Source organism: Arthrobacter sp. B0316-1-20 (genome assembly GCF_059091865.1).
In genome coordinates this window covers 1-56,272 of sequence record NZ_JBNHHC010000026.1, presented here as the reverse complement: position 1 = coordinate 56,272, position 56,272 = coordinate 1, and the positions used below count along the sequence as shown (strand labels likewise).

Genomic DNA, 56,272 nt, shown 5'->3' with positions numbered 1-56,272 from the left:
CCGGGCATTTCAGTGCCCGGCGGCCTGGCCGACGGACTGCCGGTGGGCATTCAGTTCCTGGCTCCGGCCCGTGAAGATGCCCGCCTGTACCGTGCCGGCGCCGGCCTCGAAAACCTGTTGGAAGCCACGTGGGGTGGCCCGCTGCTGGCCCAGGCTCCCGCTCTCGGAGGTGTGAAGTAAATGGCTGAAACTCAAGAACTGGTCGCCTTCGACGAGGCGATGGAGAAGTACGATCCGGTCCTCGGCTTCGAGGTCCACGTTGAGCTGAACACGAAAACGAAAATGTTCTCGGCCGCTCCGAACGCGTTCGGCGATGTGCCGAACACGAACGTGTCCCCGGTGGACCTTGGCCTGCCCGGCGTGCTGCCGGTGATCAACAAGTCGGCCGTGGAATACTCGATCATGATCGGGCTGGCCCTGAACTGCAAGATCGCCGAGTCGTGCTTCTTCGCCCGGAAGAACTACTTCTACCCGGATACCCCGAAGAACTTCCAGACGTCCCAGTATGAGGACCCGATCTGCTACGACGGTTACTTGGATATCGAGCTCGAAGACGGCGAAGTGTTCCGCGTGGAGATCGAACGGGCCCACATGGAAGAGGACGCCGGAAAGCTCACCCACATGGGCGGTGCCACCGGACGCATCCAGGGCGCCGAGTACTCGCTGGTGGACTACAACCGCGCCGGAGTGCCGCTGGTGGAGATCGTGACCAAGCCGATTGTCGGCGCCGGCTCCCGTGCTCCGGAACTGGCCCGCGCTTACGTGGCCGCCGTCCGCGAGATCGTCAAGAACCTGGGCGTCTCGGATGCCCGGATGGAACGCGGCAACGTCCGCTGCGATGCCAACGTGTCCCTGATGCCGAAGGGCGCCCAGCAGTTCGGCACCCGCTCCGAGACCAAGAACGTGAACTCGCTTCGTGCGGTCGAACGTGCGGTCTATTTCGAAATCCAGCGCCATGCCGCTGTGTTGGAATCCGGGCAGAAGGTTGTCCAGGAGACCCGTCACTGGCACGAGGACACCCGGTCCACCACATCCGGCCGGCCGAAGTCGGACGCCGACGACTACCGTTATTTCCCGGAGCCGGATCTGGTGCCCGTCGTCACCACCGAAGAGTGGATCGAGGAACTGCGTGCCCGGCTGCCGGAGCCGCCGGCCGAACGGCGCAAGCGGCTGAAGGCCGACTGGGGCTACTCAGATGCCGAGTTCCGCGACGTCGTCAACGCCGGCGTGATGGATTCGATCGAGGAGACCATCGCCGCCGGTGCCTCCGCGGCAGTGGCCCGCAAGTGGTGGATGGGCGAGATTTCCCGCCGTGCCAAGGAAGCCGAGGTTGAACCGTCGGAGTTGGGCGTGAGCCCGCAGACGGTGGTCGAACTGGACCGTTTGGTGCAGGCCGGCAAGATCAACGACAAACTGGCCCGCCAGGTGCTTGACGGTGTGCTCGCCGGCGAAGGCAGCCCGGAAGAGGTTGTGGAGAAGCGCGGCCTGGCCGTGGTTTCCGACGATTCGGCGCTGCTTGAAGCGATCGACGCGGCGCTGGTTGCCCAGCCGGAGGTGGCGGAGAAGATCCGTGGCGGCAAGGTCCAGGCTGCCGGAGCCATCGTCGGGGGAGTCATGAAGGCGACCCGCGGACAGGCCGACGCCGGCCGCGTGCGCGAGCTCATCTTCGAACGCCTCGGCGTTCAGGGTTAGTCGGGGGAGAACAAGTGCTCGCCTTTGCTCGGAGCTCTACCGGCACCGATATCGGCCCGGTTCCCCAGCGCGTCGTCCGAACACGCCGGGGCACGTCCGCCGGCACCGATATTGGACTGACGCCGCTGACCTAGCGGTTCCACAGGCCACAACCTGATGTCGACAACGCCCCTGCCGTTACCGGCGGGGGCGTTGTCTGTGCAGCAGGCGAGTGAGCAGGCGTGTCCGGCTGGCCCCGGATGCTTCCGGATGATCTGATGGAAGTCCCCGCATCAGATCGGCAGGCACGCGATCGGCGGCGCCGCTGGCGGGGCTCTGCCTCACGATTAAAGGAAATGGAACAGATGGCCTTGATGCCCGCTGCGGAGATCGACATCACCAACGACCTGGTGCAGCGGTTGCTATCCGACCAGTTTCCGGATCTGGCCCGGCAACCGCTGGTTCGGGTGGCCAACGGGTGGGACAACGTCACGTTCAAACTCGGCGGCGAGCTGGCCATCCGGCTGCCGCGCCGCGAGGCAGCCGCGGAGCTGCTGGTGAACGAGCAGCAGTGGCTGCCGTTGCTGGCCCCGGGGCTGCCGGTCGCCGTGCCCGCCCCGGTGCGCTGCGGCAAGCCGTCGTCGTACTATCCCTGGTCCTGGTCGGTGGTGGCGTGGCTTGAGGGCAGGGCCGCCTGGCGCCTCCGTGCGGAGGAACGGCGCTCGCTGGCCCCCGGGTTGGCCGCGTTCGTAGCTACACTGCACGTGCCTGCGCCGTCCGGCGCGCCGGTGAATCCGGTCCGCGGCGTGCCGCTGGCCTCGCGCAGCGCAGCCGTCCTGCAGCGGTTGGATTCGGGTGCGGTCCCGCAGGCCGAGCGCGTCGCAGCGCTGTGGCGTCAGCTGTCGGCCATGCCGGCCTGGGACGGGCCTGCGCTATGGCTGCACGGCGACCTCCACCCGGGCAACCTGGTGGTGGAGGGTACCCGGCTGGCGGGCGTGATCGACTTCGGCGACATTACAGCGGGTGATCCCGCCACTGACCTGGCCGCCGCCTGGCTGGTGTTCGATGCCGTGGGACGCAGGGAATTCATCGCCGCGGTGGAATCGCGCACCGATGTGACGCCGGAGAGCTGGCAGCGCGGCCGCGGTTGGGCGTTAGCCATGGCGACGGCGCTGCTGACCTCCTCCGACGACAACCGGTTGTTGCGCTCCGTGGGGGAGCGGGCACTGGCCGAGGTGCTGTCCGGCAACTAGTCGCCGCGCCAATGCCGCAGTAGCATGACCGGACTGCCCAACAGCTTGGCGGAACAGAGGAGACGCGATGCTCGGAACCGGAGGGCTGCGGCTGCACGCCACGGTTTTGGGCGGCCCCGATCCATTGGCCCTGGCGGACTTCTACGGCCGGCTTCTGGGCTGGGACGTTCGCACCAGGGAGCCGGACTGGGTCACGTTGGCCAATCCAAGTGGAGGTCCCGGCCTGTCCTTCCAGCTGGAAGAGGACTACCGTCGGCCGGTCTGGCCCGAAGAACCTGGCCGGCAACAGATGCTGATGCACCTGGACTTTCTGGTCGATGACTTGGCCAGTGCCTGCGACCACGCGGAAGCAGCCGGCGCCGAGCTGGCGGCCTTTCAGCCGCAGGACGACGTCCGCGTTTTCTTCGACCCGGCAGGCCATCCGTTCTGCCTCTTCGAAAACTAGGAACGCTCGGCCACCCACGCCAAAGTGGGCGACCGAGCGCCGAGGACGCCCGACTAACTCATCCGTCGAACAGTCGGGAGCGGATCAGGAAGCGCTTGCCCTCCGGCGCCTCCACCGAGAACCCGCTGCCGCGCCCGTCCACCACGTCCACGGTCAGGTGCGTGTGCTTCCAGTACGCGAACTGTTCCCGCGACATCCAGAAGTCAAGGCTTCCGCGGTCCGGAAGCTCGAACGTTCCCAGCAGCACGTCCGCGTCTGCCGTGAGGAATTCGCCCGCCGGATAGCACATCGGCGACGACCCATCGCAGCAGCCTCCGGATTGGTGGAACATCAAAGGCCCGTGGGTCTCCCAAAGTTTCTGCAGCAACCCGACGGCCGGACCGGTCAGCGCTACCCGGGAAAAGTCCTCCCCGGGCAGCGCTGCCGCGGCCTCGAGCGCCGTCTCGTGTTCGGCAGCGGGAGGGGCAGATGCACCCGGCCGCTGCGGTGAAGCAGACGCCATGACCGAACCTGTCTCTAGAAGAAGCCGAGCTTGTTCTCGTTGTAGCTGACCAGCAGGTTCTTGGTCTGCTGGTAGTGGTCCAGCATCATCGCGTGGTTTTCGCGGCCAATCCCGGAGGACTTGTAGCCGCCGAACGCCGCCCCCGCCGGGTAGGCGTGGTAATTGTTCACCCACACCCGGCCGGCCTGGATTTCGCGGCCGGCCCGGTAGGCCACGTTGCCGTTGCGGCTCCACACCCCGGCGCCCAGCCCGTAGAGGGTGTCGTTCGCGATCTCCAGGGCCTCCTCGTAGTCACCAAACCGGGTCACGGAGACGACCGGTCCGAAGATCTCCTCCTGGAAGATGCGCATGCTGTTGTCGCCCTCGAAGATGGTCGGCTTCACGTAGTAGCCCTCGGCCAGGTCCCCGTCCAGAATGTTGCGTCCGCCGCCGGTCAGGACCTTCGCCCCCTCCTGCTTGCCGATGTCCATGTAGGACAAGATCTTCTCCAGCTGGTCGTTGGAGGCCTGCGCACCGATCTGGGTGTCCGTGTCCAGCGGATTGCCCTGGATGATCGCCTCGGTCCGGGCCAGCGCGTCGGCCATGAACGAGTCGTAGATGGAATCCTGCACCAGCGCCCTGGACGGACAGGTGCAGACTTCACCCTGGTTGAACGCGAACAGCGTAAAGCCCTCCAGCGCCTTGTCGTAGAACGCGTCGTTCTCGGAAGCCACGTCGGAGAAGAAGATGTTCGGGCTCTTCCCGCCCAGCTCCAGTGTCACCGGGATCAGGTTTTGGGATGCGTACTGGCTGATCAGCCGGCCGGTGGTGGTCTCGCCGGTGAAGGCGATCTTGCGGATCCGCGGGCTGGAAGCGAGCGGCTTGCCGGCCTCCACACCGAAACCGTTGACCACGTTGACCACGCCGGCCGGCAGGATGTCCGCGATCAGCTCCATCAGCACCAGGATGGACGCAGGGGTCTGCTCCGCAGGCTTAAGCACGACGGCGTTGCCCGCCGCGAGCGCGGGCGCCAGCTTCCAGGTGGCCATCAGGATGGGGAAATTCCACGGAATGATCTGGCCGACCACGCCCAGCGGCTCGTGGTAGTGGTAGGCGGTGGTGTCGTCGTCGAGCTGGGAGAGCCGGCCCTCCTGGGCGCGGATGGCGGAGGCGAAATAGCGGAAGTGGTCGGCGGCCAGCGGGATATCGGCCGCCAGCGTCTCGCGCACGGCCTTGCCGTTGTCCCAGGTTTCCGCCACGGCCAGCAGTTCGAGGTTCTCCTCGATCCGGTCGGCGATCCGGTTCAGCACCGCTGCCCGGTCCGCCACCGAGGTCTTGCCCCAGGACGGCGCCGCCTTGTGCGCGGCATCCAGGGCCAGGTCGATGTCTTCGGCGGTCCCGCGTGCCACCTCGCAGAACGGCTTGCCGGTCACGGGGGAGATGTTCTCAAAGTACTGGTTCTTCACCGGGGCGACCCATTCGCCGCCGATCCAGTTCTCGTAGCGTTGCTTGAAGCTGACCGGTGATCCCTCGGTTCCGGGCTGGGCGTAAACAGTCATGTTGACTCCTTCGGCTTCGGTTCCGGACCGCACTGATCCGGCAGACTGCACTGTCTGTGGTGATGAGCCTAGGGGAGACAAGGTTGCATCGAGGTTGCACCGGGCGTCATGGCCGGTCAGCCGCCCCGGACTCCAACTGCTCCAAGCGGGCGACGACGCCGGCCCGCCGCGGTGAGCGCGGCGGCAGGAGGCGGAGCGCCGCGTGCCAGGCATCGCCGTCGTCCTTCGCTTCGGGAAGCTCAAGGTAGCGCAGCACCGTTTCCGGCGAGGCACTGCTGAGCACCGACTCGCGCAGCGTAGCGCTGACGTGGTGGCGGAAATCGATGATGCCCGGCGCCTCGGACGCCGGAATGATCTGGCCCTGGTAAAGATCGAGGGCCTGGCGGTAGGAGCCGCGGGCCAAGCACTGCAGGGCCCGCTGCGCGTCGACGGCCAGCGGCTGCCGCAGGCGGTAGGGCCGTGATTCGGGGACCGCGGCCGGGCTGATGCCGGCCAGCAGTTTGCGCAGCCGGACCATCTCGGCCCGGAGAGTTGCGCCGCGGGCATGCGGGTTGAGCTGGTCGGCCAGCTGCTCGGCCGTCAGGCCGGCCGGGTGCAGGGCCATCAGAGTGAGGATCTCGGTGTGCCGCTGAGACAATTCGATCCGCCGCCCGGCCAGCTCCAACATGCCATGGTCCCGGCCGGTGATGGTGAGGCCGGCGGGCTGTTGTCTGGCCCGGCGGCTGGGCGCCGCCTGCAGGCGGATGATCCGCAGCTCGGCCTCGGCCGCAGCCACCGCCGCCCGGACCAACGAGAGCGTATGTGGAGCGGCGGCTTCCTCCCGGCCGGTCAGATCGACCACGCCGAGAACCGCGCCGGAATCGGGATCATGGATGGGGACGGCGGTACAGCTCCAGGAATGGACCGCCCTGCTGAAGTGTTCGGCGCCGGCGATCTGCACCCCGTGTCCCAGGGCGAGGGCAGTGCCGGGGGCGCTGGTGCCCACGGATGCCTCGGACCAGTCGGTGCCCGGCATGAACATCATGCCCTCCGCGCGTTCCCTGAGCTGGGTGTCTCCGTCCACCCAGAGCAGGCGCCCGTGCTGGTCCCCAACGGCCACCAGCATGCCCGCATCCTGGCTGGGTTCCACCAGCAGCCGGCTGAAGACAGGCATGATGGCGGCCAACGGATGGTCCCGGCGGAAGGCGTCCAGCTCATCGTCGGCCAGGACCAGCCGCGCCAACGCGCGGTCCGGGTCAGTGGCATGCCGCAAGGACCGTTGCCACGAGTCGCGGACCACTGGGCGCAGGCCGCCGAGGCTCAGGTTTTCGCCACCGCCGATCAGCCCATCCGGATAGAGCCCTTCGTGGGCCTCGTAGGCCCGGTCCTGCACGGGTCGGGACGCTGGCTGGGCAGAGTGCGGCACTGGAGATCCCCCTTGTACCGGATCACTGCCACGGATCTGTGGCAGGAGTCACAGTGTAGCCTGCGCTGGTCGGGGCGATCCACCGTGCCGGGCGCCCGCTCCGGGACAGCGTCTGGCCCGGCGGGAGGCCGCAGCGACGACGAGGTGGGCGTCGGCGCGGCGGGCGCGAAGGCTCAGGCCGGCAGCAGTCGCAAGGGCAACGAGGCGTAGCCCTTGAGCGTGTTGTGCAGGTATGGGACCGGTTCGCCGGTGAGTTCGATCCGCTCCACGTTGTGGGCCAGCCAGGTCAGCACAACGTGCATCTCCAGCCGGGTGATCGGCTGGCCAACGCAGCGGTGGATCCCGTTGCCGAAGGCGATCATGCCGGCGGCGTCGCGCTCAATCCGAAAGACGTCCGCATCCGGCCCGAACTGGTCCTCGTCCCGGTTGGCCGAGCCCAAGAACAGGGCCAGCTTGCTGCCGGCCGCCAGGCTGACCCCGGCGATTTCGGTGTCAGCGGACGTGGTCCGGTAGAAGGACTGGAACGGCGACTCGAAGCGCAGCACCTCGTTGATGGCCAGCGACACCATCTGCGGGTTTTTGCGCAGGATGCGCCACTGTTCCGGATGCTCGGCAAAGAGCTTGAGGGCGTTTCCGATGCCGATCACGGTGGTATCGAGACCCGCGGACAGCAGGGCCCTTACCACCAGCGGTGCCATCTCTGCCGGCAGTTCGCCGCGGTCCACGTACTGCCACAATTGTTCGCCCATGCCGCCGGGGCTGAGGTTTTCCCGCCGCGTCCGGTCCATCACCCACTCGGGTGTCCCGGCACCTTGTTCGAAGTAGTAGCGGTGGCGTGCGTTTTCCGGGCCGAAGTGGCTGAAGTTCATCGCGCCATGGGTCAGCAGGTTCGCCTCGCGGCCCTCCCGCGGGATGCCCACGGCGTCGCCGAACGCCCGGAGCGGGAACACTTCGGCCAGGTCTTTGATCCCGTCGATCGAACCGCGCTCCAGCAGCCCCGGCAGCAACTGGCCGGCATAGGCTTCGAATCCGGACCGCAGCGCGCGCGTTCCCTTGGGCGAGATCACTCCGGCCATGGCGTCCCGCATCAGCGTGTGCCGCGGCGGGTCGGACTCGAGGATGCCCTGTGGCCGCCAGTTCGGTTCCTTGAGCAGGTCCTTGGGTCCCACACCGGCGGCGGAGATGAAGGTCCGGTGGTCGGCGAGGATGTCGCGGCACTCGGCGTAGCGCGCGAAGGCCGGCACCTGGTACTTCTCCAGCCAGACCGCCGGGCCGGCTGCGCGCATCCGGCTGAACAGGCTGTACGGTTCGGCCAGCACATCGTCCGAGTACGGGTCGTCGGCGATCGCCGGAAGGATCTGGTGCGTAGTGGTTGCCACAGGCAGGTCTCGCTCACGTCGAAGGGAAGAAGTGCTTGCCAGCAAAGCTACCGCCCCGTGCGCCGGGCGGACAGTGTGACGCGCTCCACATCTCCGAAACTCTTCCGTAGAGTTTCCCTAGTGACCCGGGCCACCGCCCGGGCGGCCGCGTGCTCCCGGCCGGACCGAGCGAAAGGACAACGCGTGAAGGCGCTCTTCAAGTCCGGCCCGCAGGCCGGCTTTGAGCTGGTGGACCGGCCCGAACCGGAACCCGGTTTCGGCGAGGTCAAGATCAAAGTCATGACCACCGGCATCTGCGGCACCGATTTGCACATCCAGGCGTGGGACGACTGGGCAGCGGGCGCGGTGAACACTCCGCTGATTCCCGGTCACGAGTTCTATGGCGAAGTCGTGGCCGCGGGCCCGGGCGTGCGGGATGTGCAGATCGGGGACCGGGTCTCGGGCGAGGGGCACATCGTCTGCGGCACCTGCCGCAACTGCAGGGCCGGCCGGCGGCAGATGTGCATCCGCACGGTCAGCGTGGGGGTGCAGCGGGACGGCGCCTTTGCCGAGTATGTGGTGATACCGGAAACCAACGTCTGGGTGCACTCCGATCCGGCCGTCACGCCGGAACTGGGCGCCATCTTCGACCCGTTCGGCAATGCCGTCCACACCGCCCTGAGCTTCCCGCTGGTCGGTGAAGACGTCCTGATCACCGGGGCCGGACCCATCGGGCTGATGGCGATTGCCGTGGTCCGCCACGCGGGAGCGCGCAAGATCGCCGTCACCGATGTGTCCGCGCCGCGGCTGCAGTTGGCCAAACAGATGGGCGCCGACATGGTGGTTGATGTCAGCCAGACCCGGCTGGCGGAGGCACAGCGCCAGCTGGATCTGGCCGAGGGCTTCGACATCGGACTGGAGATGTCCGGCCGCGCCTCTGCGCTGCGGGCGATGATCGACAACATGACCCACGGCGGCCGGATCGCCCTGCTGGGGCTGCCGGCCGAGGACATCAGCATCGACTGGGCCAAGGTGATCACCCACATGCTCACGCTCAAGGGCATCTATGGCCGCGAAATGTTCGAAACCTGGTACGCGATGAGCGCCATGCTTTCGTCCAGTCCCACACTGCACGCGGCGATTTCCTCGGTGATCACGGACGTGCTCCCCGCCGCCGAGTGGGAGCGCGGGTTCGAGACCGCGCGGCACGGCGAAGGCGGCAAAGTGGTCCTCGACTGGACCCGGTTCTAGGGAGGCAAGCATGTACGGAGCACTCAAGGAGCAGCTGACAGCCGAGCTGGACGAGATCCGCGATGCCGGACTGTTCAAGGCAGAGCGCCGCATCACCACACCGCAGTCCAGCCACATTGCAGCGGGCCCGGCGGGCGGATCCACCCGCGACGTGCTGAATTTCTGTGCGAACAACTATCTGGGCCTGGCCGACCATCCGGAGATCATCGCCGCCGCGAAGGCCGCGATGGACGAACGCGGGTTCGGCATGGCCAGCGTTCGGTTCATCTGCGGCACGCAGGACCTGCACCTGCAGCTGGAACAGGCGGTGTCCCGCTTCCTCGGAACCGAGGACACCATTCTGTTTTCGTCCTGTTTCGACGCCAACGGCGGGGTCTTCGAGTCCCTGTTTGGTCCCGACGATGCCATTATTTCCGACGCGCTGAACCACGCCTCGATCATCGACGGCATCCGGCTGTCCAAGGCGGCGCGCTTGCGCTACGCGAACCGGGACATGGCCGAACTCGAAGCCCGGTTGCAGGAAGCCGCGCAACTGAATGACGGCGCGGGCGCCAGACGGACGGTCGTGGTCACCGACGGCGTCTTCTCCATGGACGGCTACCTGGCCCCGCTGGAACAAATCTGCGAACTGGCCGGGACGTACGGAGCACTGGTGATGGTGGACGACTCGCACGCCGTCGGCTTCATGGGGGCCAGCGGTGCGGGCACGCCGGAACATGCAGGCGTGTCGGACAAGGTGGACATCTACACCGGCACCTTCGGCAAAGCCCTGGGCGGCGCGTCCGGCGGCTACGTCTCCGGACGCCGCGAGATCGTCGCCATGCTCCGGCAGAAGGCCCGGCCGTACCTGTTCTCCAACTCGGTGGCCCCGGCCATCGTGGCGGCCACGCTGAAGGCGCTGGAGCTGGTGGGCGGTTCGGCCGAGCTACGGTCCCGGCTGCAGGACAACACCGCGCTGTTCCGGCGCCGGATGGCGGAGGAAGGCTTCGACCTGCTGGAAGGCGTTCACCCGATTGTCCCGGTGATGTTCCACGACGCAGTCCTCGCCGGCCGGACGGCCGAGGCCATGCTGGACCACGGCGTGTACGTCACCGCCTTCAGCTACCCGGTGGTTCCCAAGGGTGCGGCGCGGATCCGTGTGCAACTGTCGGCGGCCCACACGGCGGAGGATATCGAAGCCTGCGTCGCCGCGTTCGTCGCCTCCCGGCGTGCGGTTCAGCCGGCATGAGCCCGATCAGCTGCCGGCGGTGGGCTTCGATCCCGAGGCCCGAGGCTTTTTCTGGCTGGCCGGGCAGGGCTGTTACGGCTTCCAGACCTCCGCCGGAATCGCCGAGCTCGCGGCGGGGCTGATTCTGGGAGAGCACGACGGCGCCGGTGACGTTCCCGCTGCGCTCAGCCCCCGCCGTCGTACTTTGCCGCTGTAGAAGGACGCGCCGGGGCGCTGCTAGACAGGCTGTCCGGCGGCCTCGGCCTCTAAAGCGCCGTAGAAGCGCAGTCCCAGTTCCCGGGCCCCGGCGGCGTTGTAGTGGATCTGTCCTTCGTCCTGGCCGGCGCCGGAGGGGCCCTCGACGAACGCCGTCTTCGGCCGGAGCGAGGGGATGGCACGGTGGGCGGCATCGATGCCGCGGCGTCCCGGATCGCTGGGGAGCCACTCCGGCACCATGCCGCCGATCAGGAACGGCGCCGGCCCCAGGGCCTCGCGGACCAGGTCGATGATCTGCAGCAGCTTGGCCTGGTACCAGGCCTGGGAGGAACCCAACACGGCGTCCGCCTCGCCTTGGTGCCAGAGGACCGCGGCCAGGCGGTTGTGTGGGTTCAGTGCCAGCGCGCGTTGGCCGGCCTCCAGTGCGCGATGGAACAGATTGGTCCGCGCTCTGGTGTTGTCCGGGTCCCAGGAGTAGTCCGGGTTGCCGGTGATGGACGTGCCGCCCAGGGCCGCGGGCACCAGCAGCACTTTGCGGCCGGCCGGCTGGGCCAGCCACAGCTGGCGGGCGAATTCGAGCCCGGGGCCGATGGCGGGCCGGCCCTCCACCCGCACGCTGGCGACGTGGCAGAGCGGTTCGCTGGCGGTGATGACCTGCCCGGTCCGGGGACCGGAAGCAGCCAGCTGGTCGATGCCGTCCAACTCCACATCGATTGCGGGGTCAAAAGGCAGGCCGCAGCCCTGCATGTTGGACTGGCCCAGCAGCAGGACCACGTCGTAACCTGCCTGCCGGGGGTCGATCCGCCCGTTCGGGCTGGCTTTCGCCGCCGGAGTGGCCGTCGGGGCCAGGAGCTGGACCAGCGCTCGGTGGGTGGCCGACGTCGGGTCGAGGACTAGCCGGGCGAGCTGCTCGTCGCCGGGCACGGCATCCGGCCGGCCCGCCGCTGCCGCACCAGCCGTACCGAGGACCCCGGCGCCGATTCCGGCGGCGAGGACAGGGACGGTTCGTTGCAGCAGCTTTCGGCGGCTGGGCCGGGCCTCGGGTATCTCGGCGCCCATGCGGCAGGTCCTTCTCCGGCGCCGGCCCCCAATGTTCCCGACGTTGGTTCCGGCCCGGCGATCCGGAACCAACGTATTTCCGGCACCAGTGTAGTGCCGTTCGGGTCAGTTCAGTGCGCTGCCCGCGGCCTGCTCAACGGCGGCCAGCAGCACGCCGCTGTCCACCAGCACGCGGACGGCCTCGATCTCCGGGGAGAGATAGCGGTCCGTGCCCGGTCCTGCCACTACGGTGCGGATTTCACGGCGCACGGCGGTGACCGCCGGTGCGGACTTGGATGAATCCACGCCGCCGTCGCGCATGTCCAGGGCGCGGGCGCTGGTGAGCAGTTCGATGGCCAGCACCCGGGTCAGGCCGTCCAAGGCGCGCCGCAGCTTCAGGCCGGCGGACCAGCCCATCGAGACGTGGTCTTCCTGCATGGCGGAGGACGGGATGGAGTCCACCGACGCGGGATTGGCCAGCCGCTTGAGCTCGCTGACAATCCCGGCCTGGGTGTACTGGGCGATCATGTGCCCGGAGTCCACGCCCGGATCGTCGGCCAGGAAGGCGTTGAGCCCGTGGCTGCGGGCGCTGTCCAGGAAGCGGTCGGTGCGCCGTTCGCTCATCGAGGCGAGGTCGGCGACGGCAATGGCCAGGAAATCCAGCGCGTAGCCGACCGGAGCGCCATGGAAGTTGCCGTTGGACTCCACCCTGCCGTCCGCCGTAACCACCGGATTATCGACGGCGGAGGACAGTTCGTAGCCGGCCACCGATTCCACGTGGGCCAGAGTGGCGCGGGCTGCGCCGTGCACCTGCGGGGCGCAGCGCAGCGAGTACGCATCCTGGACCCGGGTGAACCGGTGCTGCCCGTGCTTCTGTTCCTCAATCAGGGTGGATCCGGCGAGCACCGCGCGCATATTGGCGGCGGCGGCAATCTGGCCGGGATGTGGCCGGAGCGCGTGCAGGTCCTCGGCCAGCACCGCGTCGGTGCCCAGCAAACCTTCAATGCTCATGGCGGCGGCGAGGTCGGCCGTCTTGAGCAGCCGGTGCAGGTCCGCCGAGGCCATGATGAGCATGCCCAGCATCCCGTCGGTGCCGTTGATCAGCGCCAGGCCTTCCTTCTCGCGCAGTTCCACCGGCTCCAGCCCGGCGGCCGCCAGCGCGTCGGCCGCAGGCACCAGTTCGCCGTCGTTGTTGCGGACCTGTCCTTCGCCCATCAGGGCGAGCGCGCAATGGGCCAGCGGAGCCAGGTCCCCGGAGCAGCCCAGGGACCCGTATTCGCCGACCACGGGAGTGATGCCGGCATTGAGGATCCCGGCATATGCCTGGGCCACCAGGGGGCGGACGCCGGTGCGGCCGGTGGCCATGGTGGACAGCCGGTTAAGCATCAGGCCGCGGATCACTTCCCGGTCCACTTCGGCGCCGGAGGATGCCGCGTGGCTGCGGATCAGGCTGCGCTGCAGCTGCGTGCGCAGCTCCACCGGGATCTGTTTGGTGGCCAGGGCGCCGAACCCGGTGCTGACGCCGTAGTGCGGCACGTCGTCGTCCACCAATGCCTCAATGACCTTTCGTGAGGAGGCCATCGCCGCGAGCGACTCCTCGCTGAGTTCCACGGCGGCGCCGTGACGGGCGACGGCGACGACGTCGGCGGGGGAGAGGGGTCCGACGGAGACGGGGACGGTATCGGTCTGGAGCTGGGACTGGGACATGGTGCCTTTCGGGCTGTAACGGTCTGGGAGGGTGCGGGCGCGGGGACTAGTCGGCGATCAGCGCGTCGTAATCGGGGGTGTTTTCCAGGACGCCGTACTTGACGGCCGCCGATCCCAGCTTCTGCAGGCCGTCCCGGTTGATCTCCGGGTACCAGCGGGACATCACCACGGTCTCGGCGAGTTTGGGCGTGATCTTGGCGTAGTCCTGGATGACGGTGCGCACCTCGTCGTCGTTCTCCGCAGCAAACTGGAAGGACTTCTCCAGCGCCCGGCGGAACCGCTCCACGAGTTCGGGATTCTCCTGCATGGTCTGTTCCGAAGTGAAGTAGAAGGCCGAATCGAAGTCCTCGGTGAGGTCCGTCATCGGGCTGGCCACGATCTCGCCACCGGCTTCAAGGATCTGGGTGCGGAAGGGCTCGGTGGTCCAGGCCGCGTCGACGTCGCCGCGCTCCAGTGCCGCCGGCATGTTGGGGTAGGGCATCTCCACGAAGTCGACGCCGTCCGGGTCGCCGCCGGCTTGCTCAACGGCATTCCGGATCGTGACATCGGCAAAGTTGTTCAGCGCGTTGACGGCAACCGTTTTGCCCACCAAATCGGCCGCGTCCTCGATTCCGGCTTCCGGCAGGGCGGCGACCTCGGTCACGTCTTTGCCGGGGACGTTGGTGGAGCTGGATCCATTGGAGACCACGGTGATCGGCAGCCCCTTGTCCCGTGCGATCAGCAGCGAGACGACGTTTGAGTAGCCGAACTGGTATTCGCCGGTCATCACCGCCGGAACGATCGCGGCACCGCCCTGGGCCAGCTGGACAGAGAGCTGGATGCCTTCGTCCTCGAAGTAGCCCTCCTGAATGCCTAGATACACCGGGGCCACGTCCGTGATCGGGATCAGCCCGAGATTTACCTGGTCCAGCTGGGCGTCGGCGGACGGGGCCGCAGGTTGCGTCCCGCCACCGGTCGACGAGGGGCTGCCGGAGCCGCAGCCGGTCAGCAGCAGGGCACCGGCCAGAACCGCTGCCGAAGCGGTGGCCAAAAGGGGGCGGCGGGCGGCGGGGGCCGCGGACAACGGGTGGCGCATCAAGGTCTCCTTTGCCTGCCGTTGCGTGGCAGGACTATTTCGAACAGTAAAACGAATGGGCAGTTACCTGAAACTACCTAGCCAATGTGACGCCGGTCAATACTCTGGGCGAATTTCTTGCCGCTGGATGAAATTGATGTTTTACTGGCTGCAATATACCGATCTCAGCGAGGAGCAGCATGATGCCGAAAACGGGTGCGGATCCCACCACCAGGGCGGCGGACCGCGCGCTGGCTCTGCTGCGCATCGTCTGCGAGAACGACGGCGTCAAACTCGCCGACGCCGCCAAGGCCGTCGACTTGTCCGCCTCAACGGCGCTGCGCCTGTTGCGCACACTGGAAGCCAACGGATTCGCCGCCAAACGCGGGAACGCCCTGTATCGTCCGGGTTTCAGGATGGTGCAGCTGGGCGTGCAGGCGCTCAGCCATGAGTCGCTGGTCGACGCCGGCCGGGATGTGCTGCGTACGCTGGTGGACCGCACCGGGGAATCCGCCTATCTGAGCGTGACCGCCGGCAACGAGCACGGACTGTACGTGGCCATCGAAGAAGGTACGCACACCGTGCGGCACGTCAACTGGGTGGGCCGGACCTTCCCGATCGCGGGCAGCGCGGCGGGCGCCGCGCTCAGCGGACAGGTGGACCGCGGCACCTTCACCGTGATGGCGGACAGTGTGGAGGCCGACGTGACCGCCGTCGCGGCGCCGGTTTTCGCCGGAGACAAAGTCGTAGCGGCGCTGAGCATAGTCGCTCCGAGCTACCGCACCACAGCCGAAGCAGCAGAAAAATTCGGGCTGCTGTTGGCCGAACAGGCCGGCGCGCTCTTCACCGAGCCCGAAACTACGTCCTAGCCGGAAACCACCCCAGCCACAACTTCCCAGCCAGATTCGTCGCAGCCAGAAAGGGCACAACAATGACGTTCACCCAGCACGATCCCTCCCGCACCATCCGGGCTTCCCGCGGCACCACGCTGACCGCCAAGAGCTGGCAGACCGAGGCGCCGCTTCGGATGCTGATGAACAACCTGGACCCGGAAGTGGCCGAGCGCCCCGAGGATCTGGTGGTGTATGGCGGAACCGGCCGCGCCGCGCGGTCCTGGGAGGCCTATGACGCGATCGTGAAGACGCTGGCGGACCTGGAAGACGATGAGACCCTGCTGGTGCAGTCGGGTAAACCGGTAGGCGTGCTCCGGACCAACCCCTGGGCGCCGCGCGTGCTGCTGGCCAACTCGAACCTGGTGGGGGATTGGGCCAACTGGCCGGAGTTCCGCCGGCTGGAAGCCGAGGGCCTGATGATGTACGGCCAGATGACCGCCGGTTCCTGGATCTACATCGGCACCCAGGGCATCCTGCAGGGCACCTTCGAGACGTTCGCCGCCGTCGGGGCCAAGCTGCACGAGGCCGGCAAGACCGGTTCCCCCACGCTGGCCGGCACACTGACTTTGACCGGCGGCTGTGGTGGCATGGGCGGGGCCCAGCCGCTGGCCGTCACGCTCAACGACGGCGCCTGCCTGATCGTGGACGTGGACGAGGCACGTTTGCGCCGGCGCGTGGGCAAGCGCTACCTGGACGAGGTGGAGACGGACCTGGACACCGCGATCGCCAAGGTCATGAAGGCCAAGGAAGAAGGCCGCGGCTGGTCCGTGGGCTACGTGGGCAATGCCGCCGAGGTATTCCCGGAGATCCTGCGCAGGCACCAGGCCGGCGAGCTCACCGTGGACGTGGTCACCGACCAGACCTCCGCCCACGATCCGCTGTCCTACCTGCCCGAAGGAATCTCGGTGGCCGACTGGCAGCGCGAGGCACAGGCTGATCCCGAAGGGTTCACCAAGAAGGCGCAGGCCTCGATGGCCCGGCACGTACAAGCGATGGTGGAATTCCAGGATGCCGGCGCCGAGGTCTTCGACTACGGCAACTCCATCCGCGACGAGGCGCGCAAGGGCGGTTATGACCGGGCCTTCGAGTTCCCAGGATTCGTTCCGGCCTACATCCGTCCGCTGTTCTGCGAGGGGCTTGGGCCGTTCCGCTGGGTAGCGCTCTCGGGCGATCCGAAGGACATCGAGGTCACGGACGCCGCGCTGAAGGAACTCTTCCCGGAGAACGAACACCTGCACCGCTGGCTGGACGCCGCCGCCGAACGGGTGGAGTTCGAAGGGTTGCCGGCGCGCATCTGCTGGCTGGGCTACGGCGAGCGGCACCAGGCCGGCCTGCTGTTCAACCGGCTGGTGGCAGAAGGCAAGGTCTCGGCGCCCATCGTGATCGGCCGCGACCATCTTGACTCCGGTTCCGTCGCCTCGCCCTACCGCGAGACCGAGGCCATGGCCGACGGCTCCGACGCCATCGCCGACTGGCCGCTGCTGAACGCGCTGACGGCGGCAAGCTCCGGGGCCACCTGGGTCTCCATCCACCACGGCGGCGGCGTCGGCATCGGACGTTCTATCCACGCCGGCCAGGTCTCGGTGGCGGACGGCACCGAATTGGCGGCGCAGAAGCTGGAGCGGTTGTTGACCAACGACCCGGGCATGGGTGTGATCCGGCATGTGGATGCGGGCTACGACCGGGCGGTCGAGGTGGCGGCCGAACGCGGTGTCCGGATCCCGATGGCGGAGTAGCTGGCGGCCTGCGGCCGGCTTTCGCCGGCGCTTCGACACCTCGCTCGTTCCTCGCTCGGCGAGGCGCGCCTACACGAAAGCCGGCCTCCGGCCGACCCCATTAATGCTCGGGGAGGCCGGCATGAGCGCCTCTCCGACAGCCGGCCTTTGGCCCTCTCTATAGTTACGAAGGAAGTTGGTTCATGCAGACCGTCACGTCACTCCTGGAATCTATTGCCGATGTTGGGCGGGACGGGCAGCGCGGGGGGTATTCGCGCCCGGTGTTCTCCGGCGCTGAGCTGGATTTGCGCGGCTGGTTCATCGAGCAGGCCGGGCGCCGCGGTCTAGACGTGGAGACGGACCGCAACGGCATCATCTGGGCATGGTGGGGCGAGCCGCAGCGCGGCGCGCTGGTCACCGGCAGCCATCTGGATTCGGTGCCCGGCGGGGGTGCCTTTGACGGTCCGCTGGGCGTCGCATCCGCGCTGGCCGCCGTCGACGTACTCAAGGAGCGCGGCGTGCAGCCGAACCGGTCGCTGGCCGTCACGGTCTTTCCGGAAGAGGAGGGTTCGCGGTTCGGTGTGGCGTGCCTCGGCTCGCGGCTACTGTCCGGGGCCATCGACCCGGACAAGGCCCGGAATCTGCGTGATGAAGATGGCACAACCTTCGCCGATGCCGCCCGGGCCAATGGGTTGGATCCGGCGCACCTCGGTTGCGACGACGAGGCGCTGGCACGGATCGGCGACTTCATTGAGCTGCATGTGGAGCAGGGCCGCGGCCTGGGCGAGGACGGCCCGGCCATCGCCGTCGGCAGTTCCATCCTGGGCCACGGGCGGTGGCGGATCAGCGTGGCCGGCCAGGGCAACCACGCCGGCACCACGCTGATGGCGGACCGTGCGGACCCGATGGTGGCCGCCGCGCAGATCATCCTGGCGGTGCAGCAGACTGCCGCCAAGCAGGCCGATGCCCGGGCCACGGTGGGACGGATCCAGCCGGTGCCCGGCGGCACGAATGTGATCGCCTCGCGGGTGGATTTGTGGCTGGATGCCCGCCATCCCGACGACGCGGTGACCGCGCAGCTGGTGGAAACCATTCACGGCAAGGCGCAGAAGATCGCCGCCTTCGAAGGCTGCTCGGTGTCGCTCACGGAGGAGTCCTACAGCGGCACGGTGCACTTCGACTCGGCCCTGCAACGCCAGCTGGAAAACGCCCTGCCCGGGGCCCCTGTGCTCGCCACCGGTGCCGGGCACGATGCCGGCGTGCTGGCCGCGCGGGTGCCTTCGGGCATGCTGTTCGTGAAGAACCCCTCCGGCATTTCGCACTCGCCGGAGGAATACGTGGAACCCTGGGACGCGGACGCCGGCGCTGCCGCCCTCGCCGACGTGCTGGAGGCACTCCTGTGAGCAGCATCTGGTGCGAACGCGCCTGGCTGGGGCCGGAGGGTGTGGCGGACGACATCCTCCTGGAAACCGACGACGGCGGTGCCATCACCCACGTGGGCACGGCACCGCGGCCGGACCCCGCCACCGGCGTGCTGGTGTTGGACGGCGTGGTCTTCCCGGCTGCCGCCAACGCGCATTCGCATGCCTTCCACCGTGCCCTGCGCGGCCGCACACATGCCGGCCGCGGCGACTTCTGGACCTGGCGGGAGCAGATGTACCGGACGGCCGGCGCGCTGACCCCCGGCAAGTACGAGCGGCTGGCCACGGCCGTGTTCGCCGAGATGGTAACGGCCGGTTTCAGCAGCGTGGCCGACTTCCACTACGTCCACCACCGTCCGGATGGCGCCGCGTACGGCGGTGGCGCCGTCGTCGCAGCCGGTCCCGATGGCGCCGGAAGCGGCAGCCAGGGCAGTGACGGTGAGCACGCGGGCGAGCATGCCATGGAACTGGCGTTGTGCCGGGCCGCCGCCGCCGCCGGAATCCGCCTGACCCTGCTGGACACGTGCTATCTGGCCGGCGGCATCGGCAAGCCGCTGGCCCCTGAACAACAGCGGTTCGGCGACGGCGATGTGCACGCCTGGCTGGACCGGCTGGACTCGCTCCGGAAGGCGGTGGCAGCCGGGTTCGACCCGGCCCAGATCACCGTGGGGGCCGCGCTGCACTCGGTGCGCGGTGTGCCCGAATCCGCGCTGCCGGTCATTGCCGAACGGCTGCCGCCGGAACTGCCGCTGCACATCCACCTCTCCGAACAGCCGGCAGAGAACGAAGCCTGCGTGGCGGAGTACGGGGTCACGCCGGCCGGACTGCTGGCGCGGCACGGCTTGCTGTCGCCACGCCTGAGCGCGGTCCACGCCACCCATTTGACCGAAGAGGACATCGACCTGCTGGGTAGCGCGGGCGCCACCGTGGTGATGTGCCCGACCACCGAGGCCGACCTGGCCGATGGGATCGGCCCGGCCCGGGCCTTGGCCGATGCCGGCGCAGTCATCGCGCTGGGCACGGACCAGCACGCGGTGGTGGACCCGTGGCTGGAGATGCGTGCGTTGGAGCACGGCGAGCGCCTGGCCAGCGGGCAACGCGGACGGTTCACCCCGGACGAACTTCTGCATGCGGCGTCGGCTGGAGCCGTGGCCGCGATGGCGACCCCCACGGCGGGCATCGCCGTCGGCATGGCTGCCGATCTGGTCGCGGTCAACCCAGCCTCGATGCGCACGGTAGGCTCGGACCCCGGCCAGTTGCCGCTGACGGCTACGTCAGCGGATGTCACGGCCGTCGTCGTCGGCGGGGAACTGCTGGCGGTCAACGGCATCCACTCGCGGCTGGGCCAGCCGGCCGACCTGCTGGCCGCGGCACTGAAGGAGATCGCGTGAGCACCGTCATCACCAATATCGGCGAACTGCACACCCAGGACCCGGCCCGCGGCGCTGATTCAGTGCTCCACGATGCCGCGGTGATCATCGAGGGGGAGCGGATCGCCTGGCTCGGCTCCTCGACGCAGGCACCTGACGCCGACGAACAGTTCGATGCCGGCGGACGGGCCGTGTTGCCGGGATGGGTGGACTCGCACACCCACTTGGTCTTCGCCGGCGACCGCACCGCCGAGTTCGAAGCCCGGATGGCCGGACAGTCCTATCAGGCCGGCGGGATCGCGGTCACCACCGGCGCCACCCGCGAGGCCAGCGACTACGAACTGACCCGGCTGCTGCTGGCCCGCGTCGCGGAGGCAGCGGCCGGCGGCACTACCTACCTTGAGACGAAGACCGGCTACGGCCTGGACGTGGAGCAGGAAGCCCGTAGCGCCCGGATCGCCTCTACCGTGGCCGACGAGGTGACGTACCTCGGCGCCCACCTGGTCCCGGACGGCATCGATGCCGACGCGTACACCGACCTGGTGTGCGGCGACATGCTGGCTGCGGTCGGGCCGTATGTGCAGTGGGCGGACGTCTTTTGCGAACGCGGCGCCTTCAACGAGGAGCAGTCGCGCCGGGTCCTCGCTGCCTGCCGCGACGCCGGCCTCGGATTGCGCGTGCACGGCAACCAGCTGGGCGAGGGCCCGGGCGTGCAGCTGGCGGTGGAATTCGGCGCGGCCAGCGTGGACCACGTGAACTACCTCTCCAACGACGACGTCGCAGCGCTCGCCGGAACCTGGGCGGGCTGGGACCGGGCCAGCGGCACGGGGGAGCGCGGCACCGTGGCCACCTGCCTGCCGGCCTGTGATCTATCCACTCGACAGCCGTTGGCGCCGGGACGGCAGCTGCTGGATTCCGGTGCGGAAATTGCGCTGGCATCCAACTGCAACCCCGGCACCTCCTTCACCAGTTCCATGAACTTTTGCGTGACGACGGCGGTGCTGCAGATGGGATTGAGCGTCCAGGAAGCGGTCCGCGCGGCGACCTACGGAGGTGCCCTGGCGCTGGGCCGCCACGTGGGCCGGGACGAGGACGGACAGCGGGCGGTGGGCTCGATCGCCGTCGGGCACCGCGCCGACCTGCACCTGCTCAACGCCCCCTCGGCCACCCATCTGGCCTACCGCCCCGGCATGCCGCTGACGGCGGCCGTGTGGCGGGCCGGCGTGAAAATGGCCGGGAGATCCTAGAGCCGGGGCACCGCTTTCAGCCGATGTGCTCGTAGCGGTTGGGGTCTTTTACATCGTGGCAATGCGCCAGGACCTCGACGGCGCGGGCGGCGTCCTGGTCTTTGAGCGCCTGCAGAATGCTGCGGTGGTCGTGGATGACCTTGGCCTGGTGTTCCGGTCCCTGCCGGTAGGTCAAGGTAATCCGGTGCTGGATGGGGTGGTTCCAGATGGAGGCTATGACGCCGCGCAGGTAGTCGTTGGCGGCAGGCTCCACCAGGGCCAGATGGAACGCGCGGCCCAGCCGGAAGAGTTCGTCGCTGTCCTGCGGGTCGACGATCTCCGTCTCGTCGATGAGCCCACCGAGCCGCACCAGTTGCTGCGGTGTGTAGGAGCCGATGGCGTTCCGGACCGCGAGGGATTCCAGGGCGTAGCGGACCTCGAAAACGTTCTCGATCTCACGCTCGTCGAGTTGGTTGACTATGTAGCCCTTCCCCGGGACCAGCGTGGTCAAGCCCTCCAGCGTCAGCTGGGTGAGCGCGTCGCGGACCGGGGTGCGGGACACGCCGTACTGCGCAGCGACCCCCTCCTGGGCCAGCGCCGAGCCCGGCTTGATGGCCCCGCTGATGATGTCGGTGCTCAACTGCTCATGGACGCGGACGGAGAGCGGTCTCACGTCATTCGGTATCGCAGCCATGGTGGCCTCCTTCTGTTGTGTGCACTCTAGCGTCCGGGCGGCTGCAGGACGCGGATCGAGGCCGAAGTTCGGGTGAAACGGTAACCTATTGAACCTTTTGCGGAAAGTGCTTGACGTCACATCCGCTACCTGAATACAGTGTATACACACGTGATGGAGGAGAACCGAAAATGTATGTGCTGAACACCTGGTATGTGGCGGCGTGGTCAACGGAGGTCACCCGCAAGCCGGTGCGCCGAGTGATCTGCGAGCAGCCGATCGTCCTGTTCCGGACGCAGGACAACGAGGCTATTGCGCTGGCGGATCGCTGCGCGCACCGTGCCTTCCCGCTCTCCGAAGGCCGTACCGTCGGTGATTCAGTGGAATGCGGGTACCACGGATTCACCTACGGTCCGGACGGCATGTGCACGAAGGTGCCGGCCCAGACCTCTATTCCGGAACGCGCAAAGGTGCGCAAGTACCCGGTGGTGGAGCAGGACGGCTGGATCTGGGTCTGGACCGGCGATCCGGAGCTGGCCGATCCGGCCGATGTCCCGGACACCCACTGGATGGTGGACCCGGAGTGGGCTACCGTCACCCATTCGTACCACTTCAAGTGCCGGGCCGACCTGATCCACGACAACCTGTTGGATCTGACCCATGAGTCCTTCCTGCACCAGACCACCGTGGGCGATGACTACATCTACGAACACGGCATCACCGTCGAGGTCGACGGCAACGTGGTCAGCGTGGACCGCCTCATGCCCTCGGTGGAAGCACCGCCGCTGTACGCAGAAACGATGGACGCCCGCGGGCTGTTCGACCGCTTCCACTGCACCGAGTTCTTCGTGCCGAACCTGCATGTGCTCCACTCGGGCATCACCGGCGAGGGCAGGCCCCGCGAAGAGGGCTTCCTGATCAAGGTGCTGAACGGCATTACGCCGATCGACGCGCACAACTCCTGGTACTACTACGCCTTCAGCCGCAACTTCGCCGTCGACAATGAGCAGGCCACCGAAGACCTGCGCGTCGGCCTGGCCACCGTGCTGGACGAGGACGCCACCGCGCTGGAGGCCCAGGAGATTGGCATGCAGACCCGCCCCAAGGGCGAGTTCGACGTGCTGATCGCCCAGGATGGCGGCGTGGCCAGGGCCCGGCGCATCCTGAGCGCGCTGCTGAAGCAGGAACAGCAGGCGAAGGCCGCGGCCCAGCCGGCCGCCCGGCGGGAGCCGGTTGCTCCCAGGACGGCCTAGGCCCCGGCATGTGGATGCTGATTAGGGCCAACCCGCTCGGCGGCGAAACGTCCGCCGAAACGGGCGCCAAGATCCTGGCCGCGTGTCCGGACTCGGCCGAGCGCGGCGACCCCTGGCGATGGACGGTGCAGCTGGATGAAACCGGCCCCGAACCCACCGTGGAACTGGAGGCCGATGCAAACTACATCGCCTCCGAAAGCCTCCGCTACACCGGCAGCTATACCGGCACGCTGCAGCGCGGGCCCGGCGAGCAGTTGATTGTAACCGGACTGGGAGGCGAAGCACTGGTCGCGGCCGAGGACGGACCGTGGGAACGCTGGTTGCGGGCCGGCGATGTGTTCATCGTCGAGGGCGAGGACGCCGAAGCCATCCGGCTTTCGCTTGCCGCCGGGGAATCCGCTGTCCAGGTCATCACCCTCGTCCCGCGTCAGGCCAAGGTCTTGAGGTGGGTCCCCTGACTGGGCCAACGCATTCGCCACTCGTCGGGACGCACCTTCGAAGCTGCGCATCGAAACTGAAATTTTCTAGCACCGAGGCACTGGTCGTCTCCTGATCAGTGCGGATATCCACCACCGGACAACGCCGTCCGGACCATGAAAGGAAAGTCCATGCGTCATTCTCGTCAGCGTGCCACCCGTTCCTACCTCCTCGCCGGATCCGTCCTGCTGGCCGTCTCCATGACCGCGTGCACCAACGCCTCCGGCGCGGCTACCGGTCCAGCGGATACCGCTGCTCCGGCCGCGGCAGGCGCCGGGGTGGAAGCGGTCCAGGTTAACGAAGCAGCCCGGAACCTGCTGCCCGAGGACGTGCTGGCCGCCGGTACGCTGAAAGTCGCTTCCGACCCGACCTATGCCCCGTTCGAGTATTACGACACCGACAACAAGACCATGATCGGCTTCGACGTGGACTTCTCCGACGCCGTCGGTGCCGCCCTGGGCCTGAAGGTGGAGCACGTACCGGCAACGTTTGACACGATCCTGGCCGGTTTGGCCTCCGGCAAGTACGACATGGCCCTGTCGGCCTTCTCCGTCACGCCGGAACGCGAGAAGATCGTGGACTTCGTCGAGTACCTCCACACCGGCACGGGCGTCGCCGTCGCTCCGGGAAATCCGCTGGGTATCTCCATGGACCCCATGAGCATGTGCGGGAAGAAGATCGCCGGCCAAAAGGGTTCGATCCAGTCGATGGAATACCTCCCCGAGTTCTCCAAGGAATGCACGGCCAACGGAAAGGAAGAGATTAAGATCCAGAACTTTCCCGGGCAGACCGACGCCAACCTGGCGCTGGCTTCCGGCCGTGTCGACGGGGTGATTGCGGACAGCGTGCCGCTGGCCTACCAGGGCAAGGAAGCCAACGGCCAGTTCGAACTCGCCGAAGGCGAGGACTACGATGCCGTACCGTTCGGAATCGCCCTGGCCAAGGACACGGGGATGACAGAAGCCGTAGCTGCAGCAGTGCAGGGCGTCATCGCCGGTGGCCACTATGAGGAGCTCGGCGACAAGTGGGACTTCCCGGAGTCCGTGCTGATCAGCTCCGAAGCCCTCAACCAGAAGTAGCGGAGAGGAAGCAGCCGCATGACTGTCGTGACTACCCGAAGCGAGCAAGCAGCCCCTGCCGGCGATGGCTACACCGTCGTCAAGGCCAAGCATCCCGGCCGGTGGCTGGCCGCGGCCGTGATCGTTGTGATCGCCGGACTGCTGGCGCGGTCCGTGATGACAAACCCCAACTTCGGCTGGGACGTGGTCGGACTTTACTTGCGCGACGTGTCCATCGGCCGGGGCATTCTCGTCACGCTTGGCTTGACCGCGATCAGCATGGCCATCGGCATTGTGCTCGGCGTCGTGTTCGCAGTCATGCGGCTCTCCGTCAATCCAGTGGTACGAGGTGCCGCCTTCGCCTACGTGAACTTCTTCCGCGGCACGCCGGTGCTGGTGCAGTTGCTGTTCTGGTTCAACCTCGCGGCACTGTATCCGGTCATCACACTCGGTATTCCCGGCGTCGAGCTGGACGCAAACCAGCTGATCACCCCCATGACAGCAGCGATCCTCGGCCTTGGCCTTAACCAGGGCGCTTACATGTCCGAGATCGTCCGGGCAGGAATACTTTCCGTTGACCATGGGCAAACCGAGGCAGCCGAGGCCCTGGGCATTACCCGGATGCAGACGATGCGCCGGGTGGTGCTGCCGCAGGCGATGCGCGTGATCATCCCACCCACCGGAAACGAAACCATCGGCATGCTCAAGACCACCGCGTTGGTCAGCGTCATCTCGGTGCCGGAGCTGCTGTACTCGGCGCAGATCATCTACGCGCGGACGTTCGAGACAGTGCCCCTGCTGATCGTCGCCAGCCTCTGGTACCTGCTGATCACTTCGATCCTGACCATCGGCCAGTACTACCTGGAGCGGCGCTTTGCCCGCGGCAACCAGCGGAGCCTCCCGCCGACACCGCTGCAGCAGCTGAAGCGGTTTTTCGCGACGCACGACGCACTCTCCCTGAAAGGCAGCAAGAAATGACGCTTACGCACGGCGTTGAACCGATGGTTAAAGCGGACGCGATCTGCAAGAATTTCGGCTCCAACCAGGTTCTGAAGGGCATTGACCTGCAGGTGCAGCCGGGGGAAGTTGTCTGCTTGATCGGCCCTTCAGGATCGGGCAAGAGCACCTTCCTGCGCTGTATTAATCACCTGGAAACGGTCGACGGCGGCCGCATGTGGGTGAACGGCAAGATCGTGGGCTACGACCTCAAAGGCAGCAAGCTGTATGAACAGAGCCACAACGACGTCTGCCGCGGCCGCACCGAAGTCGGCATGGTCTTCCAGCAGTTCAACCTGTTTCCGCACATGACGGTGATGGAAAACCTGATCGAGGCACCGCGGCTGGTCCGCAAGGAGAAGAAGGCCACTGCCACGGCCCGGGCCATGTCCCTGCTGGAGAAGGTAGGACTGGCGGAAAAGGCCGAGGCTTATCCGCGCCAGCTTTCCGGCGGCCAGCAACAGCGGGTGGCTATCGCCCGCGCCCTGTGCATGGAGCCTCAGCTGATGCTCTTTGATGAGCCGACCTCCGCCCTCGACCCGGAGTTGGTGGGTGAGGTCCTGAAGGTCATGAAGGACCTGGCCAACTCCGGCATGACCATGGTGGTGGTGACGCACGAGATGCACTTTGCCCGCGACGTCGCCGACCGGGTGGTCTTTATGGCGGACGGCTATGTGGTGGAGCAGGGACCGGCCCGTGACATCATCACCAACCCTCAGAACGAACGCACCAAGGCCTTCCTTGCCTCTGTGCTCGCCGAACCGGCCGCGGCCTGACGTGGCAAAGGGGGAATCATGACCGAAGAATTTTTCGACGTCGAGGTCCGCTCGATCCGGCGCGAATCCAGCAACGTCGTCTCGTTGGAGCTGGAGCACCCGCTGGGGGAGGCGTTGCCGGAGTGGGACGCCGGCTCCCACGTGGATGTGCTCCTACCCAACGGCCTGCTGCGCCAGTACTCGCTCTGCTCCGTGCGCACGGACCGCTCAGCCTGGCGGCTGGGGATCCTGCGCGAGGCCGAGGGGCGCGGCGGCTCGGCCTATGTGCACGACATGCTGAGGCCCGGCACCAAGATCCAGGTCCGGGGCCCGCGCAACAACTTCGTCTTGGCCCCCGCGGACAGCTACGTCTTCATCGCCGGCGGCATCGGTATTACTCCGATCCTGCCGATGATCCGCGAGGCTGCCGAACTCGGCGTACCGTGGCGCCTGGTTTACCTGGGACGCAGCCGCTCCTCGATGGCGTTCCTCGAAGAGATCATGGCGCTCGGTGGGGACATCCACATTCACGCCGACGACGAGAGCGGTTTCTACCCGCTGGCCGATCTGTTGGCGGAGCAGGGCTCGGGCACGCACGTATACGCCTGCGGTCCCGGCCCGCTGCTCAATGTCATTGAGTCGATTGCCGACGGCTGGGAAGACCCCGGACGGTTCCACTGTGAACGCTTCGCCGCTACCGGCGGTGCCCCGGTGGCCCCCGCGGGCGGCGAGTCGGCCTTCGTCGTCGAACTGGCCGACGGGACGGAGGTCCCGGTGGGATCCGATGAGTCCATCTTGCAGGCCCTCGAAGCGGCCGGGATCAGCGCGCTGAATTCGTGCCGTGAGGGAATCTGCGGTACCTGTGAAACGCCCGTGTTGGGCGGCGAGATTGACCACCGCGATTCGCTGCTTTCCGATGCCGAACGCGACGCCGGAGACACCATGATGATCTGCGTCTCCCGGTGCAAGGGCAAGCGTTTGCTGCTGGACCTCTAGCGAGGCCTGGTCTCGGAACGCCGGCGCCGCAACGAAAGCCGATGCAGCGGCGGGGGGAGGGTGGAACGCGGATCCATTCCGACTGTCTCCGACCCCGGATCCCTTGGCAAGATGGAGGCTATGGACAAGCAGAAGGTGGTCACCGCGAGTGCACCGCGCACCTTGAGCTACTACCGGGCGGAAGTGCTCATTGTGCTCGGAGTTTCGCTGGGGCAGTCGGCGGTCTACGCCGTGGTGAACTTGCTGGAGAAGATGACCCGCGCGCCGCTGGCCTCGCAAACCACCAAGCTGAACCCGGTACTGAACCAGCGGGAAATCTTCGATTTCGTCTACCAGATGCTCGGCATCTGCTTTGCGCTGGTGCCGGTGGCCTTGGTGCTGCTCCTCATGACCTCGCCCGGCCAATCGGCCTTCCGCTCGATCGGATTTACCTTCTCCCGGCCCAAGGTGGACTTCGGTCTGGGCTTCCTGCTGGCGCTGGTGATGGGGGCCGGCACGTTGGTCGTCTATGCCGCCGGCCGGGCGCTGGGGATCACCACCGCCATTGTCCCCGCGGCCTTGGACGAATACTGGTGGACCGTGCCGGTGCTGGTGCTGTCCGCCCTGCGCCACGCCATCCTCGAAGAGGTGGTCATGCTGGGCTACCTCTTCAACCGGTTCGCCAAGTTCGGCTGGGGGATCTGGACCACAATCTTCGTCAGCGCCGCCCTGCGCGGGACCTACCACCTGTACCAGGGGATCGGGCCGGGCATCGGGAACTTCCTGATGGGGCTGATATTCGGGTACGTCTACACGAAGGTCAAGCGGGTGATGCCGCTGGTGATTGCTCATGCACTGCTGGATATCGCGGGCTTTGTCGGGTATGCGCTGGTGGGTCCGGCCATCGGCATCGGGACCTAAACCGCCCCGCCCACCCCGCGGGAATCCGGCGGTTCCCTACCGGACATGCCAAAGGCTCCCGTTCCGCCTCTTGCTCCCACCCACGGTGGCGCAAGAGGCCGAAATGGGAGCCCCTGCAAAAACGCGATCCTTGGTACCGTCCAGCCGGGACCAGAACTTTAGAGTTCGACGATGCCGTTCGCGGTTTCGAAGCGGACCGACATGATGCCGGGCGTGCCGTTCGGCGCGGTCCAGGCAACCTTGACGTCGTCGAGAAGGGCATCCACCGGGGTGCCCAGCCAGTCGGCCACGCGTTCCGAGGATCCGGCAATGGTCAGGCCGATCAGCTTGACGGTTGCGGGGCGCGCGTTGGACGGGTGGAGCGCCTCGGTGCCGTCATCCCAGCGCAGCATGTAGGGGACCTGCGGGTCGGCGATCAGGCCCTTGATGCCGATTTGCTGCCAACTCAATTCCTGCCCGTCCGGAAACTTTCGGTTCCCGGGGACCGCATGACGGCCCAGCCGCTCTTCGAACGGGGTCAGATCGTCCACTTCCACGCACCAGCCCATCCAGCCACCGCCGGCTTCGGACCGGGCACGCACGGCTTGGCCGAAGGGGGCCTTGTCGGACGCGGGGTGGTCCAGGACCTCCACGACTTCCAGGTAGTGATGGTCAGTCAGGGGGAAGATCATATTGCGGGTGCCGAAGCGGGGATGCACCCCGCCCTTGACTGCGTCGATACCCAGAGCTTTGGAAATCCGCTCTGAGGTGGCAGCCAGGCCGTCGGGCTCAACAGCATAAGAAACGTGGTCGAAGCGCATAGGCATATCTTGGCACTTTGTGAACCCGTGCTCGACTTAGGGTGACCTAAGTCACTGTGTTTTCGTGGTGGTTCTTCACGCTAGCCCTTGACAGCCAAGGGTTTGTTCGTGTCCCCGGTGAGGCAGGGAAGTGAGCACCGCAGGCGGTCACAAGATGTCATATTGTTGCGGCCCGCCGGTCTCTCCGCCGAGACTGGACGCAGGTCATGAGTGCCAGCGTGAAACCCCGGTTTGCTGGCCGGCAACCCTCCAACCGCGGTGGGGTGCCCCGGGTGAAGACCAGGCAGCCGCCACAAGGCGGTGCGCAAGCGCGGGTCACACCCGGGACGGATATACCGGCACGGCCGGATCCCGGATGACCCCTTCCGTTGAAGGAGTTGCACCATGTCCAATGCAGACTGGTCCTTTGAAACCCGTCAAATCCACGTCGGCCAGGAGCCGGATGCCGCCACCGGCGCCCGCGCGCTGCCGATCTACCAGACCACGTCGTTCGTGTTCCCCAGCGCGCAGAGCGCCGCGGACCGCTTCGCCCTGTCCGAACTGGCGCCCATTTACACCCGGATCGGCAACCCGACGAGCGAGGCTGTGGAAACCCGGATCGCCAACCTGGAAGGCGGCGTCGGCGCACTGCTGCTGGCCTCCGGCCAGGCTGCGTCCACGTTCTCCATCCTGAACCTGGCCGAGGCCGGCGACCATATCGTAGCCAGCCCCAGCCTGTACGGCGGTACGTACAACCTGCTGCGCACCACGCTGCCCAAGTTCGGCATCGAAGTGACGTTCGTTGAGGATCCGGACAACCTGCAGCAGTGGCGCGACGCCGTGAAGCCGAACACCAAGGCGTTCTTCGGCGAGGTGGTCTCCAACCCGCGCCAGGACGTGCTGGACTTGGAGGCCGTCAGCAGCATCGCGCACGAGAACGGCGTGCCGCTGATCGTCGACAACACGCTCGCAACCCCGTACCTGATTCGCCCGATCGAGTGGGGGGCCGACATTGTGCTCCACTCGGCCACCAAGTACCTCGGGGGTCACGGGACAGCCATCGGCGGCGTGATCGTGGACGCCGGCACCTTCGATTTCGCTGCCGATCCGGAGAAATTCCCGGGCTTCAACACTCCGGACGACACCTACAACGGCCTGGTCTTCGCCCGCGACCTGGGTTTCGGAAGTGCGCTTGGCGCCAACCTCGCCTACATCCTCAAGGCCCGCGTGCAGCTGCTGCGCGATCTGGGCTCTGCCATTTCCCCGTTCAATGCCTTCCTGATCGCCCAAGGCCTTGAGACGCTGAGCCTGCGGGTCGAGCGGCACGTGGCCAACGCGCAGAAGGTGGCGGAGTTCCTCGAAGCGCACGACGACGTTGCTTCCGTTGCGTACCTCGGCCTGCCGTCGAGCCCCTGGTACGAGCGCGGACGTAAGTACGGTCCGAAGGGCACCGGTGCCATCGTGTCGTTCGAGATCAAGGGTGGACTGGAGGCCGGCAAGCGTTTTGTGGACGGACTTGAACTGCATTCGCATGTGGCCAACCTCGGCGACGTGCGCTCGCTGGTGATCCACCCGGCGTCGACCACGCACGCCCAGCTTTCGGCGGAGGAGCGGTTGTCCGCCGGCGTGACCGACGGACTGGTCCGGCTCTCGGTGGGCATCGAGAACGTCAACGACATCATCGCCGATTTGGAGGCCGGGTTCCGTGCCGCCAAGGGCTCGGACGACTAGGCAAGCAGGTAGAACGCAGCGTGACGATAGTGCAACCGCAGGAACTTGTGGATCAGGCGACGGATGGCGTCCTGCGCAGGATGCCTGTTGGTGCGCTGGAACTGGAAGCCGGCGGCTACCTGCCCGAGGTTGTCCTGGGCTTTGAAACCTGGGGCACCCTCAACGCGGATGCGTCGAACGCCGTCCTGATCGAGCACGCCCTGACCGGCAGCACGCATGTGGCCCGCGGCACCTCCGACGAGGACGGCTGGTGGGACGACCTGGTCGGGCCCGGTGCCACCATCGACACGGAGCGCTATTTCGTAGTGGCCGCCAACATGATTGGCGGCTGCTACGGCTCCACCGGTCCGGCGTGCCCGGCACCGGACGGCTCGCCATGGGGGTCGCGGTTTCCGTTCGTCACCATCCGCGACTCGGTTCGGGCCGAGGCGCGGCTGGCAGATGCGCTAGGCATCCGCCGCTGGCATGCCGTGCTCGGCGGGTCGATGGGCGGGGCCCGCGCGCTCGAGTGGGCAGCAACGTTCCCCGAGCGAACGGCCCGGTGCGCGGTGATGGCGTGTGGGGCAGCCAGCACCGCCGAACAGATCGCGTTTGCGCAGGCGCAGGTCGCGGCCATCCGGCTGGATCCCCACTTCGCCGGCGGCGACTACTACGGTGGTCCCGCCCCTGAAGCCGGACTGGGCATTGCCCGGCGGATCGCGCACATCAACTACCGTTCCGAGCCGGAACTGGAGTACCGGTTCGGCCGCTCGGCGCAGGCGGAGGAGCAGCCGTTCGGTGGCATCACGCCGTCGGCCCGCGGCCGCTATGCAGTGGAAAGCTACCTCGACTACCAGGCGGAGAAGCTGGTTTCCCGCTTCGACGCCAACAGCTACATCCTGCTCACCGAGGCCCTGGTCAGCCACGACGTTTCCCGCGGCCGCGGCTCGCTGGAGCAGTCCCTGGGCGGCCTTGAGGAGACGGAATTCTTCATCGCGGCGGTAGATTCCGACCGTCTCTACTTCCCGGAACAGTCGCGGCAGTTGGCCGAGGCACTGCCGGGGTCCGTCAAGGTACACACCATCGAAACGCCGCTGGGCCACGACGGCTTCCTGACCGACGTCCACCAGCTACATGACGAGCTCACGCAGGCGTTTTTCCGAGCCTGAGCCGGGGAGCGCTCGGCGAGGTTCGAGCTGCGTCCGATCCAGTTGTTGACCCTCCGCAGCCGCAGCGCGGGCGGCGGCTGACGATGGCCCTCATGCCAGTTCCAGCGTGAGGGGCCGCCGCAGGAACGCCGCGTAGCGAGCCACGGCATGGTCCACGGCATGCCGCTCCGCGGGACTGAACACGCGCAGCGGCTTCAGGCGCAGCTCGGCTGGGCCGGGCTTGAGCACGTGTTTCCAGTTTCCGGCCATCTTGCCGTCCAGCAGCAGCACATGCTGCGGCACCGTGCTGCTCAGCGCCGCCGGGGCCGAACCGCCCAGGTAGCCGCGCGTTTTGGTGTAGCCCATGACGTATTCGTCGTAGCACTGGATCAGGTCGGCGCGGGGACATTCGGTCGCTGCAGTGGGTGCGCCGCCGGTCCCGACTGCAGTGGGTGCGCCGCCGGCCCCGGCTGCGGGGGAGAACCAGAGCTCCACCCCATCGGCTTCGGTCCGCTCCAATCCCTCCTGCCCGCCTGCTTCCAATCCGCGCCTAATGTCGGCCTGCGGCAGCTTGGACCAGTCCGAGCAGTCCTTCACCGAGGCCGGCCCGCGGCTGGCGAAGTACCGCCCGGTGAGCCGCGCCAGTGCTGCCTCCCTGTCGAAGCCCGTTCGCAGGGGCGGGACGCGCTCGTCGAAGGAGGCGTACGTTTGCTGTACGGTGCCGGATCCCGCCGACCGCGGCGTGCCGCTGACCAGGATCCGGTCCATCTCCGCGTGGAACACCAGATGCCCCAGCCGCTGGCCGCGCAGGGACGCACCGTTCAACTTCGCCCCGTTGTCCTCAAGCAGCTCCGCTTTGGTGAGCCGGGACGCGAGTTCATCCCGGGTGCGGTGCTGGCCGTCAGCGACCGCCGCGGCCAGCACCTCATTGCTGCGCGCGACCGTCGCGTCATCCAGGCCCAGTTGCCGGTCCCGGCCTTTGTTGCCTGCCTTGAGCCGGGGTCCGGAGAGCAGCATCAGCCAGTGCAGATCGTCGCGGTACACGAAGTGCCAGGTGGGCCGCAGAACGTGCGTGCGCAGGATCGTTCCGGCGGCGATCGCCGCGTCGACGTCCGCCGCATTGTCCCGGGCCGACCCGCCGGTCCGTTGCGCCAACGACCAGCGGGCATAAACATACTCCTGCGACTGGAAGGCGAGGAGCCAGCGCAAGGCAGCGCCGGCGTCGTCCGCGGGGTGGTCCCAGAGCCGCTGTGCCCGCAAACGGTGGCGGCGGATGTCCTGGGGATCCGGTTGCGGCACGGCAGGCTCCGTTATCCGGCCGTGCCGGGAGGCATGCCCGGGCCGAAGAACGGGTCGGCAGCCGGACGCTTGGGCAGGATCCCGTCGCCGGAGGACTGATGCCGGAGCCTGCGCAGCACCCACGGGACCAGATGCTGGCGGGCCCACACGAAGTCCTCGGTGCGCGCGGTGCGCCAGCGCTTGGGCGGCAGCGGTTTGGGTGCCTCCGGCTGCAGCGTGTGCTCGACGTTGAGTGCGTCCAGCACCATGGCGGCGATGGTGTGGTGCCCGAGCGGGGAGAAATGCAGCCGGTCCGGCGCCCACATCTGCGGCGCCTTCAGTTGCCGCAGCGCCCACATGTCGGCAACGATGGCGTCGTGGCGGGCGGCCACCGTGCGCAGGTTCTCGTTGTAGATGGCGGCCTTGCCGCGGACACTGCCGAGCACCGGGGTCTCCCCGAAGTCGGGCGCGGTGAACAGCACGATGGTTGCACCGGAGGCAGCCAATCTGGTGACGGCCCGGTCGATCTTCTCCGCCAGGGCATCCGGGTCGGCTCGGGGGCGGATCACGTCATTGCCGCCGGCGCAGACCGAGATCAGGTCAGGCTTCAGTGCCAGAGCCGGTTCGATCTGTTCATCGATGATCTGCTGCAGCAGGCGGCCGCGGATGGCCAGGTTGGCGTAGGCAAAGTCCTCCTGGCCGCGGGCCAGTTCCTCGGCCACGCGGTCGGCCCAGCCGCGGTATCCACCCGGACTGCGTGGATCAGGGTCGCCGATGCCTTCGGTGAAGGAATCGCCAATGGCTACAAAGCGGCTCCAGGGGTGGCCCGCGGCGACCGTGGAGGAGGGGGCTTCAGGACGGGACAAGTTACTCACAGGTACATCCTCCCAAGAAGCCGCCTCGGATGCACAGATATGCCCGTAGGTAAAACCTGAATCATCTTTCAGGAAAGCATGGCCCGCGGCGGGATCTTTGGCTAGGGTGTGAGCTGGAGGCGGCCATCTCGGCTGACTCAGTCTCGAGGAGCTGAGATGGAATTGCTAGCGGGAATCAGTGCGCGGCGGGTGCCGACCAAGCGGCTGACAGTGAACGTCTTGGAGCGCGCCGGCGACCGGCCAGACGGCATTCCGGTGGTTCTGGTACACGGGAATGTTTCCTCCTCGCTGTTCTGGCAGGAGACCATGCAGGCGCTGCCGCCGGAGTACCGCGTGCTGGCGCCGGACCTGCGCGGATTTGGCCAGACCGACACGGCTCCGGTGGACGCAAGCCGCGGCTTGCGTGACTTTGCCGATGACCTGCACGGGCTGCTCGAAGCTTTGCAGCTGGGCCCCGTGCACTTGGTCGGCTGGAGCATGGGCGGGGGTGTGGCGATGCAGTACGCGCTGGAGCACCCGGTCCTCAGCCTCGCGCTGCAAGCGCCGGTCTCGCCGTACGGTTTCGGCGGGACGGCAGGTCCGGAGGGGCGGCGGCTGACCGAGGACGACGCCGGAACCGGGGGCGGCGGCGCCAACCCCGATTTCATCGCGCGGCTGGAAGCAGGTGACAGGAGCGACGACGCACCCGCCTCGCCGCTGTCGGTCTACCGCTCCACCTACGTGCATGCCGGGTTCGAGTCCCCGCATGAGCACATCTGGGTCGAATCGATGCTCAGCACCAAGACCGGCCCCGACAACTATCCAGGGGATTCCGTCCCGTCGCAGAACTGGCCGGGTTTCGCTCCAGGGCGCCGCGGCGTGCTCAACACGATGGCGCCTGGAGTCTTCAATACCAGCGCCCTGGTGGACCTGGCGGACAAGCCGGACATTCTGTGGATCCACGGCGATAGCGACGCCATCGTGTCCGATGCTTCGTTCTTCGACCTGAACTGCCTGGGCAAGGCCGGAGTGCTGCCCGGCTGGCCGGGGGAGGAAACGGCCCCGCTGCAGCCGATGATCTCGCAAATCCGGGCGGTGCTGGAAAAATATGCGGCCAACGGCGGACGCTTCACCGAGGTTCTGTTGGACAACTGCGGCCATTCACCGCATCTGGAATATCCCGACCGCTTCATTGCCGAATTGACGGCGCACATCGAGCGGAGCGGCGCGGCGGCGCAGGCGCGCCCCGCCCAAGGAGACGACGACGGTCCGCCTGCCGAAGAAGCTCAAACTTTCAAGTAATAGCGGTTCTGTGCGACCATGGACGGCATGACTGAAACTACTTATCAGCCCGTGGTCGCCTGGTCCAAGCCCGAGCAGGAACGGGCGGGCACACCGCTGCTGGTGCTCTTCCACGGCTACGGATCCCACGAGCAGGACCTTATGGGCCTGGTGCCCGGTCTGCCGGAGGAATTCACCGTGGCGGCGGTCCGTGCGCCGGTGGCGATGGGGCCGGGCTTCACCTGGTTCCCGTTGATGCACGAGCCGGACTTCTCCGTGGACAAGGTGACCAAGGCCGTCAGCGATGTAGTGACCTGGCTGGACAGTGTTAAGGGCCAGCACAGCAGCGTTTCGGTGCTGGGTTTCTCCATGGGCATGGCCGTGGCAACGTCGGTGCTGCGCCACCGGCCGGAGGAGATCGCCGCCGTCGTGGGGCTCTCCGGGTTCGCCGTGCCAGCGGATGGCAACGTGTTCTTCCGTGATGATGCGGTCAAGGCCATCAAGCCGCCGGTCTTCTGGGGCCGCGACCAGGAGGATCCGGTCATCACCGCGGACAAGATCGAGTTCACCCATGAGTGGGCGAACGAGCATGTGGACCTGACCAAGGTTCTCTATGCCGGGATCGGCCACGGCATCAATGCCCAGGAACTGTCGCACGTGAAGGAATTCCTGACCTACAAGGTGCTGAACGCCAAGTAGCACCTCCACGCGTTCGCTGGCGCTCTCTTGACCGGCCCCTGGGTGTCGCTCGTTCCGGGGGGCGATGGAGGCGCGCCAGCGTCGAGTAGGGACCTGTCGAGCACCAGGCCCGCCGTCGTTGTTGTCGCGGTGCGCGTCAGCCGCGGCTGACGCGCACCGTTTCGCCGTTGCAGCTGACCGTGTCCCCGGCGTGCAGTTGGCGTCCGCGGCGGGTCTCGATTTCGCCGTTCACCTTCACCAACCCGTTCTCGACGAATTCCTTGGCCTGGATCCCGTCTTCGGCCAGGTTGGCCAGCTTGAGCAGCTGTCCCAGCCGGATCATTTCGTCGCGGATCGGCACGTCATACATTTCGTCGGAAGCCATGTCTCCATCATGCCTGACCCGGCCCGGCCTAAGATGTCCAGTGTGCCCAGTACCTCGCCGCTTCCGCTGATCTTGAGCCTGCCGCTGGCTGTCGGCACCGGCCTGGCCATCCCTGTGCAGGGCCGGATCACCGGTGCACTCGGAGCGGAGCTCGACGACGGTCTGGCGGCCGCCGTCGTCAGTTTCAGTGTGGGGCTGGCGGTGATGGTGGTGTTGACCCTGGTGCTGCCCGGCGGCCGCGCCGGACTTCGCCGAATTGCCCCTGCCCTGCGCGCACGCCGCTTTCCGCGCTGGTACCTGCTGGCGGGGTGCCTCGGGGCCTTCATGGTCTTGTCCCAAGGGCTGACCGTCGCGCAGATCGGCATTGCGCTGTTCATTGTGGCCACCGTCGCCGGCACCTCGCTCAGCGGCCTGCTGGTGGACCGGATGGGGTTGGGCCCGGCCGGACGGAAGGCGATCACCGCACGGCGGATCGCCTGCGCGGCGCTGACCCTGGTGGCAGTCGCCTGGGCCGCGTCGCCGAAGTTCTCGGTCGGATCCGGCGGCCTCTGGCTGTTGCTGGTGCTGCTGCCCTTGACGGCCGGCTTCCTGCGCAGCTTCCAGCAGGCAATGAACGGAACGGCCACCGTGCATTACGGCACACCGCTGACGGCGACGCTGATCAATTTCGCCGCCGGCAGCCTCGCGCTGTGGCTGGCGTGGCTGGTGAAGGTGGCCGTGGCAGGCACCGGCAATCCGCTGCCTTCCGAGTGGTGGTACTACCTGGCCGGGCCGATGGGCTGCGTGTTCGTGGTCTTTGCCAACATCCTGGTGCGTTCGCTCGGCGTCCTGCTGTCGGGAATTGGGATGATCGCCGGGCAACTGCTCGGATCGCTTGCCCTTGATGCGTGGTTCCCCGCGCCCGGCACGCTGCTGGCTCCCGCCACCGTGCTGGGCACGCTGCTGGCCATGGCCGCGCTACTGCTGGCCGCCGTGCCGGTGCCCCGCTGGAGGGCGGGACGGCGCAGCCGGGCGGCGGAGCATTCCGGCACCGCGGCGGCGCCCCGGCCCTAAAGTAGGTGGTGTGCCCATCCACCATCGTCTGCCGCTGGCCGTGGGTCTGCCCTTGGCTGTTGCGGCCGGCGTATGCATGCCAATCCAAGGACGGATCAACGGTGCGCTCGGCGCGCGGCTCGACGACGGACTGGCGGCCGCCGTCGTCAGTTTCAGCACCGGCCTGGTGCTGCTGGCAGCGCTATGCCTGCTGCTGCCGGCGGCCCGCCGCGGACTGCTCCGCGTGGTTCCGGCGCTGCGGGAGCGAAAGTTCCCGCGCTGGTATTTGCTCGCTGGCTGCAGCGGTGCCTTCCTGGTCCTGAGCCAGGCCGAAACCGTGGCGCTGATCGGCATCGCGCTCTTCACTGTCGCGGTGGTGACCGGGCAAACCATGTCCGGTTTGCTGGTGGACCGGCTGGGCTTGGGGCCGGGCGGACGGAGTCCGGTGACCGGTATCCGCCTGGTCAGCGCCGTGCTGACCGTGCTGGCGGTGGCCTGGGCAGTGTCGCCCAAGCTCATCCTCGGCGGCCCGGCAAGCGCCTGGCTGCTGCCGGTGCTGCTGCCGCTGGCAGCGGGCTTCCTGCAAAGTTTCCAGCAGGCCCTGAACGGGGTGCAGACCATGCACTACCGATCGCCATGGCCGGCCACGCTGATCAATTTCATTGTGGGCGGCGCGCTGCTGTGGGCGGCGTGGGGGATCAAAGTGGCGATCGCCGGCACCGGCAACCCGCTGCCGGCCGAGTGGTGGTATTACCTGGGCGGGCCGATCGGCTGCGCCTTCATCGCGGTGGCCGCGGTGCTGGTGCGTTCGCTGGGCGTGCTCCAGACCGGACTGGGCATGATTTCGGGGCAGATCCTGGGCTCGCTGCTGCTGGACCTGGCCGTACCGGCACCTGGCACTGTGATTACGACGGCGACGGTGCTGGGTACGCTGCTGACCCTCCTGGCCGCTGTGCTCGGCACGCTGCCGTGGCAACGGCGTTCGTTCAGGAGCGGCTGACGGCGCCGCCGCGGTCCCTGGCTGCGCCGCCGCCGTCGTTGCTCTGTTGGTGAGGGGCCCGGAATCATATGTCGCGGCTGCCTCATGCGGGTTCGGATTCGCGTTTTCGGTAGGCTAACGTTGTAGCTTCGCTACGCGCCGATCCGCACCGCAACTGCCGGACGGATTGGTGCCATCACAGCCTGCGGACCGCACCCAGCGGCCCTGGAGAGATACGGAGAGCCACCTCATGGCAGCAGCCAAATCAGTCCTCGATTCGATCATTTCGCTGGCCAAGCGCCGCGGCTTCGTTTTCCAGGCTGGTGAGATTTACGGTGGATCCCGCTCCGCATGGGACTACGGACCGCTGGGTGTCGAGCTAAAGGAAAACATCAAGCGCCAGTGGTGGCAGACCATGGTGCGCGGCCGCGACGACGTGGTCGGGCTGGATTCCTCGGTGATCCTGCCGCGCCAGGTCTGGGAAGCATCGGGCCATGTCGACGTCTTTTCCGACCCGCTGGTGGAATGCCTCAACTGCCACAAACGCTACCGCGCCGACCACCTCGAGGAAGAATACGAGGAGAAGAAGGGCCGGGCACCGGAAAACGGACTCAAGGACATCGCCTGCGTCAACTGCGGCACCAAGGGTGAATGGACCGAACCACAGGAATTCTCCGGCCTGCTCAAGACCTTTTTGGGTCCGGTGGCCCAGGAGGAAGGCATGCATTACCTGCGCCCCGAGACCGCGCAGGGCATCTTCGTGAACTTCAACAACGTCCTGACCACCTCGCGGAAAAAGCCGCCGTTCGGCATCGGCCAGATCGGCAAGAGCTTCCGAAACGAGATCACCCCGGGCAACTTCATCTTCCGCACGCGTGAATTCGAGCAGATGGAGATGGAGTTCTTCGTGGAGCCGGGCACGGACGAAGAGTGGCACCAGTACTGGATCGACGCGCGGCTGCAGTGGTACGTGGACCTGGGCATCAACCGGGACAACCTGCGCCTCTTCGAGCACCCGCTGGAAAAGCTGAGCCACTACTCGAAGGGCACCACCGACGTCGAATACCGCTTCGGTTTCCAGGGCTCGGAATGGGGCGAGCTGGAAGGCATCGCCAACCGCACCGACTTCGACCTGTCCACCCATACCAAGCACTCCGGCACCGACCTGAGCTACTTCAACCAGGCCACCAACGAGCGCTATACCCCGTACGTGATCGAGCCGGCCGCGGGCCTGACCCGCTCCTTCATGGCGTTCCTGGTGGACGCCTACACCGAGGACGAGGCGCCGAACGCCAAGGGCGGGGTGGACAAGCGCACCGTGCTGCGGCTGGATCCGCGGCTGGCCCCGGTCAAGGCCGCGGTGCTGCCGCTGTCCCGTAACGAGGACCTCTCGCCCAAGGCCAAGGAACTCGGAGCGGCGCTGCGCAAGAACTGGAACATCGACTTCGACGACGCCGGCGCCATCGGCCGCCGCTACCGTCGTCAGGACGAAATCGGCACGCCGTTCTGCATCACCGTGGACTTCGACACCCTTGAGGACCAGGCGGTGACCATCCGGGAACGCGATTCGATGGCCCAGGAGCGCGTCTCCCTGGACAAGGTCGAAGGATACCTGGCGGCCCGTCTGGTCGGGGCCTGACAGGCATCCGTTACCGCCTCAGGAACCGCCCGTTTAGCGCACCCGATGAAGGAGAACCATGGCCCAGCTGACCTACCGCGACTGGCGCGAGGACGATGACTTGGCCCTGCTGCAAATCTGGGGCGATCCGGAAACCGGCCAGGCCGGGCATTTCCGGGCCATGCTCCGGCCTTCCGCCGACCAGCCCTGGTCGCGGTGCATCGTGGCGGAGGACCAGGGGATAGCGGTTGCCGCAGGTGCCGTCTATGAGACCAGCCTGCACCCGGACCGGTTGTGGGTCTACGTCGAAGTTGCCCGCGGGCACCGCGGCGCGGGAGTCGCCAGCGACCTGCTGGCGAGGCTCCGCGCCGAAGCCGAGCAGGCGCCGTCGGGCGTGCGGAAGCTGCGGGCCAAAGTGGAGCCGGACACATCCGGTGCCGCGTTTGCCCGGGCCGCCGGCCTGACCCAGATCCAGAGTTCACGCGTTGTGCTGGTTTCGCCGGGGGCGCTGCCGCTGCCAGCCCTGGGCGAAACCGGCCCGCAACTGGAGGAGGCGGCCACCGGATCGGTGGAACTGACCCGAGCGGTGGCGGACTTCTACAACTCGGTCCACGTGTGGGACCGGGCGGACATGACCGTGGGGCGCGCACAGCAGATGCTGCTCAGCGAGTCAGCGGGAGCCGGCGGAGCGGTGGTGCTGCGCAGTGCGCCGAAGGCCGAGAGCGGCACCATCCAGGCCTTCGCCGTCAGCTACACGCACGAGCGCACCGACGCACCGGCCGACGTGCTGCTGGGTTACGACACGGCACTGCCGGCCGAAGACGCCGAGGCAGCCGTTCGTGCGTTGCTGGCGATGCTGGTGGCCCAGTACCCGGTGCAGCTGGAGGTGGACGATTCGATGACCGCCGTGCTTGCTGTGCTGCAGCCGCTGCTCGACTCCGGCGTCGCCAGACAGCTGGGCCCGGCAACCTCCATCGTGAGCGACTAACACGGCGAAGCAAAGGAGTGGACATGAAGGGTGTGCTGTTCGACGTCGACGGGACGCTGGTGGACTCGAACTACCTGCACGTGCTGGCGTGGTGGCAGGCGTTCCGGCAAGCAGGTGTTGACGTTCCGATGGCTGCCATCCACCGCTGCGTCGGCATGGGCGGCGGCAGGCTCATCGAGCAACTGCTCGACGACGGCCGCGACCGGACGCAGGACGAACAGCTCAAGGCCGCTCACGGCGCCGTCTTCTCCACCTACTGGCCGGCGCTGCGCCGCTTTGACGGCGCCCGGGAGTTGGTGGACCGCGCGGCCGCGGAGGGACTCGCCGTCGTACTGGCATCGTCTGCCGAGGAAGCAGAGCTGGCCGTGTTGCGCCGGGTGATTGACGCCGACGGGTCGATCACCGCCGCCACCAGCTCAGCGGACGCCGATAACAGCAAACCTGCGCCGGACATTCTGCAAGCCGCCCTGGACGCGGCCGGGCTTCGGGCCGCGGACACTGTCTTCGTTGGCGACGCCGTCTGGGACATCCACGCGGCTGGAGAACTCGGGATTCCCTGCATCGGACTGGAGTGCGGCGGAACCGCGGCGGAGGTCTTGACCCAGGCGGGCGCCGCCGAGGTGTACCGGAACCCGCAGGACCTGCTGGAACACTTTTCCGAAAGCGCGCTGGGCGGCCTCCTGCGCGGGTGATGTTGAGGACGCCCGGTTTCCCGGCCGCTGGCCAAGGCCTCACCGCCGTGCGGCGATCCACAGGAGGGTGTGCGGGCGGACGGATTTGTTCGGTTTTGAGAGAATGGACTGGTGACACTTACCGCTGCATCCGAATCGGCCGCCAAGCTTGAGCTTCCGCCGCTCAAAATCGGGCCGATCACCGTCGACACCCCGGTAATCCTGGCTCCGATGGCCGGCATTACCAACAAGGCATTCCGCCGGCTCTGCCGCGAGTATGGCGGCGGCCTCTATGTGGCGGAGATGGTCACCTCCCGAGCGCTCGTCGAACGCAACCGCGAATCGATGCGGATCATCTCGCATGACGAGGATGAGGATGTGCGCTCCGTCCAGCTGTACGGGGTAGACCCCAAGACGGTGGGTGCCGCCGTCCGGCTGCTGGTGGAGGAAGACCGCGCCGACCACATCGATTTGAACTTTGGCTGCCCGGTCCCCAAAGTCACCCGCCGTGGCGGCGGTTCCGCGCTCCCGTGGAAGACCGAGCTGTTCACCGCGATCATCCAGGCCGCCACGCGCGAGGCCGCCAAGGGCAACGTGCCGTTGACCATCAAGATGCGCAAGGGGATCGACGACGACCACCTCACCTTCATCGAGGCCGGCAAGATCGCCCGCGACGCCGGCGTCGCCGCCGTCGCTCTGCACGGCCGTACGGCCAGCCAGTTCTATTCAGGCAAAGCGGACTGGGACGCGATTGCCGAACTGCGCGAGGCGCTGCCGGATGTCCCGGTACTGGGCAACGGCGACATCTGGAGCGCCGAGGACGCGGTGCGGATGGTGCAGCAGACCGGGGTGGACGGCGTCGTCGTCGGCCGTGGGTGCCAGGGCCGTCCCTGGCTGTTCGGCGACCTGCAGGCAGCCTTCGAAGGCACCGACACCCGTTTCCGCCCGGGGTTAAAAGATGTTGCGGACAGTTTCTACCGTCACGCCGAGCTGCTGGTGGATTATTTCGAGGACGAGGGGAAGGCGCTGCGGGATATCCGCAAGCATGTGGCCTGGTACTTCAAGGGGTACTCGGTGGGCGGCGAACTGCGGGCCGCGCTGGCCCAGGTGCCCACGCTGGAGGTGCTCCGCGAACTGCTGGCCGAACTCGACGCCGATGGGCCCTACCCGGGAGCAGACGCCGAGGGGCCGCGGGGCCGCGCCGGTTCACCCAAGCGCCCGGCGCTGCCGGACGGCTGGCTCTCCAGCCGCGAACTGAACGCCGATCACAAGGCAATGATCGCCGCCGCCGAACTGGACGTCTCCGGTGGCTGAGGCGCGTACCGGCCACCCGGCGCCACCTACGCCGGGATACACGGAGTTCGATCAGGAACGCTGGTACGCGGAGGAACCGAAGAGCACCTACCGCACACAATTCGAAAGGGACCGCGCGCGGGTACTTCATTCGTCGGCTCTGCGCCGTCTGGGCGCCAAAACGCAGGTGGTGTCCCCGGACACGGACGATTTTGTCCGGACCCGGCTGACCCACAGCCTGGAGGTGGCGCAGGTGGGCCGCGAACTGGGCCGGACGCTGGGCTGCGACCCGGACGTAGTGGACGCAGCCTGCCTTTCCCACGACCTGGGCCATCCTCCGTTTGGCCACAACGGGGAGACCGCGCTCAACGCGGCAGCGCATGCTATCGGCGGTTTCGAAGGCAATGCGCAGACCCTTCGACTGCTCACCCGGCTGGAGCCGAAGATCCTGCGCCCGGACGGCTCGCCGGCCGGCCTGAACCTCACCCGGGCCAGCCTGGACGCGGCGTGCAAGTACCCGTGGGCGGCGGACGACGCGCCGGTCATCCACGGCAAGCGCACCAGCAAGTTCGGCGCCTACGAGGACGACCTTCCGGTCTTCAACTGGCTGCGCGAAGGAGCAGCCGAGCGCCGCTCCTGCCTGGAGGCCCAGGTGATGGATCTGGCCGACGACATCTCCTACTCTGTGCACGACGTCGAAGACGCCATCGTGGCCGGGCGCATCCAGCTTAAATGGCTGGACAGCGCCGACACCCGCAGCCGCGTCATCGGCTATACCCAGCAGTGGTACCTCCCCACCAGCGACGCCCAGGAAGTGGATGACGCACTCACCCGGCTGGAACAATCCGGCGTCTGGGTGCGCGAGGCCGACGGCAGCCGCAAGGCGATGGCCGCGCTGAAGGACATGACCAGCCAGTTGATCGGCCGATTCTGCTCCAGCGCGATGGAAGCCACCCGCTCCATCTACGGCCCGCAACAGCTGACGCGCTACGAGGCCGAGCTGGTGGTGCCCCAGGAGACAGCCACCGAGATTGCCGTCATGAAGGGGCTGGCCACCACGTTCGTGATGACGGCGGATCTGCGCCAGCCGGTCTACGAGCACCAACAGGAAATCCTGCACGACCTGGTCAGTGAGCTGCACGCCACCGGGGAGAAGCATCTGGAAGAGCCCTTTGCCGCCGATTGGCGGGAGGCCGCCGACGACGGTGCCCGCCTGCGCGTGGTGATCGACCAGATCGCCTCGCTCACGGATGTGTCTGCCCTGGCGCTGCACGAACGCCTGATGGGGGCGCACCGGACGCTGCTCTGATGTCCTGCCGGCAGCCCGACCCGTCCTCCACAGGTGGCCGCCGGGGCACCGCCGTCACCAGCCAGCCGCGGCGCAGCCGCCGATTTGGCGCTGCTGCATAACATAGGACTATGGCCGGACTCATTAAGCGTGAAGACATCGATGAAGTCCGCCAACGTACCGACATCAAGGAAGTCATCGACGGCTACGTGACGCTGAAGTCGGCAGGCATCGGTTCCTTCAAGGGCCTGTGCCCCTTTCACGACGAGCGCTCGCCTTCGTTCCATGTCCGTCCGCAGGTGGGGACCTACCATTGCTTCGGCTGCGGTGAAGGCGGCGACGTGATTTCCTTCCTGCAGAAGATGGACCACACCACGTTCTCCGAGACGGTGGAGAAGCTGGCCCACCGGATCAACTACACGCTGCGGTACGAAGACGGCGGCACCGGCCCGCGCCGGGAAGACGTCGGCAAGCGGCAGCGGCTGCTGGACGCGCATAAAGTCGCCGCGGAGTTCTTCCGTGAACAGCTGCAGACCCCGGGCGCCGCCGCGGCGCGGGAGTTCTTGTCCGGGCGTGGCTTCGACCAGGCAGCCGCAGAGCATTTTGCCGTTGGCTACGCCCCGCAGGGCTGGGACGGCCTGCTCAAGCACCTGACCGGCCGCGGCTTCACTCAGGACGAACTGCGCCTGACCGGCATGTTCTCCGGCGGGTCGGACGGGTCCGACGGCAGGAACAGCCGGATCTACGACCGTTTCCGCGGGCGGCTCATCTGGCCCATCCGCGATCTGACCGGTGCGACCATTGGTTTTGGTGCCCGCAAGCTCTACGAAGACGATCAGGGACCCAAGTACTTGAACACCCCTGAGACGGTGCTCTACAAGAAGTCGCAGGTCCTCTACGGGATTGACCTGGCTAAGCGGGATATCGCCCGCAGCCGCCAACTGGTGGTCGTTGAGGGCTACACGGATGTGATGGCTTGCCATCTCTCCGGTATCCAGACAGCTGTGGCTACGTGCGGGACGTCCTTCGGAACGGACCACATCAAGATTGCCCGGCGCCTGCTGTCCGATGATGGAACCGGCGGCGAAGTAATCTTCACCTTCGACGGTGACGAGGCGGGTCAGAAGGCCGCGCTGCGGGCCTTCGAAGAAGACCAGCGGTTCGTCGCCCAGACCTACGTTGCGGTGGAGCCCAGCGGTGCGGACCCCTGCGACCTGCGCCTCAGCCACGGCGAAGGTGCGGTCCGCGAACTCATCAGCTCCCGGCGCCCGTTGTTCGAGTTCGCCATCAAGGCCACGTTGAAGAAGTTCAATCTGGATACCGTCGAGGGACGGGTCTCGGCGCTGCGGGCCGCCGCGCCGGTGGTTGCCGACATCAGGGACCCGGCGATGCGGCCAGGCTACTCGCGTGAGCTTGCCGGCTGGCTGGGCATGGACGTTGACGAGGTCGCCCGCGCGGTGGCCGGCGCCGTCAAACGCGGACAGGCCGGGGCCGCCGGGAAGACAAGCCGCGAGCGGGACCAGCAGGGCCGCGGGCAGGAACCCAACCGCGGCGGGCAGCAATCTTCGGCGCGGGACTGGCAGGGCAACAACCGTCCGGCAAGCCGGCAAGGTGGGTGGAGCACGGCCGCTCCTTCCCGGCCGCAACCGAACGCCCACGCGGGGGCGTCGTACGGCCAGGGTGCGCAGCACTCCTACACCGACGGCAACCCTTACGACAGCACTCCCTTCCACGGGCCGGAATCCGCCCAGGTTCCGGCACCTGAGCCGGCCTACCCGAGACCGGACCTGCGGGACCCCGTTGTCCGGCTGGAACACCAGGCACTTGAAGTGGCCATCCAGCAACCCGGCCTCCTCGATGCGAACCAGTGGGAACAGTTCATGCAGGCCCGCTTTCTGGCGCCCATGCACGTGGCCGTTCACGGTGCGGTGCGGGCGGCAGGCGTGTCCGGTGCCACCCCGTCTCAGTGGGTGGAGACCATCCGCCAAGAGGTGCCTGAGGAATTGCGCAGCTTCGTCTCCGAATTGGCGGTCACGCCGCTGCCGGCGCAGAACGACGACGGCCTGCGGCTGTATTGCCGGGGGATTCTCAACCGGCTGCAGGACCTGCAGATTACCCACCTGAAGGCGGACAAGCTGGGCCAATTGCAGCGGATGGATCCATCCGCCGATCCCGAGGACTTCCAGCGGATCAACCGTGAACTCATGGAACTGGAGATGCAGCGCCGCGCCCTTCGCTCGGAATAGGAACGCGGGCGAGGCCAGCCGTTGGGGCCAGCGATGTTAGGCGTGCCACAAGATCCCTTCTTCGCGGTCCACGATTGGCAAGTTCCGGGCTGCATTGAGTATGCTGTTGGAGGTCAAACCGCCTTGTGGCGGATGGCAGCCTTCCCCCGTAGCTCAATTGGCAGAGCATTCGACTGTTAATCGAAGGGTTACTGGTTCGAGTCCAGTCGGGGGAGCGGTACTACGAATCCCCGCCTTCAGTCGAAGTCGGGGATTCGGTGCTTTCTAGCCCCGGGGGTCGAGCCCAGTGGTCGTCTCCACGGTCTGATCCGCCGGGTTGGTGGGAAAACCCCCGCTGTGGTGGCCGGGCGGGCGTTCGATTTCGCTCCGTGTCGGCGTGCTGCTAGAGTTTTACTCGCTTCATTCCCCCGTAGCTCAATTGGCAGAGCATTCGACTGTTAATCGAAGGGTTACTGGTTCGAGTCCAGTCGGGGGAGCTCAAGAAAAAAGATCCCGCACCGGTAACCGGCCGCGCAATCTTTTTTATGGCGCGGTCTCGACCTGGTTGCTGGCAGCAACATGCGCATACCAGCGCCCGCTGTCCTTGACCGTGCGCTCCAAGGTGTTGTAGTCCACCCGCGTCAATCCGAAGCGTTTGGCGTAGCCCCAGGTCCACTCGAAGTTATCCATCAAGGACCAGCCGAAGTAGCCCCGCAGATCCACACCGGCCTGGATCGCGCGATGGCATTGAATAATGTGGGCGCGGAGGAACTCGAGTCGCTGCGGATCGTGGACTGCGCCGTCGTCCGAGACCTCGTCATCGAAGGCCGCGCCGTTCTCCGTAATGTACAGCGCCGTCCCGGCCGGTCCGCTGTATTCATCCTGCAACCGCAGGAGCAGCCGGTACAGCCCCTCGGGTTGGATTTCCCAGCCCATCGCCGTCGTCGGCAGGCCGCGGGAAACGGAACTGACATGGTCGGCCGCCGGGTAGGCCGGCGCCACCGGGCGCGCTACCGGGGCGGCGTGGGTATTTTCGGCATCCTCACGCGGATGGCCAGTAACCGCTTCTCCGTGGTAGTAATTGACCCCCAGCGTGTGGATTCGGGTCCGGATCAGGTCAAGGTCGCCGTCCCGGATCCTGGCATCGAGCCCGTACTTCTCCAGGTCCGCCAGAAAGTCGGGAGGATACGACCCGTGGAAGACCGGGTCGAGGAAAGCGCGATTGAACTGGCCATCAATGCGGCGGGCGGCGTCGACGTCAACCGGGTCGTCCGGATCAAGCGGATCCGCCACCGTGAAGTTCAGGGTGAGGCCGAGTTTGGCGCCCGGATCGCGGCGGCTCAGCTCGTCCACGACCAGGCCATGGCCGAGGAGCAGGTGGTGCATGGCGGCCAGCGCCTGCGTCCGCGACTGTATTCCCGGGGCATGGACACCTGAACCGTAACCGAGGAAGGCCGAGCACCACGGCTCGTTCAGTGTGGTCCAGACCCGTACCCGGTCGCCAAGCGCCTGATGAACCTCCAGCGCATACTCCGCGAAGCGGTAGGCCGTGTCCCGGTTCGCCCAACCGCCCTTTTCCTGAAGCGCCTGGGGCAGGTCCCAGTGGTACAGCGTGAGCCACGGCTTGATACCCGCGGCACACAACTCATCGACTAGCCTCGAATAGAAATCCAGCCCGGCCGGATTCACCGCGCCGTCGTCCGGCTTGATCCGTGGCCACGCCGTGGAGAACCGGTAGGCACCGAGATTTAAGGAGGACATCAGGGCAACGTCCTCGGGGTACCGGTGGTAGTGGTCGCACGCTGTCCTACCGGTCTGGCCGCCGACTATGGCTCCGGGCAGCCTGCAAAACGCGTCCCAGATTGAATCGGTACGGCCGTTCTGGTCCGACGCGCCTTCAACCTGATAAGCGGCCGTTGCCGCGCCCCAGAGGAATCTCTTCGGAAAGTGCAGGACCTTGTGCATAGGTTGATCTCCCGGCGTGGGCGGACACAGATTGCCTGCCAGCCTAGATGGCGAGGGAAACAAACGTAAGCGTTTACTCATATTTTTTGTCCCACGGCACTTCCGTGAATGTCGTCCCTACGACTGAGGGGCCGAGCTGGGGCAGAATGATAATTTGATGGTGTGGACACTCGCGCACTACCGACAATGATGGAGGCAGAGCCCATGACCGGTCCGGAAGGCCCCAGGAGCACCGCAACCGGTGCGAAGATGTCGACGGTGGAACTGGCGCGGCTTGCAGGCCAACTGACACCCCGCCAGCTACAGGACGAAGTCTCTCTCGCCCTGCTCGAACTCAAAGGCAAGGGCGTCAAGGTCGGCGTTGCCGCCGGGATCCTCGTGGCGGCCGTGGTGTTCTTGGTCTCCATGGCCATATCTATCTTGGTGGCGGCGATCATGGGGCTGGCGCTCGTCATGCCTGCCTGGCTGGCGGCGCTGATCGTAGCGGCGGTCTTCCTGGTCGTGGGAAGCATTTTGGCTCTGATCGGATATGCGGCGTTGAAGAAAACCATGCCCCTCATGCCGGCCGAAGCCATCCGGGGCGTCAGGTACGACGTCGGCGTGCTTCGTGAGGGCAGCAGTTTCGATCCGGCAACGCTGGAGGAGAAGCCCAAGGAAGAGGCCAAGCCGGAGAAGGCGGAGGAACCCCAGCCGCCGGCTCCGACGATGGAAGAACTGCGTGCCCGCACGTCCGAACGGCGCGATCATCTGGCGACCCTCCGGGACGATCTTGGCCGCCGGGTCGACCTCCGTCCCCGGGCGGAGCAAGCCAAAGCCCGCGCGAGGCACGCAGCAGATGCCGCTACCGAGCGTCTGGTGGCCGGTGCGGACTCAGTCAGCGAGGCCGCCCCGGAGTTAAAAGAGCGCTGGAAGACGCTGGCTACGCTGGCAGTGTCGCTGACGGCGATGGGCGTGATGCTCCGGCGGTTGCTGCAGAAATAACGCACGCAGTGCCGCACAGCGGCATGGGAGCCGGCTGCAGGACAGCCGGCTGCGAAGCGTGGAACGACGGCTGAGGGGAGGGACAGCGTTGAGGATAATCGGTGCCGGAACGCGGCGCGATTTTGAGTACCGGGAACTGCACACCTTCTGGACCATCCCGAACCTCATCACGGTGCTGCGCTTCCTTGCGGTGCCGCTGTTCGTCTGGTTCATCGCCCGGGAGTCATACGGTGCTGCCACCATCACACTGGTGCTGCTGGGGTCCACGGACTGGGTTGACGGCTACATAGCGCGGCGCTTCAACCAAATGTCTTCGGTTGGAAAGTGGCTGGACCCCGTCGCTGACCGGCTGGCACTGATCATTGTGGCCGTCACCTTCGTTGCTGCCGGTATTGCGCCGTGGTGGCTGCTGCTGTCCATCATCATCCCGGATGCCATCCTGCTGGCGTTCTCCCTGATCCTTTTCCATGGCAGCCCGGATCTTCCCGTCACGAACATCGGCAAGATCCGCACCGCCTTGCTTCTGGTAGGAACTCCGTTGCTGCTGCTCCACCGGGTAGAAGGCTTCGGCCAAGACTGGCTTCTGGCTCTGTCCTACATCATCCTGGTTGCGGGGTGCGCGGGTCATGTCCTCGCCTGGCTGGGCTATATGCGGGCGGCATGGCGAAAATACAACGCGCAGCGCACGGCCAGCGACGACGGGTCCAGCCGTGGTTGAGCCGGCGCCGGGGCAGCACCCGGCCTCTGCTGACGGGACCTCATGGTCTGGTTAGCGATCTTTTGCGCCCTGCTCGGCGCCTTCTTCCTCGCACTCGGCACGCAGCGCCAAGCCAGCGCTGTCCAGGCCAATACCGGCGGCCTGGCAATGAGCGTCTCGGGCTTGGCGCGGATGCTCCGCAACCCGCGCTGGGTTCTGGGTCTGTTGATGTTGGTTGTCGGTATGGGGCTGAACGTCTTCGCCTTGGTCAGCGCACCGCTCACCGTGGTCCAGCCAATCGGCGCCATTGCCTTGGTGATCACCACCATCATCAATTCCAAAGACCAAGGAATCCGGCTCAACCGCATCACCGTCGTGGCGATCTCCGCCTGCGTGGCCGGCAGCGCCGTCTTCGTTCTGCTGGCGGTCAATGTCACCGGCGAAAGCCACAAGGTGCGGCCAGATGAGGAACTTTCGGCGGTGCTGCTGCTGGCCGTTGTTGTAGCCGTGTTCCTCTCGCTGGAACTGATGTTCCGGCACCGGCTCAATGCCTTCGCGTACATTCTCGGCGCCGGAATGCTCTTCGGTTTCGTCGCCGTACTGGTCAGGATCATCGGCCTGCGGTTGCTGGAACCGGGCGGCGGCTTCATCGCCAACGTGCCCATCTACACCGTTATTGCAGTCGCCGCCGCGGGCGGCCTGGGATCTTGGTTCGTACAGAGTGCCTACGCCAGCGGCCCGCCCGATTTGGTGATCGCCGGGCTGACAGTGATCGATCCGGTGGTGGGCATCTCCATTGGCATTTTCATCCTTGGGGAACTCAGGCCCGACGTCGAGCCGGTGTTCGCGATCGGCATGGTCGGAGCGGGATTGGTTGCTATTGTTGGGGTCATCGCCCTCTCGAGGCACCATCCCGACGTCCTCCAGAAACAAGAGGCCCGGCGCAGGGCCCAAGCCTCGGGCAAGAAACCGTAGGGCTGAAGCGCCGATGAAAAATTATGATACGACGAATCAAGGAGTCTTGCCGCAGGTGAGCGACGACACCGGACTTAAACCCCTCAAGATCCTGATTGCTGCCGATACCTATCCGCCGGATGTCAACGGAGCGGCGGTCTTCGGCTTCCGTCTGGCCACGGCGATGACCAAGCGCGGACACAGCGTGGACATCATCGCCGGCAGGAGCGATAAGGGCCCGACCTTTGTGGAACAGCGTCCCGAGGCCCAGGTGCACCGGCTGCGCTCGCACTCGGTGCCGACGCATGAGACGTGGCGCATCTGCCTGCCTTGGGAGATCAAGCGCGACATCAAGCGGATCTTCGATGAAGTGCAACCGGATGTGGTGCACATCCAGTGCCATTACATGATCGGACAGGCCACCATTACCGAAGCGGTGCGACGAGGCATCCGCACCATAGCGACCAATCACTTCATGCCGGAGAACCTGGAGCCGTTCCTGCCGTTTCCGCAGTGGTTCCTGAATATTGTGGCCAAGAATTCCTGGCGCGACATGGGCAAGATCATGGGCAAGGCTGCCGTGGTCACGACGCCGACGCCGCTGGCCGCCAAGGCGATGCGTGACCATGCCTTCCTGCACAAGGTGCTGCCCCTGTCCAACGGTATTGATGCCGCTGTCTATGAATTGGCGCCGGGGGAGAGCGTCGACAAACCGGAGCACCCCACCGTGTTGTTTGCGGGTCGGCTCGCGGTGGAGAAGAACGTGGATACGTTGATCGAGGCACTGGCCATGACTGATCCCGCATTGAATGTTCATCTCGAGATAGTCGGCGACGGCGACGAGCGGAAAAACCTCGAGGGCAGGGTCGCCGCCATGGGGCTAGGCCGTCGGGTTTCCTTCCTGGGCCATGTTGACGACGACGAGCTGCGCCGGGCGTACCTGCGCGCTACGGTTTTTTGTCAGCCGGGAACCGCGGAGTTGCAGTCGCTGGTGTCGCTGGAAGCCATGTCCGCCAGTAAACCGGTGGTTCTGGCCAATGCGATGGCCTTGCCGCACTTGGTGGAGGACGGAGTTAACGGGTACTTGTTTGCTCCCCGAGACCCCGCTGATTTGGCAGCCAAGCTCAACGCGGTCCTCGGGCAGAGCCCGGAGCGGATTGCGGCCATGGGGGAGGCAAGCCATGCTAAGGCGGTGCGTCACAGCATCGACGAGACCATGGACACCTTTGAGCGGCTCTACCGCGGGGGTTCTGCGGACGACTACCTCAACTAATCTGACGTTGGTAGCGGTGCCAGTTTCAAATTCGTGGTCTGCATTCAGTAACATCGTAGGGCACGGGGCGGTAGCTCAGTCGGTTAGAGCAAACGACTCATAATCGTTCGGTCGTGGGTTCAAGCCCCACCCGCCCTACATCGTGCAACACGGACCGGGTCCGGGAGCCAGCCCTCCCGGACCCGGTCCGTTCTTTTGGGGGACGGAACGTGAGGGAAGCGGCCCACAGGCGATGGTGCCCACTCACAGAAATGTGCGGAGCAACGGGTGAATGATCCCGCCGTTCCGCACATTTGGTCCGGAGCCTCACCCCGGGCGACTAGTGCCTGGTGGCCTAATCGTAGTGGTGCCCGTTGTCGCAGTCCCGGTACCAGCCGTGATGCCAGTCACCGTGATGCTTGTACCAGCCATAGTTCCAGTCACACCGGTCATCATGATGATGCCGCCGATGGTGGTGGCGATAGTCGCCCCTGTGATCACGGTTTCCGTGGTGGTCATGACCGTAGTTGCTGGTGGACACGCTTTGAACCGTGCTCGCCGACGCAGGAGCGGCAGTCATTGCCAAGCCCGTGAAACCGAATGCTGCAACAAGCAGTGAGGACCCGACGACGCGCAGCTTTGTGTTGTTCATGGTGTATCTCTTTCCAGTATTTGCTTCTACAGCGGATGGATTCTCGCTGTAGTTCCGGACAAGAAAAACGCTACTCAGCCGCTGTGAAGTGCATCACCCATGCAAGCTTTTATTACATGGTGAACCGTCGCGACACGCCAAGCAGGAAACGCCCGGTTAAACGTGCAGTAAGCGATCCCGATGGGCGTGAATTAGCGCCTCGGTTTGGTTGTCAAAACGTACTAAGAATGCCCCAATATTAACGTTCTACCGGGCAACTTCCCCCAGCCCGGTCGGTCAGAACTGCTACCGCGCCCGCTGCCTGAAAAACGAAGCAGTTCGAAGCTGCCCTCCGGAATGAGCGGGGGAGGCGTGCCGACTCGGGGGAGGGACGGGTCGAGACCGTTGCCTCGTGACTCGTTCTTGCGCTATGTTACTGCTCAGTAACTTCGCGGCGTAAGCGGATGAAATCTGCCCGGCGCCGGAGCCTGCCTGACTGAAAAGGAAGCCACTATGGGCCAGCGTGTCATCGATCCGAACGATCTTCCCTATGCCGACGGAGACTTCTTTGCCTTCGAGTCGCTGCTCCCGGTGGCGGAACGTGACCGGCTGCACGACGTGCGCGACTGGCTGGCCAAGGAAGTCCGCCCCATCGCCGTCGACTGCTGGAACCGGGCTGAGTTCCCGATGGACATCATTCCGAAGCTGGCGGACCTGGACATCGTCAGTCCGGTCCGGCGGCAGGGCTACTCGAATCTGTTCGCCGGACTCATGCACGCGGAGTTCACCCGCGCGGACACCTCCATTGCCACGTTTATGGGTGTTCATGATGGGCTGTTCACCGGTTCGATTGAAGCGCTGGCATCGAAAGAGCAGCAGGAGGCCTGGCTGCCAAACATCTACGCCATGAAGAAGATCGGCGCCTTCGGGTTGACGGAACCGTTGGGCGGTTCCGACGTCGCCGGCGGCACCCGCACCACCGCCCGGCGCGACGGGGACAACTGGATCCTGAACGGCGCCAAGCGCTGGATCGGCAACGCGACCTTCTCCGATTGGGTGGTCATTTACGCCCGCGACATAGCCGACAATCAGGTGAAGGGCTTCCTGGTGGACACGTCCATCCCCGGCTACAGCGCGACGAAGATCGAGAACAAGATCAGCCTGCGGACGGTGCAGAACGCAGACATCACCCTCGAGAACCTGGTGGTCTCCGATGACTTCCACCTCAAGGGCGCCAACAGCTTCCGGGATACCAACAAGGTGTTGAAGGTAACGCGGCTCGGCGTGGCCTGGCAGGCTGTAGGGCAGCAGCTGGCTGCCTTCGATGTGGCGCGGCGCTACGCCGTGGAGCGTCACCAGTTCGGAAAGCCACTGGCATCATTCCAGCTGGTCCAGGATCAGTTGGTCCAGATCCTCGGCAATGCAGTGGCCTCGATGGGCATGATGGTTCGGCTGGCGCAGATGGAAGACACCGGCCAGGCGAAGGACGAACACTCGGCGCTGGCCAAGGCGTTCACCACGGCGCGGATGCGTGAAAGCGTGGCCCTGGGCCGTGGCATCCTCGGCGGAAACGGCATCGTTGCCGACTATGAAATGGCTAAGATCTTTGCGGACGCGGAAGCCATCTACTCCTACGAAGGCACCCACGAAATCAATTCCCTCGTCACCGGGCGAGCCATCACCGGATTGGCGGCGTTCGTCTAACCGTCCGGCACCGGCAGCAACACCGACGGCCGCAGGTCCATGACGAACTGCAGCGGGTTGATATAGGTTTCGCCGCGGCGCACTCCCCAGTGCAGGCAGGCGGACGGGCAATGTCCGCTGTCGGCGACTGTTCCGACCGGGTCGCCGGCGGAGACGGTGTCGCCTGCCTGCAGCTCGGACGCCACCGCCAGCAAGCTGCTGCGCAGCCCGTTGCCATGGTCGACCGTGATGACCCGGCGGTCCACCACCCAGCCGGAGAAACTGATCCGGCCGTCGGCGGGGGAGAGGACCGTGGTCCCGGCGGGGACGGCCAAATCGACTCCGCGGTGGCCGCTCAGCCATGGCTCGGGCGGCGGGTCAAAACCGCGCACTACGGCGGGCGCCGGCACGGCAGGCCAGTTCCACCGTTGATCGGCTGCGTCGGCGACCGGTGCGGCCGGACCGGTGGCCAGTAGCAGCATGGCTAGGGCTGTGGCGGCTCTGTGGCGGGTGAAGGGCGGCTTCATGTCACCCATCGTTACCGCGAACGCGGACCTGCTGGCGGCGCGAACAGGATGTGTGCGCGAAATCCCCGTCGTTGGCCGCTGTGGAGGATGGGAATGCGCGGGAACGGGCCGCCGCCTGTAGTACACTGGGCGAAGCAGTTTTCCGTCCATGACGCATGTCCGGACAGAGGCTGACTACGCGTGTCTGAAATCCACTGTCGCAAATATGCTGCGATGGAATGTGCCCAGGCGGTCCGGGAAACCGGTCCGGGCACATGCTCTGCCGTCCAAGGCGGAGCCGACAGACGCCAGGAGCTTCGCCCGCCGGGCGAGAAGCTAATAACCGTCTATGAGGCAGCAGACCAGGCCCAGCCGGATGCTGCCGGAAGGAGTGACGACATGCCAGTCGTTACCATGCGCCAGCTGCTCGACAGCGGCGTACATTTCGGTCACCAGACCCGCCGTTGGAACCCGAAGATGAAGCGCTTCATCTTCACCGAGCGCAACGGCATCTACATCATCGACCTGCAGCAGTCGCTGTCCTACATCGACCGCGCCTACGAGTTCGTCAAGGCCACTGTTGCCCACGGCGGCACCGTGCTCTTCGTTGGTACCAAGAAGCAGGCTCAGGAAGCCATCGCCGAGCAGGCCACTCGCGTTGGCCAGCCGTACGTCAACCAGCGTTGGCTCGGCGGCATGATGACCAACTTCCAGACCGTCTCCAAGCGCATCTCGCGCCTGAAGGAACTCGAAGAGATCAACTTCGACGACGTCGCTGGCTCCAGCCACACCAAGAAGGAACTGCTCCTCCTGCAGCGCGAGAAGAACAAGCTCGAAACCACGCTGGGCGGCATCCGCAACCTCACCAAGACCCCCTCGGTCATGTGGGTTGTGGACACCAAGAAGGAACACCTGGCCATTGACGAGGCCCAGAAGCTCGGCATCCCCGTGGTGGCCATCCTGGACACCAACTGCGATCCGGACGAAGTCGACTTCCCGATCCCGGGCAACGACGACG

51 protein-coding genes, 3 tRNA genes, 1 pseudogene and 1 riboswitch (1 of these 56 cut by a window edge) are annotated in these 56,272 nt (G+C 66.5%); of the genes and pseudogenes, 40 read left to right on the top strand and 15 right to left on the bottom strand.

Features of this window, described 5'->3' with window-relative positions:
• From gatA to AC5RW2_RS29795, 4 genes are all read left to right on the top strand, one after another.
• Positions 1-180, top strand: the 3' end of a protein-coding gene (gene gatA, locus AC5RW2_RS29810; RefSeq protein WP_493963969.1) for an Asp-tRNA(Asn)/Glu-tRNA(Gln) amidotransferase subunit GatA. The gene continues 1,323 nt to the left of window position 1, outside the view; only the last 180 of its 1,503 coding nucleotides appear in the window; its start codon lies beyond the left edge, outside the window; the stop codon is at positions 178-180.
• Positions 181-1,692, top strand: coding sequence for an Asp-tRNA(Asn)/Glu-tRNA(Gln) amidotransferase subunit GatB (gatB, locus tag AC5RW2_RS29805; protein ID WP_493952481.1), 1,512 nt, complete (start codon positions 181-183; stop codon positions 1,690-1,692). It abuts the gene before it with no gap.
• A gap of 344 nt (positions 1,693-2,036) precedes the next feature.
• Entirely contained in the window at positions 2,037-2,924 is an 888-nt protein-coding gene (locus AC5RW2_RS29800) for an aminoglycoside phosphotransferase family protein (protein ID WP_493963970.1), read from the top strand.
• Positions 2,925-2,991: 67 nt separating this feature from the next.
• Positions 2,992-3,369 (top strand): VOC family protein, encoded by a 378-nt coding sequence (locus tag AC5RW2_RS29795; protein ID WP_493963971.1) that lies wholly within the window; start codon positions 2,992-2,994, stop codon positions 3,367-3,369.
• A gap of 58 nt (positions 3,370-3,427) precedes the next feature.
• Here the strand turns inward: AC5RW2_RS29795 and AC5RW2_RS29790 are convergent, their stop codons facing one another.
• The 4 genes from AC5RW2_RS29790 to AC5RW2_RS29775 form a co-directional block, all read right to left on the bottom strand.
• On the bottom strand, positions 3,428-3,871 hold the full coding sequence (locus AC5RW2_RS29790; RefSeq protein WP_493963972.1) for a DUF779 domain-containing protein: 444 nt from the start codon (positions 3,869-3,871) through the stop codon (positions 3,428-3,430).
• 14 nt (positions 3,872-3,885) lie between these two features.
• Positions 3,886-5,409, bottom strand: a complete 1,524-nt coding sequence (gene exaC, locus AC5RW2_RS29785) for an acetaldehyde dehydrogenase ExaC (RefSeq protein ID WP_493957259.1) — start codon at positions 5,407-5,409, stop codon at positions 3,886-3,888.
• Positions 5,410-5,515: 106 nt separating this feature from the next.
• The gene (locus tag AC5RW2_RS29780; RefSeq protein ID WP_493963973.1) at positions 5,516-6,814 is read right to left on the bottom strand and encodes a helix-turn-helix domain-containing protein; all 1,299 of its coding nucleotides are present in this window, start codon (positions 6,812-6,814) and stop codon (positions 5,516-5,518) included.
• 173 nt (positions 6,815-6,987) lie between these two features.
• Entirely contained in the window at positions 6,988-8,193 is a 1,206-nt protein-coding gene (locus AC5RW2_RS29775) for a cytochrome P450 (RefSeq protein WP_493963974.1), read from the bottom strand.
• Positions 8,194-8,376: 183 nt separating this feature from the next.
• Here AC5RW2_RS29775 and tdh point away from each other — a divergent pair, with 183 nt between their 5' ends.
• The 3 genes and pseudogenes from tdh to AC5RW2_RS29760 form a co-directional block, all read left to right on the top strand.
• Positions 8,377-9,423 (top strand): L-threonine 3-dehydrogenase, encoded by a 1,047-nt coding sequence (tdh, locus tag AC5RW2_RS29770; RefSeq protein ID WP_493952474.1) that lies wholly within the window; start codon positions 8,377-8,379, stop codon positions 9,421-9,423.
• Positions 9,424-9,433: 10 nt separating this feature from the next.
• Positions 9,434-10,651, top strand: a complete 1,218-nt coding sequence (locus tag AC5RW2_RS29765) for a glycine C-acetyltransferase (protein ID WP_493963975.1) — start codon at positions 9,434-9,436, stop codon at positions 10,649-10,651.
• 4 nt (positions 10,652-10,655) lie between these two features.
• Positions 10,656-10,847: pseudogene (locus AC5RW2_RS29760) on the top strand (NAD(P)/FAD-dependent oxidoreductase); the annotation flags it as partial.
• Between the two features lie 20 nt (positions 10,848-10,867).
• On the opposite strand, the gene AC5RW2_RS29755 reads toward AC5RW2_RS29760, so the two are convergent.
• From AC5RW2_RS29755 to AC5RW2_RS29745, 3 genes are all read right to left on the bottom strand, one after another.
• On the bottom strand, positions 10,868-11,905 hold the full coding sequence (locus tag AC5RW2_RS29755) for a sialate O-acetylesterase (protein WP_493963976.1): 1,038 nt from the start codon (positions 11,903-11,905) through the stop codon (positions 10,868-10,870).
• Between the two features lie 105 nt (positions 11,906-12,010).
• On the bottom strand, positions 12,011-13,591 hold the full coding sequence (gene hutH / locus AC5RW2_RS29750; RefSeq protein WP_493963977.1) for a histidine ammonia-lyase: 1,581 nt from the start codon (positions 13,589-13,591) through the stop codon (positions 12,011-12,013).
• A gap of 46 nt (positions 13,592-13,637) precedes the next feature.
• Complete coding sequence (locus AC5RW2_RS29745; RefSeq protein ID WP_493963978.1) at positions 13,638-14,666, bottom strand: ABC transporter substrate-binding protein; 1,029 nt, start codon at positions 14,664-14,666, stop codon at positions 13,638-13,640.
• 179 nt (positions 14,667-14,845) lie between these two features.
• Between AC5RW2_RS29745 and AC5RW2_RS29740 the strand changes: the two genes are divergently transcribed.
• The 5 genes from AC5RW2_RS29740 to hutI all read left to right on the top strand — a co-directional run bounded on the left by AC5RW2_RS29740 (position 14,846) and on the right by hutI (position 21,291).
• Entirely contained in the window at positions 14,846-15,514 is a 669-nt protein-coding gene (locus tag AC5RW2_RS29740) for an IclR family transcriptional regulator (RefSeq protein ID WP_493963979.1), read from the top strand.
• 62 nt (positions 15,515-15,576) lie between these two features.
• On the top strand, positions 15,577-17,274 hold the full coding sequence (gene hutU / locus AC5RW2_RS29735) for a urocanate hydratase (protein ID WP_493963980.1): 1,698 nt from the start codon (positions 15,577-15,579) through the stop codon (positions 17,272-17,274).
• Between the two features lie 182 nt (positions 17,275-17,456).
• Positions 17,457-18,656: an allantoate amidohydrolase gene (locus AC5RW2_RS29730; RefSeq protein WP_493963981.1), complete on the top strand. Its 1,200-nt coding sequence runs from the start codon at positions 17,457-17,459 to the stop codon at positions 18,654-18,656.
• On the top strand, positions 18,653-20,065 hold the full coding sequence (locus AC5RW2_RS29725; protein ID WP_493963982.1) for a formimidoylglutamate deiminase: 1,413 nt from the start codon (positions 18,653-18,655) through the stop codon (positions 20,063-20,065). The genes AC5RW2_RS29730 and AC5RW2_RS29725 overlap by 4 nt, the downstream gene beginning before the upstream one ends.
• Positions 20,062-21,291, top strand: coding sequence for an imidazolonepropionase (hutI, locus tag AC5RW2_RS29720; RefSeq protein WP_493963983.1), 1,230 nt, complete (start codon positions 20,062-20,064; stop codon positions 21,289-21,291). Before AC5RW2_RS29725 ends, hutI begins: the two co-directional genes overlap by 4 nt.
• Positions 21,292-21,307: 16 nt before the next feature.
• Here the strand turns inward: hutI and AC5RW2_RS29715 are convergent, their stop codons facing one another.
• A complete protein-coding gene (locus AC5RW2_RS29715) occupies positions 21,308-21,964 on the bottom strand; it encodes a GntR family transcriptional regulator (protein ID WP_493952464.1) in 657 nt (218 codons plus the stop codon).
• 170 nt (positions 21,965-22,134) lie between these two features.
• Here AC5RW2_RS29715 and AC5RW2_RS29710 point away from each other — a divergent pair, with 170 nt between their 5' ends.
• The 7 genes from AC5RW2_RS29710 (at position 22,135) to AC5RW2_RS29680 (ending at position 28,378) form a co-directional block, all read left to right on the top strand.
• Complete coding sequence (locus tag AC5RW2_RS29710) at positions 22,135-23,196, top strand: Rieske 2Fe-2S domain-containing protein (RefSeq protein WP_493963984.1); 1,062 nt, start codon at positions 22,135-22,137, stop codon at positions 23,194-23,196.
• 8 nt (positions 23,197-23,204) lie between these two features.
• Positions 23,205-23,654 carry a hypothetical protein gene (locus AC5RW2_RS29705; RefSeq protein ID WP_493963985.1) on the top strand — a complete coding sequence of 150 codons (450 nt, stop codon included), beginning with the start codon at positions 23,205-23,207 and terminating at the stop codon, positions 23,652-23,654.
• Between the two features lie 150 nt (positions 23,655-23,804).
• The gene (locus tag AC5RW2_RS29700) at positions 23,805-24,752 is read left to right on the top strand and encodes an ABC transporter substrate-binding protein (protein WP_493952461.1); all 948 of its coding nucleotides are present in this window, start codon (positions 23,805-23,807) and stop codon (positions 24,750-24,752) included.
• A gap of 18 nt (positions 24,753-24,770) precedes the next feature.
• Positions 24,771-25,709: an amino acid ABC transporter permease gene (locus AC5RW2_RS29695; protein ID WP_493952460.1), complete on the top strand. Its 939-nt coding sequence runs from the start codon at positions 24,771-24,773 to the stop codon at positions 25,707-25,709.
• A complete protein-coding gene (locus AC5RW2_RS29690; RefSeq protein ID WP_493963986.1) occupies positions 25,706-26,503 on the top strand; it encodes an amino acid ABC transporter ATP-binding protein in 798 nt (265 codons plus the stop codon). The genes AC5RW2_RS29695 and AC5RW2_RS29690 overlap by 4 nt, the downstream gene beginning before the upstream one ends.
• Positions 26,504-26,521: 18 nt before the next feature.
• Positions 26,522-27,478 carry a PDR/VanB family oxidoreductase gene (locus tag AC5RW2_RS29685; protein ID WP_493963987.1) on the top strand — a complete coding sequence of 319 codons (957 nt, stop codon included), beginning with the start codon at positions 26,522-26,524 and terminating at the stop codon, positions 27,476-27,478.
• 120 nt (positions 27,479-27,598) lie between these two features.
• Positions 27,599-28,378, top strand: coding sequence for a CPBP family intramembrane glutamic endopeptidase (locus tag AC5RW2_RS29680; protein WP_493963988.1), 780 nt, complete (start codon positions 27,599-27,601; stop codon positions 28,376-28,378).
• 158 nt (positions 28,379-28,536) lie between these two features.
• Here AC5RW2_RS29680 and AC5RW2_RS29675 read toward each other — a convergent pair whose 3' ends face one another.
• The gene (locus tag AC5RW2_RS29675) at positions 28,537-29,178 is read right to left on the bottom strand and encodes a VOC family protein (RefSeq protein WP_493963989.1); all 642 of its coding nucleotides are present in this window, start codon (positions 29,176-29,178) and stop codon (positions 28,537-28,539) included.
• Between the two features lie 202 nt (positions 29,179-29,380).
• Positions 29,381-29,495: riboswitch (SAM riboswitch) on the top strand.
• Positions 29,496-29,562: 67 nt separating this feature from the next.
• Between AC5RW2_RS29675 and AC5RW2_RS29670 the strand changes: the two genes are divergently transcribed.
• Positions 29,563-30,888, top strand: a complete 1,326-nt coding sequence (locus AC5RW2_RS29670) for a bifunctional o-acetylhomoserine/o-acetylserine sulfhydrylase (protein ID WP_493963990.1) — start codon at positions 29,563-29,565, stop codon at positions 30,886-30,888.
• An 80-nt stretch (positions 30,889-30,968) separates the two neighbouring features.
• Entirely contained in the window at positions 30,969-32,036 is a 1,068-nt protein-coding gene (gene metX, locus AC5RW2_RS29665; protein ID WP_493964077.1) for a homoserine O-acetyltransferase MetX, read from the top strand.
• Between the two features lie 90 nt (positions 32,037-32,126).
• On the opposite strand, the gene AC5RW2_RS29660 is transcribed toward metX, so the two are convergent.
• Both AC5RW2_RS29660 and AC5RW2_RS29655 read right to left on the bottom strand, forming a co-directional pair.
• Positions 32,127-33,314 carry a winged helix DNA-binding domain-containing protein gene (locus AC5RW2_RS29660; protein WP_493963991.1) on the bottom strand — a complete coding sequence of 396 codons (1,188 nt, stop codon included), beginning with the start codon at positions 33,312-33,314 and terminating at the stop codon, positions 32,127-32,129.
• Positions 33,315-33,325: 11 nt separating this feature from the next.
• Positions 33,326-34,168: an SGNH/GDSL hydrolase family protein gene (locus AC5RW2_RS29655; RefSeq protein ID WP_493963992.1), complete on the bottom strand. Its 843-nt coding sequence runs from the start codon at positions 34,166-34,168 to the stop codon at positions 33,326-33,328.
• A gap of 156 nt (positions 34,169-34,324) precedes the next feature.
• Between AC5RW2_RS29655 and AC5RW2_RS29650 the strand changes: the two genes are divergently transcribed.
• Complete coding sequence (locus AC5RW2_RS29650; protein WP_493963993.1) at positions 34,325-35,449, top strand: alpha/beta fold hydrolase; 1,125 nt, start codon at positions 34,325-34,327, stop codon at positions 35,447-35,449.
• 27 nt (positions 35,450-35,476) lie between these two features.
• Positions 35,477-36,127 (top strand): alpha/beta hydrolase, encoded by a 651-nt coding sequence (locus tag AC5RW2_RS29645; protein WP_493952452.1) that lies wholly within the window; start codon positions 35,477-35,479, stop codon positions 36,125-36,127.
• A 136-nt stretch (positions 36,128-36,263) separates the two neighbouring features.
• Here AC5RW2_RS29645 and AC5RW2_RS29640 read toward each other — a convergent pair whose 3' ends face one another.
• On the bottom strand, positions 36,264-36,491 hold the full coding sequence (locus AC5RW2_RS29640; protein ID WP_364650838.1) for an RNA-binding S4 domain-containing protein: 228 nt from the start codon (positions 36,489-36,491) through the stop codon (positions 36,264-36,266).
• A 33-nt stretch (positions 36,492-36,524) separates the two neighbouring features.
• Between AC5RW2_RS29640 and AC5RW2_RS29635 the strand changes: the two genes are divergently transcribed.
• From AC5RW2_RS29635 to AC5RW2_RS29590, 10 genes are all read left to right on the top strand, one after another.
• Positions 36,525-37,544, top strand: a complete 1,020-nt coding sequence (locus tag AC5RW2_RS29635; protein WP_493964078.1) for a DMT family transporter — start codon at positions 36,525-36,527, stop codon at positions 37,542-37,544.
• Positions 37,545-37,554: 10 nt separating this feature from the next.
• The gene (locus tag AC5RW2_RS29630) at positions 37,555-38,523 is read left to right on the top strand and encodes a DMT family transporter (protein WP_493963994.1); all 969 of its coding nucleotides are present in this window, start codon (positions 37,555-37,557) and stop codon (positions 38,521-38,523) included.
• A gap of 229 nt (positions 38,524-38,752) precedes the next feature.
• Complete coding sequence (locus AC5RW2_RS29625) at positions 38,753-40,141, top strand: glycine--tRNA ligase (RefSeq protein ID WP_493940706.1); 1,389 nt, start codon at positions 38,753-38,755, stop codon at positions 40,139-40,141.
• Between the two features lie 58 nt (positions 40,142-40,199).
• Positions 40,200-41,108: a GNAT family N-acetyltransferase gene (locus tag AC5RW2_RS29620; RefSeq protein ID WP_493963995.1), complete on the top strand. Its 909-nt coding sequence runs from the start codon at positions 40,200-40,202 to the stop codon at positions 41,106-41,108.
• Between the two features lie 23 nt (positions 41,109-41,131).
• Entirely contained in the window at positions 41,132-41,800 is a 669-nt protein-coding gene (locus tag AC5RW2_RS29615) for an HAD family hydrolase (protein WP_493963996.1), read from the top strand.
• A gap of 111 nt (positions 41,801-41,911) precedes the next feature.
• Positions 41,912-43,093: a tRNA dihydrouridine synthase DusB gene (dusB, locus tag AC5RW2_RS29610; RefSeq protein ID WP_493963997.1), complete on the top strand. Its 1,182-nt coding sequence runs from the start codon at positions 41,912-41,914 to the stop codon at positions 43,091-43,093.
• Entirely contained in the window at positions 43,086-44,381 is a 1,296-nt protein-coding gene (locus tag AC5RW2_RS29605) for a deoxyguanosinetriphosphate triphosphohydrolase (protein ID WP_493952446.1), read from the top strand. Before dusB ends, AC5RW2_RS29605 begins: the two co-directional genes overlap by 8 nt.
• A 110-nt stretch (positions 44,382-44,491) precedes the next feature.
• Positions 44,492-46,606: a DNA primase gene (dnaG, locus tag AC5RW2_RS29600; protein ID WP_493952445.1), complete on the top strand. Its 2,115-nt coding sequence runs from the start codon at positions 44,492-44,494 to the stop codon at positions 46,604-46,606.
• A 142-nt stretch (positions 46,607-46,748) separates the two neighbouring features.
• Positions 46,749-46,821: transfer RNA gene (locus tag AC5RW2_RS29595), tRNA-Asn, on the top strand.
• Between the two features lie 188 nt (positions 46,822-47,009).
• Positions 47,010-47,082, top strand: a tRNA-Asn gene (locus tag AC5RW2_RS29590).
• 46 nt (positions 47,083-47,128) lie between these two features.
• On the opposite strand, the gene AC5RW2_RS29585 is transcribed toward AC5RW2_RS29590, so the two are convergent.
• Positions 47,129-48,550: a GH1 family beta-glucosidase gene (locus AC5RW2_RS29585; RefSeq protein WP_493963998.1), complete on the bottom strand. Its 1,422-nt coding sequence runs from the start codon at positions 48,548-48,550 to the stop codon at positions 47,129-47,131.
• Between the two features lie 204 nt (positions 48,551-48,754).
• Here AC5RW2_RS29585 and AC5RW2_RS29580 point away from each other — a divergent pair, with 204 nt between their 5' ends.
• From AC5RW2_RS29580 to AC5RW2_RS29560, 5 genes are all read left to right on the top strand, one after another.
• Entirely contained in the window at positions 48,755-49,531 is a 777-nt protein-coding gene (locus AC5RW2_RS29580; RefSeq protein ID WP_493963999.1) for a phage holin family protein, read from the top strand.
• Positions 49,532-49,619: 88 nt separating this feature from the next.
• On the top strand, positions 49,620-50,249 hold the full coding sequence (locus AC5RW2_RS29575) for a CDP-alcohol phosphatidyltransferase family protein (protein WP_493964000.1): 630 nt from the start codon (positions 49,620-49,622) through the stop codon (positions 50,247-50,249).
• 42 nt (positions 50,250-50,291) lie between these two features.
• Positions 50,292-51,203, top strand: coding sequence for a DMT family transporter (locus tag AC5RW2_RS29570; RefSeq protein WP_493952441.1), 912 nt, complete (start codon positions 50,292-50,294; stop codon positions 51,201-51,203).
• Between the two features lie 55 nt (positions 51,204-51,258).
• Positions 51,259-52,455 carry a glycosyltransferase gene (locus AC5RW2_RS29565; protein ID WP_493964001.1) on the top strand — a complete coding sequence of 399 codons (1,197 nt, stop codon included), beginning with the start codon at positions 51,259-51,261 and terminating at the stop codon, positions 52,453-52,455.
• A gap of 64 nt (positions 52,456-52,519) precedes the next feature.
• Positions 52,520-52,593, top strand: a tRNA-Ile gene (locus tag AC5RW2_RS29560).
• A gap of 196 nt (positions 52,594-52,789) precedes the next feature.
• Here the strand turns inward: AC5RW2_RS29560 and AC5RW2_RS29555 are convergent.
• Positions 52,790-53,086, bottom strand: coding sequence for a hypothetical protein (locus AC5RW2_RS29555; protein ID WP_493964002.1), 297 nt, complete (start codon positions 53,084-53,086; stop codon positions 52,790-52,792).
• A gap of 492 nt (positions 53,087-53,578) precedes the next feature.
• Between AC5RW2_RS29555 and AC5RW2_RS29550 the strand changes: the two genes are divergently transcribed.
• The gene (locus tag AC5RW2_RS29550; RefSeq protein WP_493964003.1) at positions 53,579-54,769 is read left to right on the top strand and encodes an acyl-CoA dehydrogenase family protein; all 1,191 of its coding nucleotides are present in this window, start codon (positions 53,579-53,581) and stop codon (positions 54,767-54,769) included.
• Here AC5RW2_RS29550 and AC5RW2_RS29545 read toward each other — a convergent pair.
• Positions 54,766-55,275, bottom strand: a complete 510-nt coding sequence (locus AC5RW2_RS29545; protein WP_493964004.1) for a murein hydrolase activator EnvC family protein — start codon at positions 55,273-55,275, stop codon at positions 54,766-54,768. The two genes, AC5RW2_RS29550 and AC5RW2_RS29545, sit on opposite strands and share 4 nt — an antisense overlap.
• Before the next feature lie 378 nt (positions 55,276-55,653).
• On the opposite strand from AC5RW2_RS29545, the gene rpsB reads away from it, so the two are divergent.
• On the top strand, positions 55,654-56,272 hold a 619-nt coding region (gene rpsB / locus AC5RW2_RS29540; RefSeq protein WP_494074813.1), incomplete at its 3' end, for a 30S ribosomal protein S2.

Excerpts from the sequence above, each read along its gene's own strand:
- hutU (WP_493963980.1), top strand. The coding sequence starts at position 15,577 with ATGACGTTCACCCAGCACGATCCCTCCCGCACCATCCGGGCTTCCCGC.
- AC5RW2_RS29800 (WP_493963970.1), top strand. The coding sequence starts at position 2,037 with ATGGCCTTGATGCCCGCTGCGGAGATCGACATCACCAACGACCTGGTG.
- dnaG (WP_493952445.1), top strand. The coding sequence starts at position 44,492 with ATGGCCGGACTCATTAAGCGTGAAGACATCGATGAAGTCCGCCAACGT.
- AC5RW2_RS29705 (WP_493963985.1), top strand. The coding sequence starts at position 23,205 with ATGTGGATGCTGATTAGGGCCAACCCGCTCGGCGGCGAAACGTCCGCC.
- AC5RW2_RS29700 (WP_493952461.1), top strand. The coding sequence starts at position 23,805 with ATGCGTCATTCTCGTCAGCGTGCCACCCGTTCCTACCTCCTCGCCGGA.
- AC5RW2_RS29730 (WP_493963981.1), top strand. The coding sequence starts at position 17,457 with ATGCAGACCGTCACGTCACTCCTGGAATCTATTGCCGATGTTGGGCGG.
- AC5RW2_RS29795 (WP_493963971.1), top strand. The coding sequence starts at position 2,992 with ATGCTCGGAACCGGAGGGCTGCGGCTGCACGCCACGGTTTTGGGCGGC.
- AC5RW2_RS29765 (WP_493963975.1), top strand. The coding sequence starts at position 9,434 with ATGTACGGAGCACTCAAGGAGCAGCTGACAGCCGAGCTGGACGAGATC.
- AC5RW2_RS29545 (WP_493964004.1), bottom strand. The coding sequence starts at position 55,275 with ATGAAGCCGCCCTTCACCCGCCACAGAGCCGCCACAGCCCTAGCCATG.
- AC5RW2_RS29745 (WP_493963978.1), bottom strand. The coding sequence starts at position 14,666 with ATGCGCCACCCGTTGTCCGCGGCCCCCGCCGCCCGCCGCCCCCTTTTG.
- AC5RW2_RS29620 (WP_493963995.1), top strand. The coding sequence starts at position 40,200 with ATGGCCCAGCTGACCTACCGCGACTGGCGCGAGGACGATGACTTGGCC.
- gatB (WP_493952481.1), top strand. The coding sequence starts at position 181 with ATGGCTGAAACTCAAGAACTGGTCGCCTTCGACGAGGCGATGGAGAAG.
- AC5RW2_RS29640 (WP_364650838.1), bottom strand. The coding sequence starts at position 36,491 with ATGGCTTCCGACGAAATGTATGACGTGCCGATCCGCGACGAAATGATC.
- AC5RW2_RS29645 (WP_493952452.1), top strand. The coding sequence starts at position 35,477 with ATGACTGAAACTACTTATCAGCCCGTGGTCGCCTGGTCCAAGCCCGAG.
- AC5RW2_RS29570 (WP_493952441.1), top strand. The coding sequence starts at position 50,292 with ATGGTCTGGTTAGCGATCTTTTGCGCCCTGCTCGGCGCCTTCTTCCTC.
- AC5RW2_RS29555 (WP_493964002.1), bottom strand. The coding sequence starts at position 53,086 with ATGAACAACACAAAGCTGCGCGTCGTCGGGTCCTCACTGCTTGTTGCA.
- AC5RW2_RS29635 (WP_493964078.1), top strand. The coding sequence starts at position 36,525 with ATGTCCAGTGTGCCCAGTACCTCGCCGCTTCCGCTGATCTTGAGCCTG.
- AC5RW2_RS29680 (WP_493963988.1), top strand. The coding sequence starts at position 27,599 with ATGGACAAGCAGAAGGTGGTCACCGCGAGTGCACCGCGCACCTTGAGC.
- AC5RW2_RS29790 (WP_493963972.1), bottom strand. The coding sequence starts at position 3,871 with ATGGCGTCTGCTTCACCGCAGCGGCCGGGTGCATCTGCCCCTCCCGCT.
- AC5RW2_RS29755 (WP_493963976.1), bottom strand. The coding sequence starts at position 11,905 with ATGGGCGCCGAGATACCCGAGGCCCGGCCCAGCCGCCGAAAGCTGCTG.
- AC5RW2_RS29670 (WP_493963990.1), top strand. The coding sequence starts at position 29,563 with ATGTCCAATGCAGACTGGTCCTTTGAAACCCGTCAAATCCACGTCGGC.
- AC5RW2_RS29710 (WP_493963984.1), top strand. The coding sequence starts at position 22,135 with ATGTATGTGCTGAACACCTGGTATGTGGCGGCGTGGTCAACGGAGGTC.
- AC5RW2_RS29625 (WP_493940706.1), top strand. The coding sequence starts at position 38,753 with ATGGCAGCAGCCAAATCAGTCCTCGATTCGATCATTTCGCTGGCCAAG.
- AC5RW2_RS29650 (WP_493963993.1), top strand. The coding sequence starts at position 34,325 with ATGGAATTGCTAGCGGGAATCAGTGCGCGGCGGGTGCCGACCAAGCGG.
- exaC (WP_493957259.1), bottom strand. The coding sequence starts at position 5,409 with ATGACTGTTTACGCCCAGCCCGGAACCGAGGGATCACCGGTCAGCTTC.
- AC5RW2_RS29585 (WP_493963998.1), bottom strand. The coding sequence starts at position 48,550 with ATGCACAAGGTCCTGCACTTTCCGAAGAGATTCCTCTGGGGCGCGGCA.
- AC5RW2_RS29615 (WP_493963996.1), top strand. The coding sequence starts at position 41,132 with ATGAAGGGTGTGCTGTTCGACGTCGACGGGACGCTGGTGGACTCGAAC.
- metX (WP_493964077.1), top strand. The coding sequence starts at position 30,969 with ATGCCTGTTGGTGCGCTGGAACTGGAAGCCGGCGGCTACCTGCCCGAG.
- AC5RW2_RS29580 (WP_493963999.1), top strand. The coding sequence starts at position 48,755 with ATGACCGGTCCGGAAGGCCCCAGGAGCACCGCAACCGGTGCGAAGATG.
- AC5RW2_RS29715 (WP_493952464.1), bottom strand. The coding sequence starts at position 21,964 with ATGGCTGCGATACCGAATGACGTGAGACCGCTCTCCGTCCGCGTCCAT.
- AC5RW2_RS29690 (WP_493963986.1), top strand. The coding sequence starts at position 25,706 with ATGACGCTTACGCACGGCGTTGAACCGATGGTTAAAGCGGACGCGATC.
- hutH (WP_493963977.1), bottom strand. The coding sequence starts at position 13,591 with ATGTCCCAGTCCCAGCTCCAGACCGATACCGTCCCCGTCTCCGTCGGA.
- AC5RW2_RS29550 (WP_493964003.1), top strand. The coding sequence starts at position 53,579 with ATGGGCCAGCGTGTCATCGATCCGAACGATCTTCCCTATGCCGACGGA.
- AC5RW2_RS29695 (WP_493952460.1), top strand. The coding sequence starts at position 24,771 with ATGACTGTCGTGACTACCCGAAGCGAGCAAGCAGCCCCTGCCGGCGAT.
- AC5RW2_RS29685 (WP_493963987.1), top strand. The coding sequence starts at position 26,522 with ATGACCGAAGAATTTTTCGACGTCGAGGTCCGCTCGATCCGGCGCGAA.
- AC5RW2_RS29675 (WP_493963989.1), bottom strand. The coding sequence starts at position 29,178 with ATGCGCTTCGACCACGTTTCTTATGCTGTTGAGCCCGACGGCCTGGCT.
- AC5RW2_RS29740 (WP_493963979.1), top strand. The coding sequence starts at position 14,846 with ATGATGCCGAAAACGGGTGCGGATCCCACCACCAGGGCGGCGGACCGC.